Source organism: Rahnella sp. PAMC25617, assembly GCF_050606005.1.
In the GTDB taxonomy this organism is placed as follows: Bacteria; Pseudomonadota; Gammaproteobacteria; order Enterobacterales; family Enterobacteriaceae; genus Rahnella; species Rahnella variigena.
Genome location: NZ_JBOCUM010000011.1, coordinates 1 through 57671, shown reverse-complemented (window position 1 = coordinate 57671; position 57671 = coordinate 1). Strand labels below are relative to the sequence as shown.

Annotated in this window: 48 protein-coding genes (1 of these 48 running past the window's edge); 23 read left to right on the top strand and 25 right to left on the bottom strand. The window is 53.9% G+C overall.

Annotated features, from left to right (window positions below; translation table 11 throughout):
* A protein-coding gene (locus tag ACM615_RS14790; protein ID WP_132964474.1) for a TonB-dependent receptor domain-containing protein crosses the window boundary here: on the bottom strand, positions 1-2165 show its 5' portion. The gene continues 256 nt to the left of window position 1, outside the view; only the first 2165 of its 2421 coding nucleotides appear in the window; the start codon lies at positions 2163-2165; the stop codon falls past the left edge of the window.
* Positions 2166-2535: 370 nt separating this feature from the next.
* Here ACM615_RS14790 and ACM615_RS14785 point away from each other — a divergent pair, with 370 nt between their 5' ends.
* Positions 2536-3348 carry a siderophore-interacting protein gene (locus ACM615_RS14785; protein ID WP_113877699.1) on the top strand — a complete coding sequence of 271 codons (813 nt, stop codon included), beginning with the start codon at positions 2536-2538 and terminating at the stop codon, positions 3346-3348.
* A gap of 5 nt (positions 3349-3353) precedes the next feature.
* On the top strand, positions 3354-3833 hold the full coding sequence (locus ACM615_RS14780; protein WP_120162984.1) for a PadR family transcriptional regulator: 480 nt from the start codon (positions 3354-3356) through the stop codon (positions 3831-3833).
* Between the two features lie 67 nt (positions 3834-3900).
* Here the strand turns inward: ACM615_RS14780 and map are convergent, their stop codons facing one another.
* The 5 genes from map to ACM615_RS14755 form a co-directional block, all read right to left on the bottom strand.
* Positions 3901-4656, bottom strand: a complete 756-nt coding sequence (map, locus tag ACM615_RS14775) for a type I methionyl aminopeptidase (RefSeq protein WP_369920805.1) — start codon at positions 4654-4656, stop codon at positions 3901-3903.
* 37 nt (positions 4657-4693) lie between these two features.
* Positions 4694-4948 carry a ParD-like family protein gene (locus ACM615_RS14770; RefSeq protein ID WP_112289129.1) on the bottom strand — a complete coding sequence of 85 codons (255 nt, stop codon included), beginning with the start codon at positions 4946-4948 and terminating at the stop codon, positions 4694-4696.
* 130 nt (positions 4949-5078) lie between these two features.
* On the bottom strand, positions 5079-5375 hold the full coding sequence (locus ACM615_RS14765; RefSeq protein WP_431012098.1) for a pentapeptide MXKDX repeat protein: 297 nt from the start codon (positions 5373-5375) through the stop codon (positions 5079-5081).
* A gap of 70 nt (positions 5376-5445) precedes the next feature.
* The gene (locus ACM615_RS14760; RefSeq protein ID WP_192878654.1) at positions 5446-6249 is read right to left on the bottom strand and encodes a molybdopterin-dependent oxidoreductase; all 804 of its coding nucleotides are present in this window, start codon (positions 6247-6249) and stop codon (positions 5446-5448) included.
* Positions 6250-6259: 10 nt separating this feature from the next.
* A complete protein-coding gene (locus ACM615_RS14755; protein WP_129638880.1) occupies positions 6260-6886 on the bottom strand; it encodes a cytochrome b/b6 domain-containing protein in 627 nt (208 codons plus the stop codon).
* A 153-nt stretch (positions 6887-7039) separates the two neighbouring features.
* Between ACM615_RS14755 and ACM615_RS14750 the strand changes: the two genes are divergently transcribed.
* The 3 genes from ACM615_RS14750 (at position 7040) to ACM615_RS14740 (ending at position 9680) form a co-directional block, all read left to right on the top strand.
* Positions 7040-7762 carry a response regulator transcription factor gene (locus ACM615_RS14750; RefSeq protein ID WP_129638879.1) on the top strand — a complete coding sequence of 241 codons (723 nt, stop codon included), beginning with the start codon at positions 7040-7042 and terminating at the stop codon, positions 7760-7762.
* A gap of 3 nt (positions 7763-7765) precedes the next feature.
* The gene (locus tag ACM615_RS14745) at positions 7766-9232 is read left to right on the top strand and encodes a HAMP domain-containing sensor histidine kinase (RefSeq protein ID WP_431012097.1); all 1467 of its coding nucleotides are present in this window, start codon (positions 7766-7768) and stop codon (positions 9230-9232) included.
* A gap of 127 nt (positions 9233-9359) precedes the next feature.
* Positions 9360-9680 carry a DMT family transporter gene (locus ACM615_RS14740; RefSeq protein WP_112289135.1) on the top strand — a complete coding sequence of 107 codons (321 nt, stop codon included), beginning with the start codon at positions 9360-9362 and terminating at the stop codon, positions 9678-9680.
* A gap of 53 nt (positions 9681-9733) precedes the next feature.
* Here ACM615_RS14740 and ACM615_RS14735 read toward each other — a convergent pair whose 3' ends face one another.
* The 7 genes from ACM615_RS14735 to ACM615_RS14705 form a co-directional block, all read right to left on the bottom strand.
* Positions 9734-10207 (bottom strand): helix-turn-helix transcriptional regulator, encoded by a 474-nt coding sequence (locus ACM615_RS14735; protein ID WP_431012096.1) that lies wholly within the window; start codon positions 10205-10207, stop codon positions 9734-9736.
* A complete protein-coding gene (locus ACM615_RS14730; protein ID WP_431012118.1) occupies positions 10204-11553 on the bottom strand; it encodes a type II toxin-antitoxin system HipA family toxin in 1350 nt (449 codons plus the stop codon). The genes ACM615_RS14735 and ACM615_RS14730 overlap by 4 nt, the downstream gene beginning before the upstream one ends.
* Positions 11554-11746: 193 nt before the next feature.
* Complete coding sequence (locus ACM615_RS14725; protein WP_129638877.1) at positions 11747-11968, bottom strand: YdgH/BhsA/McbA-like domain containing protein; 222 nt, start codon at positions 11966-11968, stop codon at positions 11747-11749.
* A gap of 168 nt (positions 11969-12136) precedes the next feature.
* A complete protein-coding gene (locus ACM615_RS14720) occupies positions 12137-12760 on the bottom strand; it encodes an NAD(P)-binding oxidoreductase (protein WP_431012095.1) in 624 nt (207 codons plus the stop codon).
* Positions 12757-13269 carry a heme utilization cystosolic carrier protein HutX gene (gene hutX, locus ACM615_RS14715; RefSeq protein ID WP_431012094.1) on the bottom strand — a complete coding sequence of 171 codons (513 nt, stop codon included), beginning with the start codon at positions 13267-13269 and terminating at the stop codon, positions 12757-12759. The genes ACM615_RS14720 and hutX overlap by 4 nt, the downstream gene beginning before the upstream one ends.
* Positions 13256-14581, bottom strand: coding sequence for a heme anaerobic degradation radical SAM methyltransferase ChuW/HutW (gene hutW / locus ACM615_RS14710; RefSeq protein ID WP_431012093.1), 1326 nt, complete (start codon positions 14579-14581; stop codon positions 13256-13258). The genes hutX and hutW overlap by 14 nt, the downstream gene beginning before the upstream one ends.
* A gap of 140 nt (positions 14582-14721) precedes the next feature.
* Positions 14722-15426 (bottom strand): SDR family oxidoreductase, encoded by a 705-nt coding sequence (locus ACM615_RS14705; RefSeq protein WP_431012092.1) that lies wholly within the window; start codon positions 15424-15426, stop codon positions 14722-14724.
* 554 nt (positions 15427-15980) lie between these two features.
* On the opposite strand from ACM615_RS14705, the gene ACM615_RS14700 reads away from it, so the two are divergent.
* The 4 genes from ACM615_RS14700 (at position 15981) to ACM615_RS14685 (ending at position 20918) form a co-directional block, all read left to right on the top strand.
* Positions 15981-16562, top strand: coding sequence for a fimbrial protein (locus tag ACM615_RS14700; RefSeq protein WP_113877688.1), 582 nt, complete (start codon positions 15981-15983; stop codon positions 16560-16562).
* Positions 16563-16754: 192 nt separating this feature from the next.
* Positions 16755-19157 (top strand): fimbria/pilus outer membrane usher protein, encoded by a 2403-nt coding sequence (locus ACM615_RS14695; protein ID WP_243701026.1) that lies wholly within the window; start codon positions 16755-16757, stop codon positions 19155-19157.
* 79 nt (positions 19158-19236) lie between these two features.
* Complete coding sequence (locus ACM615_RS14690) at positions 19237-19947, top strand: fimbrial biogenesis chaperone (protein WP_238485447.1); 711 nt, start codon at positions 19237-19239, stop codon at positions 19945-19947.
* Positions 19947-20918: a fimbrial protein gene (locus ACM615_RS14685; protein WP_132964444.1), complete on the top strand. Its 972-nt coding sequence runs from the start codon at positions 19947-19949 to the stop codon at positions 20916-20918. Before ACM615_RS14690 ends, ACM615_RS14685 begins: the two co-directional genes overlap by 1 nt.
* On the opposite strand, the gene ACM615_RS14680 is transcribed toward ACM615_RS14685, so the two are convergent.
* Positions 20912-21820 (bottom strand): HlyD family efflux transporter periplasmic adaptor subunit, encoded by a 909-nt coding sequence (locus ACM615_RS14680; protein ID WP_159281632.1) that lies wholly within the window; start codon positions 21818-21820, stop codon positions 20912-20914. The two genes, ACM615_RS14685 and ACM615_RS14680, sit on opposite strands and share 7 nt — an antisense overlap.
* A 460-nt stretch (positions 21821-22280) precedes the next feature.
* Between ACM615_RS14680 and evgA the strand changes: the two genes are divergently transcribed.
* The 11 genes from evgA (at position 22281) to ACM615_RS14625 (ending at position 35790) form a co-directional block, all read left to right on the top strand.
* The gene (evgA, locus tag ACM615_RS14675) at positions 22281-22913 is read left to right on the top strand and encodes an acid-sensing system DNA-binding response regulator EvgA (RefSeq protein ID WP_113877684.1); all 633 of its coding nucleotides are present in this window, start codon (positions 22281-22283) and stop codon (positions 22911-22913) included.
* A 4-nt stretch (positions 22914-22917) separates the two neighbouring features.
* Positions 22918-26529, top strand: a complete 3612-nt coding sequence (locus ACM615_RS14670; RefSeq protein ID WP_431012091.1) for a response regulator — start codon at positions 22918-22920, stop codon at positions 26527-26529.
* Between the two features lie 283 nt (positions 26530-26812).
* On the top strand, positions 26813-27325 hold the full coding sequence (locus ACM615_RS14665; protein WP_113877683.1) for a fimbrial protein: 513 nt from the start codon (positions 26813-26815) through the stop codon (positions 27323-27325).
* Between the two features lie 165 nt (positions 27326-27490).
* Entirely contained in the window at positions 27491-28159 is a 669-nt protein-coding gene (locus ACM615_RS14660) for a fimbrial biogenesis chaperone (RefSeq protein ID WP_259274989.1), read from the top strand.
* Positions 28143-28685, top strand: a complete 543-nt coding sequence (locus ACM615_RS14655) for a fimbrial protein (RefSeq protein ID WP_238485442.1) — start codon at positions 28143-28145, stop codon at positions 28683-28685. Before ACM615_RS14660 ends, ACM615_RS14655 begins: the two co-directional genes overlap by 17 nt.
* A 21-nt stretch (positions 28686-28706) precedes the next feature.
* A complete protein-coding gene (locus tag ACM615_RS14650; RefSeq protein WP_431012090.1) occupies positions 28707-29273 on the top strand; it encodes a fimbrial protein in 567 nt (188 codons plus the stop codon).
* Between the two features lie 10 nt (positions 29274-29283).
* Entirely contained in the window at positions 29284-30030 is a 747-nt protein-coding gene (locus ACM615_RS14645; protein ID WP_113877679.1) for a fimbrial biogenesis chaperone, read from the top strand.
* Positions 30027-30782 carry a fimbrial biogenesis chaperone gene (locus tag ACM615_RS14640; protein WP_159281630.1) on the top strand — a complete coding sequence of 252 codons (756 nt, stop codon included), beginning with the start codon at positions 30027-30029 and terminating at the stop codon, positions 30780-30782. Before ACM615_RS14645 ends, ACM615_RS14640 begins: the two co-directional genes overlap by 4 nt.
* Positions 30783-30873: 91 nt before the next feature.
* Positions 30874-33432, top strand: coding sequence for a fimbria/pilus outer membrane usher protein (locus ACM615_RS14635; RefSeq protein ID WP_132964432.1), 2559 nt, complete (start codon positions 30874-30876; stop codon positions 33430-33432).
* A gap of 55 nt (positions 33433-33487) precedes the next feature.
* Positions 33488-34618, top strand: coding sequence for a hypothetical protein (locus tag ACM615_RS14630; RefSeq protein ID WP_431012089.1), 1131 nt, complete (start codon positions 33488-33490; stop codon positions 34616-34618).
* Positions 34619-34674: 56 nt separating this feature from the next.
* Entirely contained in the window at positions 34675-35790 is a 1116-nt protein-coding gene (locus ACM615_RS14625; RefSeq protein ID WP_431012088.1) for a hypothetical protein, read from the top strand.
* A gap of 101 nt (positions 35791-35891) precedes the next feature.
* On the opposite strand, the gene ACM615_RS14620 is transcribed toward ACM615_RS14625, so the two are convergent.
* On the bottom strand, positions 35892-36737 hold the full coding sequence (locus tag ACM615_RS14620) for an EAL domain-containing protein (protein ID WP_431012087.1): 846 nt from the start codon (positions 36735-36737) through the stop codon (positions 35892-35894).
* 547 nt (positions 36738-37284) lie between these two features.
* Between ACM615_RS14620 and ACM615_RS14615 the strand changes: the two genes are divergently transcribed.
* Together ACM615_RS14615 and ACM615_RS14610 are read left to right on the top strand one after the other, a co-directional pair.
* Positions 37285-37782 (top strand): helix-turn-helix domain-containing protein, encoded by a 498-nt coding sequence (locus tag ACM615_RS14615; protein WP_132964425.1) that lies wholly within the window; start codon positions 37285-37287, stop codon positions 37780-37782.
* A gap of 97 nt (positions 37783-37879) precedes the next feature.
* A complete protein-coding gene (locus ACM615_RS14610) occupies positions 37880-38977 on the top strand; it encodes a pectate lyase family protein (RefSeq protein ID WP_132964423.1) in 1098 nt (365 codons plus the stop codon).
* Positions 38978-39034: 57 nt separating this feature from the next.
* Here the strand turns inward: ACM615_RS14610 and ACM615_RS14605 are convergent, their stop codons facing one another.
* A complete protein-coding gene (locus ACM615_RS14605) occupies positions 39035-47569 on the bottom strand; it encodes a GH36-type glycosyl hydrolase domain-containing protein (RefSeq protein WP_431012086.1) in 8535 nt (2844 codons plus the stop codon).
* A gap of 335 nt (positions 47570-47904) precedes the next feature.
* On the opposite strand from ACM615_RS14605, the gene lldD reads away from it, so the two are divergent.
* Entirely contained in the window at positions 47905-49053 is a 1149-nt protein-coding gene (gene lldD / locus ACM615_RS14600; protein ID WP_132964422.1) for an FMN-dependent L-lactate dehydrogenase LldD, read from the top strand.
* 44 nt (positions 49054-49097) lie between these two features.
* Here the strand turns inward: lldD and ACM615_RS14595 are convergent, their stop codons facing one another.
* The 9 genes from ACM615_RS14595 to ACM615_RS14555 all read right to left on the bottom strand — a co-directional run.
* A complete protein-coding gene (locus ACM615_RS14595; protein WP_431012085.1) occupies positions 49098-50228 on the bottom strand; it encodes a GGDEF domain-containing protein in 1131 nt (376 codons plus the stop codon).
* A 511-nt stretch (positions 50229-50739) separates the two neighbouring features.
* Entirely contained in the window at positions 50740-52908 is a 2169-nt protein-coding gene (pqqF, locus tag ACM615_RS14590; protein ID WP_431012084.1) for a pyrroloquinoline quinone biosynthesis protein PqqF, read from the bottom strand.
* 7 nt (positions 52909-52915) lie between these two features.
* Positions 52916-54049 carry a pyrroloquinoline quinone biosynthesis protein PqqE gene (gene pqqE, locus ACM615_RS14585; protein ID WP_431012083.1) on the bottom strand — a complete coding sequence of 378 codons (1134 nt, stop codon included), beginning with the start codon at positions 54047-54049 and terminating at the stop codon, positions 52916-52918.
* Positions 54036-54293 (bottom strand): pyrroloquinoline quinone biosynthesis peptide chaperone PqqD, encoded by a 258-nt coding sequence (pqqD, locus tag ACM615_RS14580; protein WP_431012117.1) that lies wholly within the window; start codon positions 54291-54293, stop codon positions 54036-54038. Before pqqD ends, pqqE begins: the two co-directional genes overlap by 14 nt.
* A gap of 26 nt (positions 54294-54319) precedes the next feature.
* Positions 54320-55087, bottom strand: a complete 768-nt coding sequence (gene pqqC, locus ACM615_RS14575) for a pyrroloquinoline-quinone synthase PqqC (RefSeq protein ID WP_129638868.1) — start codon at positions 55085-55087, stop codon at positions 54320-54322.
* Positions 55088-55099: 12 nt separating this feature from the next.
* Positions 55100-56011, bottom strand: a complete 912-nt coding sequence (gene pqqB / locus ACM615_RS14570) for a pyrroloquinoline quinone biosynthesis protein PqqB (RefSeq protein ID WP_129638867.1) — start codon at positions 56009-56011, stop codon at positions 55100-55102.
* Between the two features lie 57 nt (positions 56012-56068).
* Positions 56069-56140, bottom strand: a complete 72-nt coding sequence (gene pqqA, locus ACM615_RS14565; RefSeq protein WP_013578120.1) for a pyrroloquinoline quinone precursor peptide PqqA — start codon at positions 56138-56140, stop codon at positions 56069-56071.
* 170 nt (positions 56141-56310) lie between these two features.
* A complete protein-coding gene (locus tag ACM615_RS14560) occupies positions 56311-57348 on the bottom strand; it encodes a dipeptidase (RefSeq protein ID WP_431012082.1) in 1038 nt (345 codons plus the stop codon).
* A 15-nt stretch (positions 57349-57363) separates the two neighbouring features.
* A partial coding sequence (locus ACM615_RS14555) for a hypothetical protein (protein ID WP_431012081.1) occupies positions 57364-57671 on the bottom strand: 308 nt, incomplete at its 5' end.

Below are 57671 nucleotides of genomic sequence, written 5' to 3'. Positions count from 1 at the left end.
GCGTTGGTGTAGCTCTGACGGTTTGTCGCTTCGGCTTTTTTACCTTTGACGAAAGTCGCGGTCAGCGCAGTACCGTACACGCCGGATGGATCATCCCACGCCACGCCAGCGACAAATTTCATTGGCGGCACGCTGTCGAGATCCACATATTTGTCGCCATCGTAGCTGGATTTCGATTCACCCTTGGCATAACCCAGTGCGAAGGTGGTGCTCAGACCGTCAACGCTGCTGAACCAGGTACCGTAGTTAATTTTGGTGCTCAGATCGCCACCATAGATAAACGCTTCATCGCGGTTTTCGGCCTGATAAATCGTATAGATATTGGAGGGCACATTGGTGAACATGCCCGGGTTGGCAGCACGGCTGTAGCGGGTGTTGGCAATAAAGTTTTTGTAGGTGTTGTAGAAAACGGAAGTCTTGAAGGTCACTCCTTCAGTCGCTTCACCTTTCATACCCCATTCGAAGTTATTGCTGGTCTCGGTTTTCAAATCCGTGTTGCCGATCAGCGCGTATTGCTGAGAACCGGCATAAGAAGAACCGAGGTTCCAGGAACCGTAAAGCTGGCTGGCATCCGGGAATTGCGCACCACGACGATATTGCAGGTAAGTCATCAGCTTAGGCGTGATGTCATAGGTGAACGCCAGGGACGGCAGAACCTGCGTATCGGAATTGGCTTTGCCATACAGGGTAGAAACCTGGCCTTCAGAGACGGTGCTGTTGGACAAGTCAGACAGATCTTTCGCTTTGGTGTTCTGATACGCCACACGCACTGCAGGCACGATGGAGAAGTCATGGCCATCGAGGTCAAACTTCATGGTGTCCTGCAGGAAGCCGCCCAGAATATAAGAACGGCTGTTCGCTTCCGGCTGCATGATAGTGGTGTAAACGCTTTGCTCCGGGCTTTCACGGAACGGACGTTCAGTGTTGGACATACGACCGTTGATACCGGCGCTCAGCTCATGACGACCCAGGGTTTTCAGCCAGCTGGTTTCCCCGCCGAAAGTGTTGACGTCATAGTTGGAATAGACGTTCATCATCTGCTTACTGGCGTTTGGCATGTAGGTATTGTCGTGCGCCTGCGTGTACTGGTAATACACTTTCGAAACAATGGCATCGACGTAATCGTTGAACGGCGTCCATTCGTCTTTCAGCGTCGCGCCCCAGCGGCGGGTGTTACTTTGCTGCTGTGCAGTGCCGAGAATGGCGCTGCCTGAGCTGTTCCACGCATCGTAATGGGTATGGTTTACTTTTTCGTAATAATCGAGCGTACCGGTGACTTTATGTTCGTCATTTGGCTGCCAGATAACGGAAGTCATTACTGCGTCGGAGTGCCAGTTAGCCGGATACGCATCGTGCGTTCCGCTGTTATTGCTGGTTTCCTGGCCGTCGCGGCGGCTGATGGCGATCAGACCACGCAGGGTTTCGTCACCTGCGGCGGCGGTGATGCCGTTGTGCCAGGAGCGGTCGGAAGAATCATAATCAGACTGGTAACCGAAATAGGTTTCCTTGCCCGGACGCAGATAATCATCGGCAGATTTTGGCAGGAAGGAAACGGCACCGCCTATTGAGTTGTTGGCGCGATCAGCGGAGGTGGCGCCGGATTCGATATCTACCTGGCCGTAAATGTAAGGATCGATGTAATCACGGCCAATACCGGACGTGCCCAGACCCGCGCGGCTTGCGTAGCTGCGGCCAGTGGCGCTTGGCTGTGGAATGCCGTCGACATCGATGCCGACGCGGTTGCTTTCCAGACCACGGATGTTATAGCCAGTATAACCGTTACGGTCGAAGCCGCTTTTGCCGTTGCCGGAACCGCCGCTGGAGCCGGTAGCGGTGATCAGGGGCTCATAACGCATGATGGTGCCGAAATCATTGCCGCCTTTTTGCTGCATTTCTGCTGCGGTGATGGTGGTTTTCGAGCCCGGTTTTTTATCCGGCATCGTTTCGGTAACCGTCATCACTTCTTCATTGGTCTGCGCCAGATCCTGCGCAGTACGTACCACCGGTTTTTTCCTGATGGCTTCAGAAGCTGGCGTTTTATTGGCTGCCAGATCGGTGGTGTCTTTAATCGCTTGTGCTGCATTTACGTTAAAGGTGGTGGTGAGAATCGTCCCCATGAAAATGACGTTTTTCACCAAACCCTGCTGTGTAAAGGATTTGAACATTTGTTTTTAGCCCTGCACTATTTTTAAAAGTTCTGCTCGCATTTACTGCCTTTCGACAAATCAGACGCGCTGGTCATCTGCTTTCAATTCTTCCGTAAAAAGCCCTTGTCCTTATAAAATATGGGTTTATTTGACGTCCTTACCCACTTCGGCTTGGTGCGAATGATAATGATACTGAGAATTGTTATCAACAAATTGATAAATAAAAATGGGCTTCTTAACGAAATCTTTGCAATGTGTGGCTCAGAATGAACTACCGCGAGATCAAAAGCGCGGGGGATGATGCCTGTGTCCTTACGTTTTTCAGGGTTGCGAAAAATATTCCTAAGATATATCTTTCGTTCAACCTTACTTCAAAAGAGAAAACGTGATGACTCAACATCGCAACGAAACCCCTGCCGTAAACTTGCCTGTCCGCGTCAAAAACGACCTGGTTTTCCGTCATATCACCGTCAAAAGCAGCGAAAACGTGGCTGGCTGTTTTCAGCGTATCGTGTTGAACGGCGACGATCTGAAGGGTTTTACCTCGCGTGGTTTTGATGACCACATCAAACTGTTTTTCCCGGCAAATCCCGGTGATGTGATCACGCCGCCGACCGCGACCGACGAAGGCATTGTCTGGGGCGAAGGGCCGCGTCCGCTTAACCGCGAATACACGCCGCTGCATTTCGATGCACAAGCCAATGAACTGACGCTGGATTTCTATCTTCACGATGGCGGTGTCGCCAGTGAATGGGCGGCTGGCGCGAAGCCGGGCGATAAGCTGATCATCGGCGGACCGCGCGGTTCACTGATTATCCCGACCACTTACGCATGGCAGTTGTATGTCTGCGATGAAACCGGTCTTCCGGCGGTGAAGCGCCGTTTGCGCGAGCTGAAACAGGCCGCGTCTGCCGCGAAAGTGACCGTGCTGGTCAAAGTGAAAGATGTCAGTTGCGTTAGCTACTTAAACGATGAAAAAGAGTTCGACATCGAATGGATTGTCAGTGAAGAACAAAACGGTTATCAGGAAGATGACGCGGCAGTAAAAAAACTGAAAAGCATTTCTTTGCCGGAAAGTGATTACTACATCTGGGCGACCGGCGAGGGGAAATTCGTCAAAGGGCTGAATGATTACTTCGTCGAAAATCGCGGACTGGACGCCAATCTGGTGCGTTGTGTCGCTTACTGGCACAACAAGTAACGATGATGAATCATAAACACCGTCGCGAAAGGATGTTTGAAACGGGTGATATCCGCCTGCTGATGCTGCATTTTTTACAGCAACGTTCCGCTCACGGTTATGAACTGATCAAAGCCATCGAAGAACTCTCCAAAGGCGAATACACGCCGAGCGCCAGTATCATTTATCCGAACCTGACCTTCCTGGAAGAACAGGGTCTGGTAACGGCGAAGCAGGAAGAGGGCGGTAAGAAACAATATTCAATTACGCCGGAAGGCACGCAGTCGCTGGCAGAGCAGGGTGATTTGCTCGGTTCAGTAACAGAGAAACTGCATTCACTGGCGATTTTATCGAATAACCGCAGTATTCCGGAAATGCAGCGCGCGATTAACAATATGCGCATGGCGCTCAACCTGCGGTTGGCGAAAGGGCCAATCGGGCAGGAAACGCTGTATAAAATCACCGATGCGTTAGACCGCGCGACCAAAGAAATCGAGCGCAGCTAAACGGATTACCAAAAACTATAAAGCCTCCGACCGGAGGCTTTATACGTTCAGGAAATATCACGGGAAATTAGTTTTCTTCAGGCCACGGTGTCAATATTTCATAACCCGTTTTCGTCACCGCAATCATATGTTCCCATTGCGCGGACAACGAATGATCTTTAGTCACCACCGTCCAGCCGTCGGGCAGCACTTTGTTTTGCTTTTTACCGGCGTTCAGCATCGGTTCGATGGTGAATAACATGCCTTCCTGCAACACCAGTCCGCGGCCTTTTTCACCGTAATGCAGCACCTGCGGATCTTCGTGATAACCCATGCCGATGCCGTGACCGCAGTATTCTTCTACGATGGAAAACCCTTCGCGTTTCGCTACCGAGGCAATGGCATGACCCACATCACCGAGGGTTGCGCCGGGACGCACCACTTCGATACCGGCCATCATCGCTTCAAAGGTGGTATCCACCAGACGGCGAGCCATAATGCTCGGCTCACCGGCGTAATACATGCGGCTGGTGTCGCCGTACCAGCCATCTTTAATCAGCGCCACGTCGATGTTCACGATGTCGCCTTTCTTCAGTGCTTTATCGGAGGGGATACCGTGGCAAATCACATGGTTGACGGAGGTACACGTGGTTTTCTGATAGCCGTGATAACCGATATTTGCCGGGATCGCCTGTAATTCGTTGACGATAAAATCGTGGCAGATGCGGTCCAGTTCATTGGTCGTGACACCCGGCACCACATAAGGCGTGATCATATGCAGCACCCGCGCCGCCAGTTTACCGGCGATACGCGCTTTATCGATGCCTTCCGGCGTTTTGACCATACGGTTATTGTTGACGAAATATCGGCTGTCTAAACCATTATTCATTGCTTGCCTTCCTGTGTGTGCCGCCGACATTTAACAGCGTGCGGATACTTCCGGTGTTTTCTTCAGATTCCATGCTGCAACGCACCAGCAATTGCGAAATCTCGCTGTGCGTCATGTCCGGATGAGTTTCCATCAGCATACCAATTTTCATCCAGTGCTCGGCCTGCGCGTTGATGGAACGCGTATACGCCAGACTGGCGATGCGCAGATTCTCATGCATCAGTTCGGAGATTTTAATGATACCCATCGGGCGCCCTCGGTAGTATACGAATCATATATGTTTTATATACTACGCAGGTCGCTGCGAATTTTCCAATAAAAAAGCCTCCGCTGAACAGACGGAGGCGTTTTCGCTACATGGCCGGGTTTAGCGGCGTTTACTGGGCAGAGGTGTCTTTTTTCATGGCATCTTTCGACATCGTGTCTTTGGACATAGAGTTTTTGGACATTGAGTCTTTAGACATGCTGTCTTTCTTCATATGATCTTTCGACATGCAGTCTTTGCCCATGTTGTCTTTAGCCATGGAATCTTTACTCATGCTGTCTTTTTTCATGCAGTCTTTCGACATATGGCCCATGGTATCTTTCTTCGCCATCGCGTCAGCAGCATAAGTGGTGCTCACAGCGCCCATCATCAGACAAGCAGACATCATCATTACGGTTAACTTTTTCATGATAAATCCTTCTTTTAGGTTTTGAGATACAAAGGTTGTTGTGGACAGTGTTGATCCTTGAGGATCGTGTTCAGCTTCCGCCGAACCAGTTGTAGCCCTGATCTTCCCAGTAGCCACCAGTGAACTTGTTTGTTATTTCAATGACTTCGATATGCTTTGGATTCTTATAGCCGAGTTTGGTCGGCATTCTGAGCTTCATCGGGAAGCCGTATTTTCGCGGTAAAATCTGGCCGTCATAAGTCAGCGCCAGCAGGGTTTGCGGATGCAGTGCCGTCGCCATATCAATGCTGGTGTAATACTGGTCCGCACATTTAAAACTGACGTATTCCGCGGTCAGATCTGCGCCAATCAGGCGCAAAAAATCACCAAACGGCACGCCGCCCCATTTGCCAATCGCGCTCCAGCCTTCGACACAAATGTGACGAGTCACCTGGCTGACCTGCGCCATTTTGTACAGCGTTGGCAATGACCATTCGCGTTTATCCAGCGCCAGACCGGCGATTTTCAGGCGATAAGCGTTACCGTCTACTTCCGGTGCGTCGTCTTCGGCGTAAAAAGCGTTAAACGGAAACGGACGGGTGATCATCGATTCGGCGTACACCGGCGCCAGGCGTGTCGAGCCAAACAGCCAGCCTTGTACGCGGTCGTTGAATCCAGAAATCTTACCGAGCGCGTTTTCGACGCTGGCGTTATCGCTGATGTCGCAACCTGTGAGCAGCGCGACGCCGCCGAGTGTCAGCCCGCGTTGTAAAAACAGGCGGCGGGAGGGCGCATCCAGTTCGCGGATAATTTGTTTTTTTGCTTCCTGTAAAATGGCTTCGCTGTCGGAAGGGCTGAAAATCTGGCTGATCGTTTTTTTAACGAGGTTTTTCATCATGTCTTCCTTAACGTCCGCGGATCATGGCAATCAGGGTTTTCGGCACCAGCGCCACCATCACGATATGCAGCACCACAAATCCCACCAGTGAAGCCATCGCCAGAAAATGCACATAACGCGCTGTATCAAAGCCGCCCATCAGTTCGCGCAGCAGCGGAAATTGCACGGATTTCCACACCACCAGCCCGGAAAGCACCAGCACGATGCCGTCAAACATCACGAACACATACGCGGCACGTTGCACCATGTTGTAGTGGCGTAAATCGTCGTGTTTCAGCTTGCCGCGCAGGGCGGACAGTAAATCGTTAATGATGCCGCGCGGCGTCAGCGGCCAAAATTTTCGTTTCATGCGGCCGGTAAAAATATTCATCAGCAGATAAAACAGGCCGTTGAAACCAAACAGCCACATCCCGGCAAAGTGCCACTGAATACCGCCACCGAGCCAGCCACCGAGTGTGACGGTTGGCGGAAAATCAAAATTAAACAGCGGTGAGGCGTTATAAATCTGCCAGCCGCTGGTGACCATAATCAGCACCGCCAGCGCGTTCAGCCAGTGCGTCAGACGCAGCCATAACGGATGCACGATGGCGGGTTTTTGTTTTGCCTGTCCGGGTAAATCCGTGTGTATTGTCATGATGAAGTCCGGCTGTCCGTCCTGTGATGAAGCGAGTATTGAGCGGATTTGTTCCCCGATACCTCACGCAAAGTTAAATAAAATGTGATAACTCGCGGGCGGTTGCTTGTGTAGACTCAAACCATTGGGGAACACCACGTTTTGGGATGACATATGGATAAGACGAAGAAGATCCTGATCGTTGAAGATGACGGGGATATCGCAGAACTGCTCAGCCTGCATCTGCGTGATGAGGGTTATGAAATTACGCACGCCGCAGACGGTAATCTGGGCGTGGCGCATCTGGAGAAAGGCGGCTGGGACGCGCTGATCCTCGACCTGATGCTGCCGGGTGTAGACGGCCTGGAAATCTGCCGCCGTGCGCGCAACATGACGCGTTATACGCCGATCATTATTATCAGCGCACGCTCCAGCGAAGTGCATCGGGTGCTCGGGCTGGAACTGGGCGCGGATGATTATCTGGCGAAACCTTTCTCCATGCTGGAACTGGTGGCGAGGGTTAAGGCGCTGTTCCGGCGGCAGGAAGCGATGAGCCGCAATATGAAAATGGACGCCGGTACCCTGAGTTTTTCCGGGCTGGTCATCGACCCGATTGCGCGCGAAGTGATGCTGAATCAGATGCCCGTTGAACTGACGCCGCGTGAGTTTGATTTGCTGTATTTCTTTGCCAAAAATCCCGGCAAAGTGTTCTCGCGCCTCAGCCTGCTCAATCAGGTCTGGGGCTACGAACACGAAGGGTATGAACATACGGTGAACACCCATATCAACCGTCTGCGCATCAAGATAGAAGCTAATCCGGCCGAGCCGGAACGTATTCTGACCGTGTGGGGAAAAGGCTACAAATTCGTGTCTTCCGCTGAAGACGCGCAAGGGTAAATCATGAAAAATCTCACGCTGGCGCAAAGACTGACTCTGGTATTTACGGTGTTACTGATCGCCTGCTGTGCGCTTTCCGGCTATATGCAGGTGCGCTCCAGTAACCAGTACAGCCAGTCGGTGATCCAGCGGCTGTCAGCCAATCTGGCGACGCAGATAGCGGCGAATAATCCGCTGCTCAGCGAGGACGACTGGGATCCGAAAGCAGTGCATACCCTGTTCGATCAGCTGATGGCGGTGAATCCCAGCGTGGAGGTTTATCTGCTGGATAAAGACGGCAATATTGTCGGCAATGCCGCTCCTGCTGGCAGATTGCAACAAAAGCGCATTGATCTCGCGCCGGTTAACGCGCTGCTTCATGGTGCGAAAATGCCGGTATATGGCGACAATCCGCGGGATCCGCAAACTCCGCAGGTCTTCAGTGCTGCGCCGTTGCTGGTCAACGGAGAAACTCAGGGTTACGTGTACATCGTTCTGCTCGGCGATGCTTACACCGCGCTGACCAGTGATGCGCAATATCAGTCGGCGATATCTCTGGCGCTGCGCTCGATGGGGCTGGTGGCGCTGTTTGGTTTGCTGGCCGGTGCGCTGGCGTTCCGCTGGGTGACGCGTCCGGTGCGAAAACTCACGGCACAAATTGCCGAACTTGATACCGGCGGCATGGACGCCATTCAGGCGCTGGCGAAAACGGAGACACCGGCCGGAGCCGCACGTGATGAAGTCACGCAACTGCAACAGGCATTTGTCGCGCTGGCAAAACGTATCGATCAGCAATGGCAAAGCCTGATGGTGCAGGATCAGCAACGGCGTGAATTTATCGCCAATATTTCCCACGATCTGCGTACGCCGCTGACATCGCTGCACGGTTATCTGGAAACGCTGTCGGTGAAATCAGACCATCTGAGCAACGAAGACCGCCAGCGTTATCTGAATATCGCCCTGATGCAGAGTAAAAAAGTTGGCCGTCTGGCGCAGGAATTATTTGAACTGGCGCGGCTGGAATACGGCGTGGTGAAACCGCAGAAAGAGCCATTCTCGCTGAGTGAGCTGGTGCAGGATGTTTTCCAGAAATTCGAGCTGGCAACGGAAACACGCGGGCAAAAATTGCTGGCGGATATCACACCGGGTATTCCGCTGGTGAATGCCGATCTCGGTATGATTGAACGGGTGCTGACCAACCTGCTGGATAACGCCATCCGCTTTACGCCGGAAGGGGGCACGATAGAAATTAAATTGTGGCCGCACGAAGGTCAGGTGATGGTGCAGTTGAAAGACAGCGGACCGGGCATAGCGCCGGAGCTGAAAGACAGCCTGTTTGTACGTCCGTCGATACTCAGTACCAACAAACACCGTGCAGGCGGGCTGGGTCTGATGATTGTCCGCCGCATTCTGCAACTGCACGGCAGCGATATCCAGTTGATTGAACAGCCGAAGCGCGGTGCCTGTTTTCAGTTTTCCGTGCCCGTTTGAATTCCTGGTTTGTTTTTGTAAAGGCATGAAAGAGTGAACTATAATCTTTCACTCTTCATGCTGACTGGACGACCAGAGATTCAGCCATTCTAAGCAGGGACGACCTTGCGTGTTTTCAGGAACTATCATGGCCTGGTTTTATCTGTTTCTCGCCGGTATTTTCGAAGTGGTCTGGTCGACCGCAATGAAAGAATCCCACGGTTTCACCCGCCTTATTCCCAGTATTCTTACGGTTTTCTTCATGATCCTCAGCGTCATTTTGCTGGCGATTTCGATGAAAACGCTGCCGCTCGGCACGTCTTACACCGTCTGGGTCGGTATCGGCGCTATCGGTGCCTTCATTCTCGGCGTGGTGATGTTCGGCGAAAGCCTCAACCCGCTGCGGGTGATCGCCGTGCTGCTGATTTTCTCCGGCGTGGTTCTGCTAAAAGTGGCGACGAAAGGGTAAAGGCGGAAACGCTGATATGACAAAGCCGCTCTGTACAAGGAGCGGCTTTTTGTTTATTGCTTATTGAAAAAGAGCGTCGAGAGCACCTGCTGAGAAACCGGCACCAGCCCGACTTTCAGACCAAAGGGTTTGAAAAGTTTGTTGATAATATCGGAGGTATAATTTCCTTTATCATTTTCCACTTCTGACAGTGTTTTCCGCGATACGGAAACCAGTTTAGCGAAAGCATCTTGTTTTAGCCCCAGCACATTGATCCGCAGTGCTTTTAACGCTTCCCCCTGGCTTACTTCCCCGGATATCAGCGCGCGCAGGATCTGAAGTCTGGCTTCATTCCTTTCATTGGCGCTGACGGGTTTCGTCAGATGAGAGACTCTGCGGCGGGTGCGTGTTTTGACAGCACGGTCCCTCTCTGCCTGGTTCGTGATTTCTGCCGTGGCGCTTTGGGTTCTCTGCGCGGCATTTTTTTTCGCACGTATTTTCGCGATGGTGCTTTTCGCTGAATGGGCCGCAATCAGAGGTTCTTTCATAACAGCCCCCAGCGGCGCAATTTTTCGGGAATATAACTGAAACTTATTGCGGGCATGTTCAGGATCTGTTGCGGGATACCCCGGGCAGCAAGCCGGTCTTTCAGACCTGTCAGTTGCTCAGCAGTCTCATTGAGCGCCCGGAGTAAGTTTTGTGCCGGAATGAGATCATCCAGAGTTTGCGCAATAGCGGGAAAATCATATTCACCGCCAACTTCCAGCGGCGTTTTCCATTTCGTCGTTCTGGCAATCCCTTCAGGATCGGCCTTCATGGGCGCGAAATCGTAGATCGGCGCGAGCCGGATGCTGCCTTCATCCTTGAGAAAAGAGGTATTTCGACCATGGTTATCGCTGTTGCCAAAAATAATATTGAGCAGATCCCGTCGGACCCATTCGGTAACAAACGCCGGGATATCAAAAGAAAAACCCTGCCCTGTCACCATATGGCTGCGGGAAATTTGATTAATCAATGTCCTGAGGGTTTCTTCATGATAGAGCGTGACACCGGGTGCCTTGCGCAGCAGAGAATAGACCGATTCCATCCCCAACCGCCTGACGACACCTTCTTCTTCAAAGGCAATATCAAAACGTGGCAACCACAGTGACGGATAAGTCAGTCCTTCTTCAAGCCGCATATTGTGCGTCGGGATTGTCTCAAATCCCATCGCTTCCAGTTCATGATAGAAATGGAATTCAGCCCGCAAGATATTGCAGTCCACTTCAGTCCTTGCCCCGCGTGGATATTTGACCAGATAAGGAATATCCCGGTTGGCGGGATCACTCTGGTAGGTATCGATCCAGATTTGCTGTTCCCGGTTGCAACGGAGCAGCAGTTTTGGTGCTTCCCCGCCCGCACCTGTCGCCCCCCCGGCAGCGGCACCGCGTTGCTGGGCATAATCCAGAAAGTCTCCTGCCCGGTTTATAACGTCGTCGACGGTGAAAAAGAGTTGTTCAGCAAGGGGGTTATGTTCCGGCAAGGATTCTTTAATGCGCAGGTTACCGACAGGGGACAGGGTGCCATGCTTGAGCAATACAAAATTTTGCTCATCCGGGGTCAGCCCTTCGAGGTCAAGATAGTTGGCCCAATAGCGGCGGCTGGAGCCGCTGGGAATGATGTCATCGAGAAATTTCAGCCATCCGCGTTGCCCGTTATCATCGAAAAAGAGGGCAACCGGATGGTTAAGTGATACGGCGCGGTTATCGTCCCGGTCGAGGTTATCAATTGCATAATCGAAAAGATAATTAAGTTCAGTCAGGCGATAGTTGTTTTGTTCGCTGTCGGGAAAAGTGATGTTAGCAATATCCACCCACTCATTATTGAGAAAAGCCTGTAACGTTAACTGTTCCATAAGATCCCCTTTACTTATGAGTGGCATATTACTCGTTAATAAAGAATAGTCCATTTAACGTTACCTAAAACACCCATTATTCGGCTTTTTCGAATTTATTGCGTTTTATATCACTCGTTAATTTTCGCTACTCAACGACAAAGCCGCTCTGTAAAAGGAGCGGCTTTTGTTTTGAATAACAAACTTCAGCAAATCATTTGTACAACACAGCGGTACCATGAATGCGGTTCTGACCACCGGCTTCGATGATTTTATAAGAACTGGCACCGGCAGCAGCGGCTTTGGCGGCGAAAGTGGATTCCAGACCATCTAAGGTATTGTCAGAGGCCGTTATGGTGCCGATTTCAGCCGCGAAGCTACCGAAAGAAACTGTGGTGAGTGCAGCAGCGATAACGAAAGTTTTGATAGATTTCATGATGTCATTCCTTCTCAATGTTTGTTTGGGGAAGGCCGTGTGCCTTCGATGAGAAGAAGAATAGCGCCGTGCGACCGGAAGGGATAGCGGAGTGATTTGCTTATGTTGTTCGAAAAAATTGAATTAAATGCCGGGGGGATTAAAAAGCCCCGTTTCCGGGGCATGAGATCAGAACCTTTCCCCTTCCAGCGTCGAATCACACAGCGCAAAAATCTCGCTCCAGCCTTCGCCAGAAGCCAGCAGTTGCTGAATGTGCAGCGCGACATCGCTGCGGCGCACGCGGCCGTGGGCTTCGGTTTGGATCAGATGCGCTTTGCCTGTCGCATCGCCATTCATCAGGCCGCCGGGACGCAGGATGCACCAGTCCAGCGTGCTGGTTTGCAGCCAGCTTTCGGCCAGCGATTTCTCACGCACCGCCTGCCCGAACGCCTGTTTTGCGCGTGTGGATAGCGTCGGCCAGCTGTCGCCGCAGCCAATGGAAGTTACCAGCAACATCTGACGGATCCCGGCCTGCTCTGCAGTATCAATGATCAACCGGTTAGCGGTGTAATCGGCGAGTTTGCCGCCCAGTGTTGACACGATTTGTGCCCCGCTGCCTGCCATTTGGCAGGCCTGTAAAACGTCGGCGGGATTAAGCGCATCGCCCTCAATGACGGTCACACCACGTGCGCGCAAGGTTTGCGCCTGTTCGGCGTTGCGGATAAGCGCGACCACCGGACGTTCCTGCGCCGTCAGCGCCACCAGTTCAGCGCCGACGCCGCTGCCTGCGCCAAAAATCAGCAAAGTGTTCAAGGTTGGTTCTCTCTCTCAGCCAGAAGGGCGGGAAGGGCACGAAATGCATTCAGCTGATCGGTCAGTAATTCACGATGGCTGTCGCGCCCGACGAAAACCTTGAGCATGGCATAACCGGAAGCGTTTAAAAACCAGACACTTGCTGTGCTCATTCCCATAAACGGACGTTCAACCAGTGCAATGTGCTGACAGTGTGTCGCGCGGATATGCCCGCTCATGCCCTGTTTGCCGCGCAGGTTAAAGTAACCGTGACGATGTGTGCCGGACGGCAATTCGCCATGGAATTCGAGGATCAGATCGTCATTATTAACCAGCGTCGTGACGTCGCCCCAGCCGGTGATGTTGTCCCAGACGGTGTCGAAATGGGTTCCGGCAAACAGATAACTTCCCGGCAGGTTCTGAATCACTTCCAGCGGCGTGATTCGGTATTCACGGGCGATATCTTCGACGGTGCCGTCGGGCTGAGTGGCGAGAAAGTCGATCAGGGACTGAAGTTTATCCGTTGGCATGAGTGGTATTCCGTAAAGTCAGTTGTGGGATCAATGTCTGTAAGGCCTGCAACATATTGCTGGCCCAGAAACGCCCGGCAGGCGTGAGATTAAAACGCGGGCCTTCGTTGAGCATCAGGCCGCATTGTTGCCATTGCTGTAACAAGGGTTCGAGCGGGAAAGGATTTTCGATGATACGGCTAAGATCATAACGGCCCGCCTCGATGCCGCCCTGTAAATCCAGCCGCCAGCGGTGCTCAGCGGTCGTCGCTGCGGTCATCATCATGATCGGTTTCTGTCCGGCATCCATCTGCTGGTAATACATCTCCAGGCTGCGTGCGGTCATGTACGATTGCCCGCCGAGATTGCCGCCTGCACCGCTGCCAAAAGCCAGACAGTCGGCACCTTTTTTGATCAGCAAATTGTACAGATTGCGTTCCCGCGTGGTGCGCGCCCAGTGACTGTTACTTATCTGATGCCAGCCGTCGCGTGCCAGAAAAGCTTCACCTTCGAGGTAAAAATCACGACGCTGAGTGACATCCGGCAGCGACACGCGTTTATTTTCCACCGCTTTGCCCAGCGGCGTGGAAGGCAGCAGATTCAGGGCGTAAAGATCGACGCCATCCAGCGGTAAATCACGGACGATCTGCAAATCTTCCCGCCAGCTTTCCGGCGTCTGTTCCGGTAATCCGAACATCAGGTCGCAGACCACCGCAGCGCGATCACGCTCCCCGAGTTTACGCAAAAACTGTATCGCTTCTTCACGGCTGGCGCGGCGTCCCATACGCTGGCGGACACGGGTATCAAACGTCTGAATACCAATCGAAAAACGGTTTGCGCCCGCCTCCAGACAGGCGTCGATGCGCTCGTCATCGAAATTAAGGATCCGTCCCTCGACGGTGATTTCGCAATCCGGTGCCAGCGGCAAACAGCGACGCAGCGTGCTGATGATCCGGTGCAGCTGTTTTGCGCTGAGTGCCGTCGGTGTGCCGCCACCAAAATACATAGCGTGGACAGGCGCCGACTGATGCAGCGGCGAACCGGCTTCCTGTTCGATCTCCCGGATCAGGTAATCGCAATACTGTTCTGTGGCTTCCGCTTCCAGTTTGTTCTGGTAGAACCCGCAAAATTTACAGTGCGTCGCACAAAAGGGGATATGCAGATAGACCAGACGCTTATTGGCCGGAAGCTGGCGCTGACAAAGCGCCTGCCACTGAGCGGGGATCTCCTGCGGCGGAACCGGCTGCTGTGGCCGCCAGGGCATCACCGCCCAGCGGTCCGGGAACGGCAGTCCGTCTGCGGCAGCGTAAAAACGCGTGAAGTCTAAGCTCATTGAGTTTGTCTTCTCCTGAAGAAATCATCATTCATTCGCGGACATTAAACGATAATGATTATCATTCGATCAAACCCAAAACGCATTTGCGATGATCTGTATCAAGTTTGGAAAAGGGAAGTCTGTTGAGGAAAATCAGTTCAGCGCTTCGCCTTATCCCGCCTCGGTCTGACCGCAATATCTGTGATTTGGGTGTCGTCACTGGCGTCGATCACCAGACGTACTGCCGCAGCCACTGATTTCGGCGTGCTGTATTCGCGCGGGTCGATGGCTTCAAAGTTGCCCTGACTTTCGCGAGTTTTGCGATTCATCGGCGTGTCTGTCGGGCCGGGTGCGACGGTGGAAACACGCACGCCGTGTTCGCTTTCTTCCTGCCGCAGCGCGTGGGCGAGGGCGCTGAGGGCAAATTTTGACGCGCAATACACCATGTTTCCGCCATCGGCTTTGGTACCGGATCCTGAACCGATAAACACCACCTGACCTTCCTGTTTTCTCAGCGCCGGTAATGCCAGTTTCGTGAATTCAGCGGGGGCAAACACGTTAATGGAAAACTGCTGCTGCCAGTCCTCTGGCGTTGCATTTTCAAGACGTAACGGTTTGGAAATGGCCGCCGAATGCACCAGCACATCAATCGCCGGTATTTCACCGACAAACCGCGCAATGGCGTCAAAATCATGCAGGTCAATTTCAACAGCATCGACATTTTCAATCAGCCGCAGCGCAATCAGGCTGTCTTTATTACGCCCGAGGGCATAAACGCGATGGTCGCGCGCCAGATTGTGGACAACCGCCAGTCCGATACCGCTGGTACCGCCGGTGACCACTGCAACAGGGAATGAACTCATGATGTTTTCCTTAGGTTTTTTCATCAAGTTATCAGCTTTGCGCAGGGCGAACGACTGCGTTTATTGGATTAGCTTTTGCACGGAGTGGAATAGTGATGCTGTTTTTTGGAATAATAAAAAAAAGGGATTAATTCTTTATTTATCCCGCCGCTTACATCCTGACTAAATCGGTAAATAAACTGTGGAAAGAGGCCCTAATGCGAGATGAGAATACTGGCGGAGAATATATGCGCGAAGAAAATTCCTAAAAAATCGGAATAGGCACCCAATTGTTATTAATTTCCCCAATATTTTGTCTTACCAAAAGCTGCATTCTTATCATGCTCAGATTATCTTGTGCTGATTGCTTTCATTTTTATGTGAATTTTCATGATTTTTTTCATGTTTAACGGCTTGCTATAGAGCAAAAATCTTAACAAATGGGTTATTCAACTTAATATAGCGCAGCCTGAGTGGTTGTTAGTATATTGATCTGGCGGGAGCAAGGGTTGCTCTCAGAGTCAGGGCGAAAATATCGCTTAATAACGACGCCATCAATATCTCAAGGACTTACAATGTTTAACACTAAAAATAAAACGCTGGTTATTGCTTTATCTGCCCTTATTTCAGCTTCTGCTTTCGCAGCTGATGATCCGACGCCACCGGCGGGTGCCGATAATGGTTCCGGACGTATTCATTTCACCGGAACCGTGATTAATGCACCTTGCTCTGTCGCGGCAGGGGATGAAGACATTAATGTGAATATGGGACAGGTAGCGAATAAAGTGCTCGAAAGTGGCAGCAAATATTCGCAAAACGTGAACTACACGATTCACCTGCAAGACTGCGACCTGGCGGCCCAAACCGTGGGTACTGTGGCTTATCCTGCGGTTTCTAAAGTCGCGGTGTCATTTACCGGCACACCTGACAGCAGTGCAACTGAACTGCTGGCGAATACCGGCAGTGCCAAGGGTGCGGGCATCCGCCTGATTGACGCTAACGGCGATTTGCTGAAAGTCGGTGATACCTCTAAAGATATTGATCTGGTGACGGGTAATAATAATCTGGTCTTTGCTGCGCGTGTGGAAGCCAATACTCAGCCTGTTGCCACCGGTACTCTTGTTTCTCAGGCAACTTACGCCCTGAATTATAAATAAACGTCCGCTATCACTTGGGGGGAGTATTTCCCCCTTTTTATCTTTGCCAGTACCGGGGTTTTCGATTTATTACCATAAACAAGTGATTTTATTATGGCAGTTGCGATGGAAAGGATTTTCACAGGGAAACGGGCAGTTACCGGCGTTGTTTTATTTTTATCAGGATGTTGTATTTCAGTCAGAATTTTCGCAGTGGAATTTAACGTTAACTTTATTGATTCCGCCGACCGTAATAATGTCGATTTATCGCGTTTTCAGGTGGCTGATTATATCGCACCCGGCGAATACCTGCTGGATGTGGTACTCAATGGCCGCACGCTCGGCGATCAAAGCCTGATAAAGTATTATGCCTCACAAGATAATAAAAACAGCCGCCTTTGTCTGCCGCCCGCGCTGGTGGATAAATTCGATCTGACGAAGGATGCCCGCCAAAAGCTGACGCTCTGGCATCACGGCGAATGTACCTCTTTAGACCGGCAATCAGAAGTCACCGCCCGCTATGACCAGGAAAAACAAACGCTGAACATTAGCATTCCGCAGGCGTGGCTGGTTTTTCACGACCAGAACTGGGTGCCGCCTTCACAGTGGGATAACGGCGTGAACGGCGCGTTGCTCGATTACAACCTGCTCGGCAGCAAATACATGCCGCATTCTGGCGACAGTACCACCAGTTTCAGCAGCTACGGCACCACCGGTTTTAACCTCGGGCCGTGGCGTGCCCGTGCGGATTATCAGTATTCATCGTCGCGTACCTCCGGCACACCGGCCAGCGATCAATTCACCTGGACGCAGAGCTATTTGTATCGCGCTTTACCGTCGATGGGGGCACGACTGACGGGCGGACAAACTTATCTGAGTTCTGACATTTTCGATTCTTTCCGCTTTCTTGGCGCTTCACTGAACAGTGACCAGCGCATGTTACCGCCTTCATTACGCGGTTATGCGCCACAGGTCACCGGCATCGCCAAAACCAACGCGAAAGTGAGCATCAGCCAGAACGGTCGAGTGATTTATCAGACCAATGTGTCGCCGGGGCCGTTCGTGGTTCAGGATTTAACCGAAGCGGTTCAGGGCGCGCTGGACGTGAAAATAGAGGAAGAAAACGGCAGCGTCACGACCTATCAGGTGACCACCGCGACTATTCCGTTTCTGACCCGCAAAGGCCAGGTGCGCTTCAAAACGGCGATGGGTAAACCGACCACCGGCAGCAGTCATCACGTTTTGCAGCCCGGTTTTTACAGTGGCGAAATGTCGTGGGGCGCGCTGAATGATTTCTCGGTATATGGCGGCCTGATTGCCACAACCGGCAACTATCAGGCGCAGGCGGTCGGTGTCGGACAAAACCTGCAAAAGCTCGGCGCGGTGTCTTTTGATGTCACACGATCTTCGGCGACCGTGCCGGTGGCGGGTGAGCAAACCGGCCTGAGTTACCGCGCCAACTATTCCAAACGTTTCGACTCCACCGGTAGCCAGATAACCTTTGCCGGATACCGTTTCTCGGAAAAAACCTTCATGTCGTTCAGCCAGTATCTCGACAAGATGAACGGCGACGGTTATTCGCGCGACGATAAACAAACCTACACCGTTACCGCTAACCAGTATCTGCCGTGGCCGGCCATCACCTTGTATCTGTCAGCGACGCACAAAATCTACTGGAACGAGAGTGCCAGTAACAACTACAGCGCGTCGGTGAGCAAGATTTTCGACATCGGGCGCTTTACCGGCATTTCCGCGACGTTCTTCGCCAGCAAACTGAATTACCGCAGAACCGATGAAAACCAGATGTTTTTGTCGCTGAGTCTGCCGCTGTCTTCCGGGCAGCAAATCAGTTACGACGCGCAGCAGGACTCGCAAAACGGTTTCTCGCAAACGGCGTCCTATTACAATAGTCAGGATCCAAATAACAGCTGGCGCGTGGGCGTGGGGGGAAGCAGTCCGGATCTGCAAAAAGGCCAGGGTGTGTTCCGCACGAACTACCAGCACATGTCACCTTACGGGCAGTTCGGGGCTAACGGCAGCGTGAAAAATAACGATTACCGCTCGGTGAATGCTAACTGGTACGGCTCGATGACCGCCACCGCGGCGGGTGCGGCGCTGCATCAGAGCAGCGCGGGCAACGAGCCGCGCATGATGTTATCAACGGGCGTAAAGGGGATCCCGGTCAGCGACGGCGCATCAGTCACCAACGATTACGGGATCGCGGTGGTCAACGGTGTGTCGAGCTACCAGACCTCTGATATTCGCGTGGATGTGAATAATTTGCCGGACGACATAGAAGTTTACGGCTCGGTGGTCAGTAAAACGCTGACCGAAGGGGCGATTGGTTTTCGCAAAATGCGCGCGATCAAAGGCGAACGTCTGATGGCGGTGATCCGTCTGAAAGACGGCAGTCATCCGCCGCTCGGTGCGGCCGTCACCGACAACAGCTCAGGTTTTGAAGCGGGACTTGTCGGCGACGGCGGACTGGCGTATCTGGCCGGAGTGTCCGGCGAAAAATCTCTGACCGTGCACTGGGGCGAAGGGCAGCAATGTCAGATTCAGGTGCCGTCAGACCCCGGCGCCCGCGCCGGACAAATTTTGCTACCGTGCAGCTAATGAAAACTGAAAACCAATCATACAAATTTTACGAGGAAAGGAAGTCCTGATGCACAAACTCATTTCATACTGCGCACTCATGCTGATGGCTGGCGCGGCGTATCCGGTTTATGCCGCCATCAATCTTGACCGGACGCGCGTCATTTTTAACGGCAGCGATAAATCCGTCAGCGTGTTGCTGGAAAACCAGAGCAAACAACTGCCCTATCTGGCGCAGGTCTGGCTGGAAGACACGCAGGGCGAAAAGATCACTTCGCCGCTGGTGGCCTTGCCGCCGATGCAGCGCATCGAAGCCGGACAGAAAAGTCAGATCCGCATCCTGCAATTGCCGCAAGCCGCCACTCTGCCGAAAGACCGTGAATCGCTGTTTTACTTTAACGTGCGCGAAGTGCCTCCAAAGAGTGACATGTCAAACGTCATCCAGGTGGCGATCCAGAGCCGTGTGAAGCTGTTTTACCGCCCTGTGGCATTACAAGATCAGCTAAAGGAAAACTGGCAGGAGCAGCTTGAAGTTTTCGGTCTCAGTGACGGACTAAAACTGACCAATCCCACGCCGTTTTACATCACCGTCGGCTATCTGGGTAAAGATAATAAAGGCAATTTTGCGGGTTTTGATAGCGTAATGCTGGCACCGTTTACCTCTGAAAATCTCACCGGCAGCCGGTATGTGAGTCATCAGTACAGCCTCGGTTATATGGATGATTACGGAGGTTTACAGGTGAACGAATATTCCTGCCAGACCGCGCATTGTCAGCTTGTGCCAAAAAATCCTCAGGCGAAGAGGTTGTGATGGTTGAACTGATTCGGTTTTTAAGCGGACGAATGACAGTCCTTTTTATCATGCTGTTATTTTCCCGCAGCGCGCTGGCGCTGGACTGCGTGGAGAAGGGCACCGGAATTGTCGACAAACTGCCGATCCCGGTCGGGCAACTCGCTATTCCGGCGAATGTGCCACCGGGCACCAAAGTCTGGGAATCCAACGACATCACCGTGACCGCGTATTGTGACAACGTGCTGGGCAGTAGCATTGACGTGGTGCATTTCTATTTTAATCCCAAATCACAGTCGATTGGTGAAGGGTTAAGGCTGGGCGTCAGTTATAACGGGCAGGAGCTGGAGCAGGATCAGCAGCGCGCAAGTACCAACAGCCCACCGATTCAGCGGGGTGGAAGTGTGACGCTGGACGTCACATTCCGTCTGTATATCAAGGTTACCGGCACTCCCCCTTCCGCCGGGTATTATCTGGGCGCGGATCAGTTCACGGTATTTCAGCTCGACGGCAGCAGCAGTGTCAACAACACGCCGGGGGCAAAAAACCTCAAATACAATCTGTCGGGTTTACAAGGGGTGCGTTTTCTGGCCTGCGGTTCAGATCTGAAAGTGTATCCGGAATCGCAGATTTTAAATTTTGGCGAAATTCAGAGCACAACGCTTTCCCGCTCGGCGGGCGTCTCGCTGCCGTTTGCTATCCGGGCTGTGAAGCAAGGCTGTCTGGATAACTTCTCGCTACAGGCGGAATTTTCAACCGCCAGTCCGCTGCTGGATAACACGGCGATTGATCTCGCTAACGGTGCGAAACTGATGTTATTTAACGAGCAGCAACAGGCTATTGCGTTCAACCGCTACGATGACTTTGCTCAGCTGAATAATGTGAATGAAGTGACCAAAAACTTTACGGCAAGAGTGAGCGCCATTCCCGGAAGAGAGCTGTCGCTCGGGCAGTTTGATGCGTCGGTGATCGTAAAAATTAACTATTACTGACGGCTTTCCAGCAACGTCACCTGTGAGGATAAGCCTGGATGCAATGGATACTGGCTCAGTTGCAGGGGATTAATTGAGATACGCACCGGAATTCGCTGCACATCATAAATCCAGTTCGTCGCGCCGTTTTTGGCTGACAGTGCGGCCAGCGCGGTATCTGTGTCCAGATTGATCCCTTCAATCTGGCCGTCTAATACGACTTTTCTGCCATTAAACTCAGTCAAGATGGACGCCTTCTTGCCGATAAGCAGGTCAGAAAGTTGCGTCGCTTTAAAACTGGCGGTCACCCACATCTGATCGTCGGGCACGATGGTCATCAGCATTTGTCCGGCGCTGACGCCCACGCCCGCATGCACATTGTGCCGGGCGACATAACCGGTCACCGGACTGCGCACTTCGGTACGCATCAGTGCCAGACTGGCTTGCTGAAATTCTTCGGTGGCCTGCGAAACCATCTGTTGCTGAGCCGCATCAGAAGCGTCAAGTAATTGCTGATCCTTACGGTAGGCAGCAATCGCTTCATCCAGCGCTCTCTGGCTGCTGCTGACGGCTCTGAGGGTCTGTTGCAAATCCTGTTTTGAAATTGTCACCGCGCCTTTTGACTGGATCCGGCGATGATACCTGCTCAGCGCCTGCTGGTACGTCATCTGGGCTTTCAGGATGCGGGTATTATTCTTTTCATCGGTGGCATAACGGACCTGCGTTTTTTTGACTGATTCTGACAGTTTATTCTCAGCCTGCATATAAAGGTGCCGGGCTTCAGTGTCGTCCAAACGTACCAGTAAATCCCCTTTTTGCACCCGGCCGGTGACGGGCGCGAAAACCTGCGCCACCCGGCCACTGATTTGTGCGGCAAGCGTTATTTCATTGCCGGTGATATATGCATCGCGGGTGCTGGGCATAGCAGAAAAATTAAAATGCCCCCCGGTGGTGAAAATAAAGCACGAGATAAAAATAAATATCCTGATAAGTAATCGTGTTTTATTTCTTGTCTGAAGGGGCAGCGAAATGCGATGTGTTTTTGCATCGTGCCGTAGTTTCATGAAAAATCTTAATTCGCCTTTCCGTAGGAAATAGAAATCCTCACGCGTTCCGAGCACTTAACAAGCCGTGAGGTCATGTCAGTCAGCAGGGGCGTGTAAATATGATCCGTGTTTAAAATATCGAATAAGACTAATCTCCGCTGTCTGATAAATACAGCGGACACGTCGGAAAATTTTGCAGGTGATATCCTACACGTGAAGTCCTTGGGGAATTTTTAGAATTGATTAGTACTATTTTTCTTAACGCCAATGGCAATGGTATTAGGGAGGCTGTAGACTTAATATGAACTCCGTTTCCGGCAAAGAAGAATGCTATAGCATGAGTAAAACGAATAAATTAAACGCTGTCATTGTGGACGATCATCCGCTGGCGCGTATGGCGATTAAAAATTTGCTGGAAAGCGAAGGCATTACCGTGGTCGCAGAAGCCGGAGATGGCGCGCAGGCGCTGCTGCTGGTGGAAGAACACTATCCGGATCTGGTGATCGTGGATGTGGATATTCCGGTAATGAGTGGTATCGAAGTAGTGGAGAAACTCAGGAAACAAGCCTTTAGCCGTATTATTATTGTGGTTTCTGCCAAGAACGATCTGTTTTATGGCAAGCGTAGTGCCGATGCCGGGGCGAATGCTTTTATCAGTAAGAAAGAGGGCATGACCAATATTATTGCCGCCGTTAATGCTTCACTGAATGGTTACAGTTACTTCCCGTTATCATTACATGCTTTTATGGGCAGCTTGTCCTCCGAGCAGGAAATGTTGCAATCGCTTTCCAGTCAGGAAATCAAAGTGATGCGCTATATTCTCGGTGGTGCGGATAATATGAAAATCGCCTCAGAAATGTTTATCAGTAATAAAACAGTCAGTACCTATAAAAGCCGCTTGATGGAAAAGCTGAATTGTAAATCGCTGATGGATTTGTTCTCTTTTGCGCAGCGCAATAAAATTGGGTAAAAGCATGATAATCAGGGTAATAGCATTGTGGTTTGCCATTTTGTCGGTGATATATCCGGCTCAGGCCGCAACGCACGAACCTGCAACGCTGACGCTGTCCAGCGATTATGACGTTTTTACCCCGGCACTTCCGTTAAACCATTACGATTTATTATGGCTTGCTGCCAAGCGTACGCTGAACATTGGCGTTTATGGCACAGAAATCCCGCCGCTGAGCCTGAATTCCTCCACCGGCCGTTACCGGGGAATGAACGCGGATTACCTGCGGTTGCTGGAAAATTCTTTGCAGGTCAGTGTCGTCATTAAACATTATAACGACGAAGCGCAGGCGCTGGCCGCGCTGAAAGACGGCAATATCGACACCATTCTGACTTCACCCTCCGGCAACGTTGACCTGACCGCGCCGTTCGTTGTCTCGCTCCCGCTGGTTCGTGCGTTTCCGACGTTAGTCACCCGGCAGGCCGATGTGATGAACCCGCTGTCCGATGATAAGGACGAAGTGCGGGTAGCTATCCGGCGAGGATATCCTTCCGAACAATTTATCAGAATTGCGTTCCCGAAGGCTCAAATCACCGCGTATGACGATAACTATCTGGCGCTGGCGTCGGTTGCCAATAAAGAAAACGACTACTTTTTCGGTAACAATCTCACCTCCAGTTTTATTCTGGTGCGCGATTTTTATCAGGCGCTGGACATGGTGAAATTCTGGCGTGAACCTCAGACCGGCAACGCGTTTATTGTGCTCGCCAGCCAGCCGCAGTTACGAGGCATACTCGATGCCTTCATCAGTTCCCTGAGCGAGCAGACGCACAAACAGGTGGCGCAGTCCTGGGTGGATAACGGCAATATTTCTTTTTTAAATAAGGCGATGAAACTCACGCCGCAGGAAGAACGTTGGGTCTCCCGCCATCCGGTGCTGCATGTGCTGATTAACCCGTATTATGCCCCGTTCAGCATGATTGACGACAATCAGGAAATCCGCGGCCTCCTTGGCGATATTCTCAACCTGATCCAGTTGCAGACCGGCTTGTCCTTCGAACCGGTGATCGCCAATTCCAACAGCGACATGGTGAATATCATGCGTAAAGGCGGCTGGGATATTCTGCCCACGGCCACTCACAGTACCGAACGCGAAGAGCAGATGTTATTTACCCATCCGTTTATTGCCACGCCGTTTGTACTGGTGACCCGCGCCACAAGCGGGCAGGAGGATAGTCTGTCGCCTGGGTCGAAAGTGGCAATACCGGCGTATCATCCGCTGAGTGAAAAGCTGAAGAAGAAATATCCAGGCGTGACCTGGGTGATTGCCGAAAATACCAGTACGGCGCTGAGCAAACTGATGCTCGGCGATGTGGACGCTGTGGTGTCTACCCAGCTCGCGTCGCGGTTTATCATCGATCACTATTATCCTGAGATGATGACCTATACCCGCATTCCGGATGAGCCGTCGGCACAAATTGCCTTTGCTATCCCGCGAGACGCGCTGGAATTACAAAGTATTCTGAACAAGGCGCTGGATGATATTCCGCCGAAAGAGATCCTCAATCTGGCCGGGAAATGGGTGAAAGCGCCGGATGTGAAAATCGGCACCTGGAATCTGTATAACCGGCCATTTTATCTGGTGGCAGGACTGGCGGCGTTACTGGTGATCAGCAGCCTGTTGTGGGGAGTCTATTTGCTGCGCGCCATCAGCCGTGGCAAAGCGTCGCAGGCCGCGCTGAGCTATCAACTGATTTTGCGCCAGACTTTATCCAACGCCATTCCGGTGCCGGTGTATGTCATTACGCCGGAAGGTGAGTTAGAAAGTTATAACAGCGCATTCGGCGAGTTTTTCACGCCACAATTGCGTGAAAATATGCGCCATTCGCTGTACGACCGGCGTAGCCCTCTGGCGGATATTTTCCCTGATGTGCAGCAGGACATTCAGCAAGGGCTGGTGCCGGACACCGTCATCACTCATCAGCTGGTGCTCAATAACGGTCAGGAAGACCGGCTGATCCTGCACTGGCTGACCTCGTGCCAGATGCCGGAAAACATGCCAGCGACGCTGATTTGCGGCTGGCAGGACATCACGGAATCCCGGCAACTGATGAAAGCGTTGCAGGTCGAAAAAGACAAAGCCATTGACGCCAGTCAGGCGAAAAGCCGGTTCCTGGCGGATATGAGTCATGAGATCCGCACGCCTGTCAGTTCGATCATGGGATTTCTTGAGCTGCTGACCACCCGCAAGCAAAGCCCGGAAGAAGCCCGCGAGGCGATTGAACTGGCCTACAGTACGGCGCAGACGCTGATAGGGCTTATCGGTGATGTGCTGGACATGGAAAAAATCGAATCCGGCAACTTTACGCTGGTACCTGAATGGGTAGATCTGGGGGGGCTCGTCCACGCGACGGTGGCGAATTTCGAAGGGCTGGCGCGTCAGAAACATCTCCGGTTGACGGTCGATTGTCGCCTGGAAGAAGGGAAAACGCTATGGCTGGATCCGCAGGCTTTCAAACAGGTACTGTCTAATCTGGTCAGTAATGCCGTCAAATTCACCACGCAGGGCGGGATTGAAGTGATGGCACATACGCAGGCGCTGGGCGAGGAGCGGGTTTACCTGTCAATGAGCGTGCGCGATACCGGCGCCGGGATAAGCGAGCAGGAACAGCAGCAATTATTTAAGCCGTTCAGCCAGACCGCCGTCGGTAAACGCAGCGTTGGATCCGGGCTCGGGCTGGTGATTTGCCGCGAAATGGTCGAGAGAATGTCCGGGCAAATCAGCCTTGTCAGCCAGCCGGATGCGGGCACGACCATGACGGTCACGCTGGTGACGCGTACTTCTGACCATGCGCCAGGCGTTTTGTTGCTGGCTGAACAGGAAGCAGTGCTTCCTGCTGCATTAAGGATTGTGATTTCCGAGGATAACCCGACGAATCGTCTGTTGTTGCGCCGTCAGCTGGATATGCTCGGTTATCATGTGGATGAAGCCGAAGACGGTTTGCAGGCGCTGAATCTGATCCAAAGGCAGGATTACGATTTGCTGATCACTGATCTGAATATGCCGAACATGGACGGCATTACGCTCACGCAAAAGGTGCGGGAAACCAATCAGCAGATCATTATCTGGGGTTTAACCGCTAATGCGCAGACCGATGAGAAAGAAGGTTGTCTGGCGGCGGGCATGAATCTTTGCCTGTTTAAACCTATTGATCTGCAACAGTTAAAAGCGGCGTTAAGCGGTGTGCATATGTTCGCAGATACCCGCCCGCTGGAAGAGTTTGTTGATATGCCGACACTTGAAGCGCACAGCCTGGGCGACAAAAAGCTGATGTGTCAGATGCTGGAACAGTCGCGCATCGAAAATGACAAAGATCTCGCGGGGGCCTTGCAGGCGCTGGAACGCCAGGACCGGGATGTACTGCGACACCATCTGCACCGGATCAACGGGACGATGCAGCTGCTGGGCGCGACAAAGTTGCATTTGCTGGCGGAAAAGTTAGAAGACGTGCTGGCTACCGGGCAACAGGGTTTACAAATAGAAGCCGCAATAGAAGAAGGTACCGCGCAGCTTAAACAGCAAATCATGGCATTCAGCGCTGCCATCGAAACGTATTCAAAATCCACCCGGCATTAATATTGTGTTTTACCCCGCTAAGCCATTCTCCGGAATGGCTTTATTTTTATCCGCCGGTGTGATAAATATTTATTTAAGCGGACTTTCATATTCCCTGCAAACCTCTATTTTACTTCAGACGTTATTCGTTGCCTACGCGTGTAGGCCGAGACCTTCATTAAAATAATCTCCCTCTGATATTTAATGCTCTTTAGGAAAAGTATTATCTTCTCCTCAGCCAAGGCAGGCTGAAATGAATTATTCCCATTGTCATAATGACGCATATTTAATGAAGGATCTTGTAATGAAAAAAATTATCGCCCTTGCGCCTGTCGCTCTGATGTTAGGTTTGGCAGGTCAGGTTCAGGCTGCAACTCAGGCTGATGTCCAGTTGCAAGGGTCTATTGTAGACACCACTTGTGAAGTGACTGCAAATAACGGTGCTTCTACTCTGAACGTCGGTTCTTTCTCTAAAATCGCTTTCGACGCAGCGAAAAAACAGATTGGTGAAGAACCACTGCTGGTGTCTTTGAAAAACTGTAGCAAAGACGAAGCGGGTGCTTTACAGGTCAGCGGTATCGTTGCGACCGGTAACGAAACTGTGTTCCTGAGCGACGTTGCTCAGTCCGCAGGTTTCATGATGACCCGTGAAGACGGCACCACTCAAGTGACCAACAACACCAGCATCCCGGTTGTTGCTGATACGACTGGCGCACTGACTTATACCTTCAACACCGGTATGGCCGTGCTGGATAAGACTAACGTTGAGCCGGGTGCTTACCACGCGCCGATCAAAATCTCTTACGTGAGCAACTAAGCGTAAAGAACCTGAAGTACGGGACCCGTCGTAAGGCGCGAGCAGTACGGCAATAAGCGTCCGGAAAAGAGAGGTTCTATGAAACCTCTCTTTTTCATTTAACTGGCAGAGAACATTATGAAGTTTATTCACAAGTTAGGCGTTATTTTAAGCCTGGGGATATTATTGACCCCGCCAGCAATCGCAAGTATTGCGGTGGGTGCCTCCCGCATTATTTTTACGGCATCTGACAGCAGTCAGAGTATTGACATTAATAACCGATCTCATAATCAACCTTATCTTATTAATGTCGGTATTTCAGAAAGTCTCTCAGCGAAATCATCGAACAGCGTGTTCATGCCAACCCCGGCGTTATTTCGCATCGAGCCTGATTCCGCTAATAAAATCCGGATCCTGAAAAAATCCAATTCTCTGCCTGGTGACCGGGAGTCGGTCTTTTATTTAAATATTCTGGCGATCCCGACCGGTAAAACAGGTCAGGAAAATAATGACAATAAAGTCGGTGGCACCTTGCAGGTGGCGACCGGTAATACCCTGAAGCTGTTCCATCGTCCGGATAACCTGCCGATGACGCAAAAAGAAGCGATGGGCAAATTGCAGTTTTCCAGAGCAGGCCAGAGCGTGAAGGTGTCGAATCCGACGCCGTATTTTATCTCGCTCAACAAACTGACGATTGACGGCAAAAAGATCCCGCTCGATGTGATTAAAGGCACCAGCATGATTGCGCCCTTCGCATCAAATAATTATCCGGTGACAGCCGGGCAGGGCAAAGCCGAGTGGGCAGCGATTAACGATTTTGGCGGTGTGGAGACGTTCCGTGGCACGGTTAATTAAACAGGTTTCATCAGCACTTTTGCTGATTTTATCCGGCGTTTCTGCCGGTCAGGTACTGGCTGCCACCACTGACATTAAAGCCACGGTAATGGATGGCAATTGTCAGGTGGCGATCGACACGCCGACGCTCAAATTCGACACAAAAGATGTTACGCAATTTGCGACCGGTACCGCCGCCATTCTGCCACTGGCGGTCACTGTGAACTGCGAAGGAATGCAGGGCAAAACGCCGTCGCTGACTGTGTCCGGGGAATCCGCTCAGCTCAGCGACACGCAGCTGTTTCGCTCGGCCAGTTCAACGGCGAAGTACGTCGGTTTTATGCTGAAAAAAGGCACGCTGAATAACCTCAGTGATTTTTATAACGCGGCCGGTACGGTTGCGCCCGGTGATTCGGTGGCGATCACTCAGGATGACGGCACATCTGTGCAACCTTTCTCGGTGGGACTGGTGCGCAGCGCCGGTGATCCGCTGCTGACGGCGGGTGCGGTCAGCGCAAAAATCACCTTCGCCTTTATTTTCCCTTAACGCTTTCAACAGACAGACACCATGAAAAATCACATTTCTTTATCAGGACACCACGTTGCCCTGAGGGCTTCGCTTTGCCTGTGCCTGCTGGCGATGGCGGGTCACGCGGCGGCGGCAACAGAGGTGCAGTTTACGGCCACATTCCAGGCGCCGACCTGCCAGGTTTCCGCGCCGCCGGTGCTGGATTTCGGCGCGGTGCAGTCTTCCGGTATCCGCAGCGGCGACAGCCTGGCCAATCCGTTACCGCTGACGGTGACCCTGTCGCAATGCGCCGGTTTTGTCGGTGCGGTGCAAAAACCTGTGGTGAAAGTGTCGGGAACCGGCAACACAAGTTCCGGCGATTTTCTGTTCCTGCAACCGGCGTCCTCACAGGTGGTGAATTACGGCGTACGCATCGTGAACGCGACGGGTGATGTGGTGAACAACACCACGTTGCTGCCGGTGCCGCTGAACGCCATCAATTTTGACGGCGGCAACGTCAGCATTCCGCTGAAAGCAGCGCTGTCCTGTGGCACCAAATGCAGCGATGCCGCCACCAAAGGCGGCACGCTGAACGCCAGTGTCACCTTTGATTTCGCCTATCAGTAAGGGGTTTTCTGTGCAGTTTATTTCTCTTTTAGTACGCCGTGCCGCACTCATTTTAATGGGCATTGTGACGCTGATTCAGGGCGCTTTTGCCGCTGATGGGGGGATCAGCCTCAGCCGTACGCGGGTGATTTTTCAGTCAACCGACAGCGCCCAGACGCTGACCGTGCAAAACCACGGTTCCCGGCCTTATCTGGTGCAGTCGGCGGTCGTCGGGTCACCGCAAGGCCGTGAAGTTGCGCCTTTTCTGACCACGCCGCCGCTGTTCCGACTGGAAGAAAATAGCAAAAACACCCTGCGCATTTTGCGTAAGGACGATGCGGCGCTGCCTGCTGACCGTGAGTCGGTGTTTTATTTCACCGCGATCGCCGTACCGGCGATGACGGAACCGAAAGAAGCGGAAGACGCCTCGCTGGCGGCGCGGATTTCGGTGGGTATTCAGAACACCATCAAGCTGTTTTACCGCCCTGCAGGGCTGCCGATGACGGCGGAGGAAGCGCAGGGGCGTCTGACGTTTCATCTTCAGGACGGCAGCATCGAGGTAAGAAATCCGACGCCTTACTTCCTGACGTTTTCACGTCTGGCGTTTGATGGCCACGACGTGGCGGTGCGAGACGTTGTGCCGATGATCCCGCCATTCTCGCAGGCCAGTTATCCGGTGAGTGGTCAGGTTAAGCAGGCGCAGTGGACGGTGATTAATGATTACGGCGGCAACAGCCCGCTATTTTCAGCCGCTGTGCAGAACGGAGGGAAATCATGACGTTTTCGCTGAAAGTGCCGCTGCTGATTGCCGCGCTGGCATTGGCATTGCCGTGTGTTGCCGCGTCGGAACAGCCTTCCGGCCTGTCGATCAATCAGTTCCGCCTTGTGTATCCGGCATCGGAAACCAAAGGCATCACCTGGTCAATGACCAATAACACCCACCGTGCGTATCTGATGCAGTCATGGGTGCGGCCGCTGGATTTGGCCACCGGTTTACCGGCGACAGAACAAGACGATAAAGCGCCCGCCACGGCCATTCCGCTGCTGGTGACGCCGCCGTTAAAACGTGTTGATCCGGGTGAACAGCTCCAGCTGCGCATCCGTCTTACCGACATGACGCTGCCGCAGGACAGGGAATCAGTGTTTTACCTGTCGGTAAAAGGCATCCCGTCGGTGCCGGATAAAGACAACCAGACCGGCGGTCAGCTGGTGGTCGCGGTGGTCAACAACATGAAGTTGTTCTACCGACCGGAAGGTTTACCGCCAGGCGGCGTCACTAAGGCGTCTGAGCAGCTGCGTTTCAGCCTGCAAGGGGATGCGCTGGTGGTGGATAACCCGACGCCGTTTTACCTCAACTTCAGCCAGCTGAAAGTGGGTGGAAAAACCTTACCGGCAGCCGATCTGCGCAAGCTGGTACCGCCGAAAGGGCAGCAGCGCTATCCCGTCCCTGAAGGGACGCGGGGCGAGGTGGAGTGGCAGGTGATCGGCGAAGACAGCCGGGTGACGTCCGTCCAGCGTAAGCCATTGTAAGACCGGGGAAATCCGGAACCGCTAATCATATATTACATAGCAGGGAACGACCTTGAGTAAGAAATTGACATCCTGTTTAAGGACTAACGGAATGGCAGCCAGCACCCGCGCCTTCCCGCGCAAAACGCTTGCGCTGTTTGTATTAATGAGCTGCCAGAACGCGTGGGCAGCGGATTACTTCGATCCTGAATTGCTCTCGCTGGGAAGCGGCGCATCGGATGTCGATCTCTCCGCGTTTTCCCTGGCGGGCGGCGTGGCGGAAGGGAAGTATCCGGTCACTATCTTCGTCAACCAGCGTGAAGCGGTCTCCCGCGAACTGGTGTTCGGCAAAAACGCCCACGGCAATATTGCGCCTGAACTGTCGCCGGAGTTGCTTGGCGCGCTGGGCGTGAATGTGGATCAGCTGCCTGCATTTAAAGGCTTAGCGAAAGACAAACCGGTGGATGATCTGACAGCGCTGGTTCCGCAATCTACGGTGAAATTCGATTTATCCCGCCTGCGGCTGGACGTCAGTATCCCGCAGGTGGCGATGCAGCCGGGCAGTGACAGCCAGACGGATCCGTCACAGTGGGACGACGGCATTCCGGCGATGTTGTTTAACTACAACGTCAGTGCCGGTCGCAATGAGCAGACGCTCAACAGCGATACCCGCGTGAATAACAACCTGTTTGCCAACGTGCAGACCGGCGCTAACGCCGGTGCCTGGCGGCTGCGCAGTACGCTGACGCACAGCCACACTGATGCCAGTGGTAGCAGCAGTAATAACGACAGCACGCATTTTTCCAATACCTATTTATCGCGCGATATCCGTGACTGGCGTTCTCGCGTGACCATGGGCGAATCCAATACCGGCAGTGACGTGCTGGACGGCGTGCCGTTCCGCGGCGTGCAGCTGAATTCGTCCGAACAGATGATGCCTTCGCGTCTGCGCGGTTTTGCGCCGCTGATCACCGGCGTAGCCAGCAGTAACGCCCGCGTGACCGTGCGTCAGAACGGCTACGTGGTATATGAAACCTACGTCGCACCGGGCCCGTTTGAAATTAAGGATCTGTATCAGGCGGGATCCTCCGGTGACCTGGACGTGGCAGTGACCGAAGCCGATGGCAGCGTGCACAGCTTCGTGGTGCCGTATTCCTCCCTGCCGGTGATGCTGCGACCGGGCGCCATGAAATATGAAGTGACCGCCGGACGTTATGACGGCGGTACGACGCAGGGTTCACGCGAATCAGAATTCGTGCTGGCGACGCTGATTTATGGCTTACCGAAAAACCTGACGCTGTACGGCGGTCTGCTGGGCTCGCAAAACTACAGTGCGCTGAGCATGGGTTCAGGTATTTCGCTGGGCGATCTGGGCGCAATGTCTGTGGACGGCACTTTCTCCAGCACGAAGCTGGAAGAAGAAGATCGTCAGGCGGGCGGTTCATGGCGGGTGCGTTACTCCAAAAGCATGCTCACCACCGGCACGTCGTTTGACCTGACGGCGCTGCGTTATTCCACCCGAAATTATTACAGTTTCGCAGAATACAACAGCATGGGTTATGCGCAGAAGGATGATGTGTCGCCGTGGACGATGAGCCGCCGGCGCAGCAGTTTCCAGACGCAGGTAACACAGCAACTTGGGGATTATGGCTCTGTGAGCCTGCGCGCCAACCGTGATGATTACTGGGGGTCGACCAAAACGCTGACCAGCCTGTCATCCGGTTACAACGGCAGTTATCACGGCGTCAGCTACGGCGTGTATTACACCGTGGATCGTATGAAAGGCAACGGCGACTGGCCGGAAAACCGTCAGGTTTCCTTCAACATGAGCGTGCCGTTCAGCATCTTCAGCTATTCGTCTGCGTTGCAAAACACCTACGCCACCAGCCAGATATCTCATGACAACCACGGACGCACGCAGAATCAGGCGGGGATTTCCGGCAGCAACCAGAACGGCGCGTTGTCGTACAGCGTGATGCAGGGCTGGGGCAATCAGGATCAGGCCAGTAACAGCAACCTGAATCTAGGATATCAGGGCAGCAAGGGCAACGTTTCTGCGGGTTACGGTTACTCAAACGACATGCGCTCGATGAACGTCAACATGAGTGGCGGCGCGGTGGCCCATGCGCAAGGTGTGACGCTGTCACGTCCGCTGGGCAGTTCGGTGGCGCTGGTCAGCGCGCCGGGTGCGGAAGGCGTCAGCCTGTCTAATGGCGGTGGCAAAACCGATTCGCGCGGGTTCGCCGTGGTGCCGTATCTGTCGGATTACAGCCGCAACAACGTCGGTCTCGATCCGAGCACGTTACCGGACAACGTCGATTTGCCGCAAAACCAGAAAGTGGTGTACCCGACCAACGGCGCGGTGGTGAAAACTGACTTTGCCACGCGTATCGGTTATCAGGTGCTGATGTCCCTGACGCGGGCTGGCGGAGCAGGCGTGGTGCCGTTTGGTGCCACCGCATCACTGCTGGAAAACGCAGGTCGTGAGGAAATCACCGGCATCGTCGGCGATAACGGCCAGGTGTATCTGACCGGCCTGCCGGAAAAAGGCCAGCTGGCGGTGTCGTGGGGCAAAGGCAACGATAAACAGTGCCGCGTCAGTTATGACCTGAAGGGGCTGAAACCGACGGCACAAATGCCGGTTATTCAGCTGAACGGCGAATGCCGCTGATAAACGGCCGCGCACCGTTGCGCGGCCTTAATGTACACCAATTTAAGGAGCAGTCATGACTGCAAGGATGTTATTGGGGTCTGTGGCTCTGATGTGGGGAATGAACTGCGCTGCACTCGAGCTGAAATCGGGTTATCAGGTGGTCAGTGACGTGGTCAACACCCGGCTGACGTGGACCGAGGGCGATACCATTCCGGGCAATAAACCCGGCTGGTATTACTCACAAAACGTGGTGCCTTTTATGGCATCAGGTGTCGCGGGCACCGTGGTGGTTTCCCCCGTGCCGGTGCCCAGCGCGGGATGTGCGTCGATGTATCCGATGAAATCCTATGACGGTTATCGCGGTTATGAGATTTCCCCCGGCATTCTGGTGATCCCGTTCGGTTCCATATCCGGCCAGATTGTCATCAATTCCGGGACGATGAACCCGGTCGCCACCGGTGGCACGTTTATCCCTAACGGCGCGCCGGATCTGAACACCGTGTCTTCCGCGTCATGGGACAAATCCGGCAATGGCAGCGGCGACATCAGTGTGCGCTCCGACTGTCTGGGGGTGAAGACCACCTTTAACCAGTCGTTCGGCGCGGTGGAAATGAACAGCGGCGGCGGTTCGCAGTCGGCAATGGGTTACGGCGTCTATGTGCAGCCGGGAGCCGCCAAAATGGCGGTGAAAACTGTCTATGCGCAGGCCGGGCGTGGCTACAGCTGGAACGTCACGCCGGCGACCTTTGACCGGCGTATCCTGTCGCTGGCGTGGAGCGCCATGGACTGTACGGTGAATTCAACGCCTGCGATTGCTTTCGGTGATGTCACGCCGGATGACCGCAAGGTCGCGGTGAACTCCTCGGTGGATGTGACGTGCAGTAATCCTTCCGGCACCGCGCTGCCGGTGTCCTATTCGGTAACGCCGAAAACACAGGCCGGTGACCATTTCAGCATTCCGATGAAGTCGGCCAGCGGCACCGTTGATGGCGATGTGCGCGGTTTTCTAGGCGCATCCGCGACCACAGAAGCCGGTTGTGCAGACCGCACTTCCTCATTGCCGATGGACGGCACCAAAGTCAGCCTGCACACGGTCACTACCAGCACAAACTGGTCTGATCCACTGGTCTGGGTGTTATGCCCACGGACGACCGCAGAACCCGGTCCGGCCACGGCGGCGGTGACTCTTGACATGAGCTGGTAATCAATCTTATCGGGCCAGATTTTAGTCTCTACAAAATTACTGATATAGGAAATAAGATGTCTGTTTTTATACGTTTTTTGGCGAAAGCCTTCCGCCGACGCGGGATCCAATGCATGGCCGCTATTGCACTGTTATCTTGTCAGGCGGCATTCGCGGTGAATCTCCCGCAGGGTTATACTCGTCTCGGTACCTGGACACCGACCATCAACGGTACGGCTCATGGACCTTACGCTAGCTCTATGGCTCTGACATACGGATGGGGCTGGAAACTATCGGCCTGGCAAAACACGCCAAATGACAGTAATGGTGCAACCTGCTCAATAGCGGGCCTGCCCTACACCACGGTAGACGGTTGGTCGGGATACGAGATCCAAAAGGGCGTATTAATTGTCCTGACCGGCAGTCTGAACGCGACGACCATTACGGCGACGCCGACCGGCAACGCCAACGTGGTCACCGACACCTATTCCGCCACCTGGGACAGTAAAGGGGCCATCATCACTGACTGGCAGACGCCCGGCACCGCGTCGCATTGTGCGGCGATAAAGCGTCCGATCAGCGGCAACTTCTACATTCTTGACGGGTCTAGCACTTCGATGAATGTTTCGTACGGGGTGTATGTTGCACCAGGCGCCGCGGCAGGCCCGTTGCCCACAACCTATCTGCAACTGCATAAAACCAGTGGAAATAACAGACAGTCTCTGCTGAGCTTCAGTGATCTGGTCGTGGCCAGCACGCAATGTTCGATGAACACAGCGGCGGTCGTGCCATTCGGTGACGTGACGCCGGGTCAGGGAACGGACGGCAAGGGGATTGCGGTGCAGTCTTCGCTTAATGTGAACTGTACTAACGACGCCGGTACCAGTGCGGATATCACCTATTCTGTGACGCCGAAAACCCAGGCAGGCGACGATTACACGCTGCCGATGATCTCGACCGCAGGCGGCGGTATTGCGGGGGATATCCGCGGTTTTATTGGCGCAAACGCCAGCGCAGAGGCCGGATGTACCACCAGAGGCTCGTCGATGCGTATGGATAGCAGCAAAGCGGCGCTGCGCACTGTGTCTTCCACACAGTCGTGGTCTGACAATCTGGTATGGGTATTGTGCCCGAAAACCACCGCAGAGCCCGGCACTGCCACGGCAGCCGCCACCCTTGATGTGAACTGGTAAGCACAAAGGCACAATGGATCGAAAAAAGGCGGACTGCATCACAGCAGGCCGCCTTTTTCGTTATCGGGTAAAGCCACAGAGGAAGGAAAAGGGCGCGCAGATCAGCGCAGGGGAAGGGCGTGCATAAGCTGGTGAAAGAAAACCGACGCCTCGACCGGCTTTGAGAAGAAATATCCCTGAAAGTGACTGACGCCCAGGGTGGCGAGCTTTTGTCGCTGTGCGTCTGTTTCCACGCCTTCGGCGATGGTCAGGCAGTGCAGTTCCGTTGCGACGGCTATAATGTTGCGCACAATCGCTTCTTTCACCGGGTCGGCTTCAACACCGGCCGTGAACATTTTATCGATCTTGATATAGCGCGGGCGAAACTGCATCAGATAATGGTAGTTAGCATTACCCGTTCCAAAATCATCGACAGAAAGATCAACGCCCAACAGCGCGAGGCTTTTGCACAGATCTTTCACCAACGTCGTATCTTCAACCGCTTCTCTTTCGGTGATTTCCAGCCCGATACGTAAATCCCGCTGCGCGGTATCCCTTTTGAACGCTTTGCAGAGATTCACAATGGCGTGATTTTTAAAATCTGCCGCAGAGACGTTAAAGAATAACGTGGTCTCAGGGCGACAGATAAATGCCATCGACATCACAGTGCGGGCGACGGACTGAATGCCTGACTCTGTGATGCGGGCAATAAGCCCGTTTTTCTCGGCAAGCGGAATAAAATAGTCAGGAGAAATATTTCCAAGCGAGGGATGGTGCCAGCGCATCAATACTTCGCCCGCCACCGTTTCACCGGTTCGGGCATCCACAATGGGCTGAATAAAAGGCATCAGCTGGTGTTTATTGATGGCCCTGCGCAACATAAAAAGCAATGCGTGCGGCTGCGCCAGAGTTTTATCCGATAATGCAGATAACAGGGCGGATTTAAATGTCCGTTTAAAAATACGCATGGCGCACCGTAAGGTAATAACAGGACATGAGGTTTTAAATCATACCGTTTAAACATTCTATAAACGATCGCCCGTGAACGTGATATTTCAGACGGGAACTACAGGCGTAGTCATTGACGCACATAAAAATAATCTGAGGCCGATGTTGATCTTTTGTTAAGTGTGTAAAATATGCCGGACGTGAACGAAATATTGTGGTGAATGCTGCAAGGTATTTTCACTAAGAAAAATCCATTTTTGAAATTATTGTAAGTTTTGGCTATCAAACCACTGCGGATTTTAACGTAAGGCTGATTTTACAGTGTGGTTGTAGGTGCTGCGAAAAGATTATTTTATGGTGATTTACACTATTTTTATCGGGAGTGTGCAGGCTAATGTCCTTTCGTCATGAAAAATTAAGATGAATTGAACGTTTTTAAATTGAAAGAAAATTCCTATTACTTTAGTAGTGTCAAAAATTTGTGGTTTCTGTAACTTTTATAAAAGGAAATGAAGCGAATTACTGACAGTTAAATAGGGTAAAAGGAACTACGGAAAGGGAATTTATATGGACTTATCAGACTCCGTGATTTCTGATGATTATTTTTTTATCTTCGGCTTCAGCGCGTTATTATCGCGGGAACTGATTGATGAGAATTTTTATATCGTCGATGTGGAGACCACCAGTTATGCGCAGGTGACCGATTCTGTCTGCCAGGGACGAAAGATTTTCGCTTTTATCTCCAATGATGTGGATTATTACGCATTGCAACATCTGGAGAATGTCACACTGATTGACCGGCGCAGTCCGGTAAAAGAAGTGCTGTCATGTTTACTGGTGAATAATTCACGTTTTAATTATCACGTGAAATATAAACTTTCTGCGCGGGAAAATGAAGTATTGACCTGTATGCAGCAGGGGCTGGATACGCAACAAATTGGTGAGCGATTGGGGATGAACATGAAAACGTTTTATGCCCATCGCACCCGCATGATTAACAAATTACAAATCAGCAATCGTATTACGTTGTACAAAAATATTGCCAGACACCGAGCAATAAGCTGACGGCGTAAGGCGCGGTACTACGCCGGGATCCCCATTCTAAGGACGGAAAAGCAGGTGGCATCACTCATTTTTATTTCAATAAAATGGAGCTGTCTCAATGAAATCAATTCATCATATTCCCCCGCATGAATTCTGGTACCAAACCCCGGCAGGCTGGGCCTCTGATGCAGGAGGCACGACCGGCGGCGGCGAAAAACCTGAGCTTTCCTATTACGTCACGAATATCGGCGAACTCCGGCAGGCCATTGAGGAGTCCGGCGACCGTCCGAAACGCATCTGGATTGGCGGGCTGATTGACGCCAGCGGCGGCGTGCCTTATCTCAACCGTCAGGATCAGTCCCGGCGCGGCAGGATATTTATCGGCAGTAATACGACGCTGATGGGTATCGATGAAAATGCCCGGTTCGTTGAAAGCGCGCTGATTATTCAGGATGTAAGCAACGTCATTATTCATAATATTTACATCGAAAATCCTGTCGACGTCGATCCTCAGTTTGAAGAGGGCGATGGCTGGAACGCGGAATGGGACGGGCTGAGTATCATTCGCGCCCAGCATGTCTGGGTCAGCAATGTGACATTCAGCGACGGGCGTTTTACGATGGACATGTATAAAACCGTCGATGGCTGGAAATACGTCCAGCACGACGGTTCTCTGGATATCAAACGTGCCTCGGATTACGTCACCGTTTCGCACTGCGTTTTCACCCTGCACGATAAAACGATTCTCATCGGCCACAGCGACAACAATGACGAAGAAGACGCCGGCAAACTGCGCGTGACCTTTCACGACAATCTGTTTACCCGTGTGGTACAGCGCACACCACGCGTGCGTTTCGGCAATGTTCATCTGTTTAACAACGTGTTTGATAATGATGTCGCCGATCCGATATACAAATATCAGTACAGTTTTGGCATCGGAAAAGATTCCAGAACGTTGTCCGAACTGAACGTATTCAACGTGAAAGGGCAGACGGTTGCTTGCAGATTGTTCAAGGGGTTTGGCGGCGAATATTTGTCTGATTCGGGCTCGGTATTTAACGACACAACAGCGGATTTAAACGCCTGCGGTTTTAACACTACATCCGTCGTCAGGCCGCCCTATGACTATTTCCCGCAATGGGATCTGACGCCGGAGTTTGTCGATGCGGTAAGACGTTCAGCGGGAAACATGCTGGATTACCGCGTTCTGGTGTAAAAAAAATGCCCTGCGATCCATATGCAGGGCATTTCTTCCTGGCGACGTGCTAACTCGTCACTCTCCCAATTCAACCTCCACCCTGTGTTCAACGCCATCATCGTTGAGTGGGATCTTGTCACCGGCAAGCGGTGTGCCATCCAGCGTGACGCAATATTCTCCGGTACTGCGGCGGACGGTGATCAGATAACGGCTGCTGCCCTGCTGGTAGGTGACGGTGATTTCCGGCCAGTCCTGCGGGAGTTTACTGTGGATCGAAATGGCGTCGCCGTGGCGGGTGATGCCGAGCAAAGATTCGGTGATCAGGCGATACGTCCAGCCTGCAGAGCCGGTGTACCAGCTCCAGCCGCCGCGCCCGCTGTGCGGATCCACCGAGTAAATATCGGCAGAAATCACGTAAGGTTCGGCTTTGTAACGGCTGACGGCCTCCGGCGTCAGACTGTGATTGACCGGGTTAATCATCGACATCAATTGCCACGCCCGTTCGGTGTTGCCCTGTCTGGCAAAAGCCATCACCGCCCAGATTGCCCCGTGCGTGTATTGCCCGCCGTTCTCGCGTACGCCCGGCAGATAACCGCGAATATAACCCGGATTCGGCCCGTTGCCGTCGAAAGGTGGCGTCAGCAGTTTGATCAGCCCCGCGTCACTGTCCACCAGATATTTGTCCACCGACTGCATGGCGCTGGCGGTACGTTCCGGTGTGCCTGCCCCGGAAAGCACTGACCAACTCTGAGCGATGGCGTCAATCTGACATTCCGCATTCACATGCGAACCGAGCGTTTCACCGCTGTCGAAATAGCCGCGCAGATACCATTCGCCGTCCCAGGCATGATCGTTGAGATTTTGTTTCAGCCGCGCCGACTGTTCGCGGCACAAGGTGGCGGTGGCGGTGTCCTGACGGATTTCCGCCAGTTCGCCGTAGCGTTGCAGCACGTCATACAGGAAGAAGCCCAGCCAGACGCTTTCCCCGCGTCCGCCCAGACCGACCAGATTCATGCCGTCGTTCCAGTCGCCCGCGCCCATCAGCGGGAGGCCATGCCCGCCCATTTGCAGGCCATGTTTCAGCGCACGGATACCGTGCTGCCACAGGCTTTCGCGTGTTCCGCTGACCACCGGTTGTTCGTAGAAAGACTCTTCGCCCGGAGCCAGTAAGCGCGCCTCAAGGTATGGCACCTGTTCTTCTGCAATCGCGTCATCGCCAGTCACCGCGATGTAATGACTGATCGCCAGCGGCAACCACAAATAGTCATCGGAACAGCGGGTGCGCACGCCGTTGCCGGTTGGCGGGTGCCACCAGTGCTGGACGTCGCCTTCGATAAATTGCCGTGACGCGCACAGCAGGATCTGCTCACGCATACGTTCCGGTGCAGCGTGAGTCAGCGCCAGCGTATCCTGCAACTGGTCGCGGAAACCAAATGCGCCGCCGGACTGGTAATAACCGCTGCGCGCAAGGATCCGGCTGGCGAGGGTCTGATAAATCAGCCAGCCGTTAGCCAGCAAATCGACTGATTTATCCGGCGTGGTGATCTGAATTTTATCCAGCACCTGATGCCAGTGGTGATGAATTCTGTCCAGCTCAGCCTGCGCGGCACCTTCCTGGAAGAACTGATGAATTAAGGCTTCGGCCTCACCGGCGTTTTGCCCCAGACCGAGGGCGAAAATAAAGGTGCGCTGATCGCCGTCAATGAGCGTGGTGGCGGACTGAACCGCACCGCACGGATCGAGCATTGCGCCGGTTTTATCCGACAGCCGCTGATTTTTCATTGCAGCGGGCGCTGCCGTTGACCCTGTGCGCCCGAGGAACTCACGACGATCGCCGCTCACCGAACAGTGCGCGCCGGTTACGGCGAAGAAGGCGGTGCGCGGGGAGCCGTTACTGGTGTAATGGTTGGTCGCCAGCACGCCGCAACCCTGAGCCACATGGGCCGCGGAGGTAACGATATGCATGGCTGATTTGGCGCGTAAATCCGCCATCACCCATTCGGCATAACCGGTCACAGACAGTCTGCGTGGCCGCCCCGAGACGTTGGTCAGCGTCAGCATAATCAGTTTCACCGGCGCATGTTCCGCCACTAACACCGTCATTTCGCTGCTGATCCCGTGTCCGGTATGCTCGAAAACGCTGTAGCCAAAACCGTGGCGTGTCACATAGCCGCCGTTTCCGCGCACCGGTAACGGTGCCGGTGACCAGACGCTGCCGGTTTCCTCATCGCGCAGATAGAACGCCTCACCGGAGCTGTCGCTGACCGGGTCGTTTTCCCATGGCGTCAGGCGGTATTCGTGGGCATTTTCAAACCACGTATAGGCCTGTCCGCTTTCTGAAATCACCGTCCCGAAACCGGCATTCGCCAGCACGTTTGACCACGGCGCAGGCGTATTCTGACCTTCGTTGAGCACAATCTGATATTCACGTCCGTCCGGCGAGAATCCGCCCAGCCCGTTGAAACAGGCCAGGTCACGTGGTGCTGCGGCAACCGGCGTATTGTCGGTGACGGTGCGTACCGGCAACAGGGCAGGCAGTGAGACGTGTGGCAATTGCATACGCAGGTTGAGCTGATCGGTGAGTGAGCCGCGGCGGTCGTCGATCACCACCCGCGCCACGCTCATCAGCAGTGTGCGGTCTTCCTGCGTCAGCTGTTCGCCATTGCGGACAAAAATTCCCCCCGGAATATCGGTCTGACTGGAACCCGCGCCGGAAGCGACCAGGCTGAGGATCTGATTTTGCAACGCCTGCTGATAGCCGCCGGAGTCATTGCATAACAACACCAGATCGACCTTCAGCCCTTTGAGACGCCAGTAGTTGTGCGCGCGGATAAGTTGCGTCACCAGCCCGATATTCTCATCGCTGGTCAGGGTGAGCAGCACGATCGGCAGATCGCCGGAAAGCGATTGTCCCCAGAGACCGGATTGTCCGCGGCGGTTGGCGGCCACGGTCTGCGCATCGCCGCGCAGTTCCTGACTGGCGAAAACCAGCGCACCGGCCAGACGGTTATACAATCCCGCGTCGTCTTCGGTGGCATTCAGCTGGCGCAGCACCACCTGACTGTGCGACCAGGCGATTTCGAATACCCGATCAGCAATATGATGGTCACGATATTTTTCCAGCAGCATCAGGCTTTGCAGCCGTGTGTCGGAAATGCCGTACACCATATCGATAATCACTGGCACGCCGGGTTTCAGGGTAATGCGCTGGCGGATGGACATCACCGGATCCAGCACCGCACCGGCGCTGTTAGTGAGCGGTCCTGCCTGACGCAAGGCCTGCGGGCTGGCCGCGGTATTGCCGCGTCCGATAAAGGCCGACCGGTCAGTTTCGAACGACGTTTCCCGTTCGAAAGAGCCGTGGATCGCCATCATATGGAACATCCACGGACACTGTTCTTCCGGTTCACGCGGACGGCGGTGGCACAAAATCCCTTCCTGTGCGGGCACCAGTTCGGTCTGCACAAACAGATTGCTGAACGCCGGATGTGCGGTGTCATTGGCGGCTGGCGCCAGTACCACTTCGGCATAGGTGGTGATTTCCAGCTCACGTGGTCGGCGGCCATGATGCGTAACCGTCATGCGGCGGATTTCGACGTCATCCTCCGGCGAAACCACGATGTGGGTTTGCATGGTCAGCGAACCCTGTGTGCGTTTGAATTCCGCACCGAAATCGTTCAGCACCGCGTGATAGGTGCCTTTCTGTTTGCCGAGCGGTTGCCAGGTATTGCTGTAGACCGCGCCGGACTCCGGATCGCTGAGATAGCAGAAAATCCCGCGATTATCGCGTGTTGCATCTTCCCGCCAGCGGGTCAGCGTCAGGTCTTTCCAGCGGCTGACGCTGCCACCGGCCTGCGTGACCATCAGATGGTAATTGGTGTTAGACAGCAGCTGAATTTCCGGCGAGGCACTGCTGATGTCTGTGAATTCACGCAACTCAATGTTCACTTTTTGCAGCGTGTTGTCATGAGATTCAAAGTGACGACGCGGACTGTATAGCTCGACGGCATCCGGCACCCGTTCCTGCAACAGCAGGCGTGCCGACTGGAACGCGGCATTGGCGGCGAAGCGTGCGGTCATCGGCGCGCCGAGCAGCACATTGCCCAGCGCCAGGAAACCCATTCCCTGATGGTGAGCCATGTAAGAGCGCACCACGATGTAAATCTGGCCGCGGATCAGACGCGACGGGCTGTAATCCAGCGCGTCGTAAAAACCGTATTCGCCACGCGCACCGCAATGTTCCAGTACGTTGAGATTGAGGCAGGCTTCCTGCGGGCGGATCATCAGCGCCATCATGGTGGCATAAGGCGCGACCACCATGTCTTCACCAAGACCGCGCTTCAGGCCCAGACCGGGCACGCCGAACGCGTGATACTGATAATTCTGATTGAGGTCAAATGCCGCATAAGCGGATTCAGAAATCCCCCACGGCACGCTGTTTTCCTTACCCCAGGCGATTTGCCGGTCAACGGCGGTCTGACACATCTGCACCAGCAGGGTATCCGGATAGGCCGGCATCACCAGTTGGGGCATCAGGTATTCAAACATCGATCCGCTCCACGACATCAGCGACGGCTGTTTCTCGATCACGGTGAACAGGCGTCCGAGCGCAAACCAGCTTTTTTGCGGCAACTGGTTGGTGGCGATGGTGACGTAGTTGGTCAGACGAATTTCAGAAGGCAGCAGATCGTATTTCCCGCTGTCCAGTTTATGCGAGTCGCAGTTATATCCGACGGTCAGCAGATGGGTATTCTTGTCGTACAGGAAGCGGAAATCCATGCGCGCATGGTCATTAAGGCGTTGTTCAAGCTCGCCGATAATGTCCAGACGCTGCCGTGCCAGACCGATCGCGCGGGAAATCGCCGGTGCCGTACGGGCATCCTGTTGCGCCAGCCATTGCAGTGAAGGGAGCTGTGCGTTTTGCGCCTCCGGCGACAATTCTGCGTAAAAATCTGTCCACGCCTGCAAACCGGCATCAAGTTGCTGCGCCAGTCGTTGCAGCCAGCCTTCTGCGGTGGTGGCAATCAGCGCACGCATCTCGCGCAGGCTCAAAATACTCTGCTCAGTTTTTTCGCCCGCAGCCTGTTTGAGACTTTCACGAAGCTTAGCCACCAGCGGTGCATCTGCCGGGATTTCCGCCATATTCAGCGTGTCTTCCAGCCCTTTCAGCCATGCCGGAAGATTGACGGCTGGCTGTGTTCGCCACAGACGTAAGCCGGTGCTCAGCGTCAGTAAATGCCCGGCCAGATTGCCGCTGTCTACACTGGAAATGTAGCGCGGATTGAGCGGCTGGAGCGTGCGTGTGTCGTACCAGTTATATAAATGTCCGCGAAAATGCTCGAGTTTATCCAGCGTATCAAGCGTCAGCATCGTGCGTTCCAGCACTTCACCCTGCGTGAGATAACCAAAATCCCACGCGGTGATATTGGCCAGCAGCGACAGCCCGATGTTGGTCGGCGAGGTGCGGTGCGCGATCACCGGCTGTGGGATTTCCTGGAAGTTATCCGGCGGCAGCCAGTTTTCTGTTTCATTCACGAAAACTTCAAAGAAGGACCAGGTCTGACGGGCAGCCTGACGCAGGTAAATCTGTTGTTGTGCGTCCAGATCCGGCACCTGGCGGCGGGCGGGCTGACTGAGCCAGCATAAAATACGCGGCGCGATAAACCACAGCAGGCCGAGCGGGACGGCAAAGCCCAGCAGCGGCGGACTTGCCTGCGCGGACAGCAAAATGACCGCCACGCCTGCCAGCGGATTAGCCCACATGCGGCGGTAGAAATATCCGGGCGAATGCGCACGGGATTTCGCGCTGATATTGACGCTCGCCCACTCATGTAACTTGCGATGGCTGACACTGAGTCGCCACAGTGTCAGCAAAATCGCCTGCACCGAATAGACGGCTTCGTGCGGCAACGTCATCAGATTAAGCAACACGCGGGAAATCCGGCTGACAGTCGCCGATGCCACACTTTTCAGATGCGGAACCAGCGCCCGTCGTGGCCCTTTATTCAGCAGGTCTAACACCAGTGCTACCAGCGCCGGGAACAGCAGCATCACGGTAATAAAACCGAGCCAGTAAAGTTTGTCCGGCACCACCAGCAGCGTGGTGAAGATCAGAATCAGCAGGGCAGGCGCGACCAGGCTGCGGCGCAGGTTATCGAACAGTTTCCAGCGGGAAAGCATGGTCAGCGGATTACGGCAGCGCGTCCCATCTTCCTGCGTGACATAAAACCCCAGCCAGTTAAGCAACTGCCAGTCGCCACGGATCCAGCGGGTTTTACGCGCCACGTCTGCCAGATAATGATCGGGATATTGTTCGTAAAGCACCACATCGCTGAGCATACCCGAGCGAGCGTAACAGCCTTCCAGCAGGTCGTGGCTGAGCACCAGATTTTCCGGGCAGGTGTTGTCCGTCGCACGGATGAACATATCGACGTCGTAAATACCTTTACCGACAAAAGAGCCTTCACCGAATAAATCCTGATAGATATCGGAAGACATCGACGAATAAGGATCGTTGCCCGGCACGCTGCTGCATAAAGCGGCATAGCGTCCCTGACCATTTTCCGGGATTTCCTCCGCCAGCCGTGGCTGGAGAATGGCGTAACCGGACACCACCCGATGACGTTTCTCGTCATACACCGGATGATTGAGCGGATGCGCCATTGCCGCGATCAGCTGATGAGCGGTGGCCCGCGGCAGCACGGTATCGCTGTCGAGAGTGATAACGTATTTCACCTGACGCAGATGCGCCTGCGTGCTGCCTTCGGTCAGCGAGAACGGCTCGCCTTCATCGCGCAGCCAGCGGTTAAGCGCATTCAGTTTGCCGCGCTTACGCTCATACCCCATCCACACGCCTTGTTTCTCATTGAGTTCGCTGTCGCGGTGCAACAGCGTAAACAGTGCGCCCTGCGCAGAGGGATAACGGCGGTTCAGCACCTGAATTTGCTGCACGGTAAAGGCCAGCAGGGCATCGTTATCCGCATTCTGCGGATTTACGCTGTCATGAAAATCACTGAGCAGCGCGAAATTCAGGTTAGGTAACACGTTGCCGAGATAACAAACTTCAAGGCTGCTGATCAGCGCCTCGATATTTTTGCGGCTGCCGAGCAGACACGGGATCACCACCAGTGTGCTGGCGGACGCGGGAATGCCACCGGCATATTCGAGGCGCGGCAGCGGTTGCGGCGTCCGGCTCCGGGTGGTGATTTCGCTGAGCAGATTGAGCGCGAACTGGCTGGCGACCAGCACTACCGGTACTAACAAACTCCACCATAACCAGTGCATGGGCGTATGGGCGGAACGGTAGAGTGCATCAGCGGTGACGGCGGTGGTCAGCAGCAACAGGCTGCCGAGCCACGAGAGCAGCGGTGTCTGGTTGAGGCGGCCACGCATGCGCGTCACCCATGAGAATCTGACATTCAGGTCTTTTTCGAGTGCCTTGCGCCCGGCGTCGATCAGGTAATAACCCACATGTCGTTGCTGGACGGCACCGCTGGCCTGTTGCGCTATGGCAATCGCGCGGCTGGCGACAAAGGCCTCATCGTGGCGGGAGTTGCGCGAAAGGCGTTCTATCTGATGGCGGTAATTATCGCGGGTATCGAAGTGCATGGAGGCGTAAATGCCAGCGGGATCTTCATGCAGGATTTTCTCCACCACGCTGAGATTTTCAGCGAAATCCGCCCAGTCCATTTCTGTCAGCTGGCGTAATCCCATAATGCTGTTGCTGACTGAAAGCTGGTTGGCCGCCAGTTGCTGATTAAATTTGTCGATCACTTCCCGCTGCGTCAGGCCGACTTCGCTCAGACGCTGTTCCACCCAGGTCAACGGCAGCGCCAGTATTGAACCGTGGCCCTGCAGGCGGCGAACCAGTTCGGCGACAAACGCGCTGGTACGCGGTGGATTGCTGCGCGCCATGTCGGCAATCACGATGATCTGACTGGCCGGATCATTCTCGGCGCTGTCTTGCAATTTATTGACCCAAAAATCGGCCAGATTGCGCTCCTGCTGTGCATTTGCCACTTCAATGCTGACGCGGCGCAGGTTCTCGATCAGCGCCAGGCGCAGCATTCCCGGAAATGCCCACAATTCGCCGAGCGTCAGCTGTCGCACGCTCTGATAGGTGGAGAGAAAACGGGTGAGCGTGGTGATGTCCCAGAGTCCGTCGCTGTGGCTGACGACTTCGGTGGCGATGTCATAAATACGCGGGCAAAAATGCGGTGCGCCCAGTGAGGGCAGGCCTTTGCCGAAGTTTTTCGGCAGCAACTGGCGAACGACGCGGATCTGTTCTTCGATCAGATAAAAGTTGTCGAGCAGCCATTCTCCGGCGGGCGTGATACTGGCTTTCTCACCACTGCTAAGGATAAGACAGCTGCGGGTCAGGACTTTTTCGTTATCGTCGAGACGTTTGAGCAGGTAGTAGGGCAGTTTCTTACCGGAAAGCTTATGAGAGAGTGCCAGCTTGCCGCCAAAACGTTCCATCTGATCCGCCGAGAAGAGTTCGGCGCGGATAGGCGCGGGATTTTCCAGCGCGCTGGCCCGATGACGTCGGGTAATGACCGGAACAGGTGGTGCTCTTTTACTTTTAAACCAGTTAATCACAGCATTTTTCACGTCGACATACCTTACGCGAACCCGAAAAGGCAGTTGCCTGGGCTGCGATAAGAGTTCACACGAAGAGAATAGTGGGCAGAGGGCAGGGAGGCAGATCGAATTTGTCGCCGGGCGGGCGTCTCCCCTGAGCTTAGTCTCTTTTGAGGCGGAGCGTGGGTTTAGTTTCCAAAGTTGCTGACGTTTCAGCGCAGATCACTGCAAAATTAATGGGGATCGTGAAACAGCGCTGAAATTCGTTGCCATTGTTTTCTCTCGTGTTGTCTATTTTCAACTACACTTTCTGCACCCCTACAGCGCCAAATAAAAGAGCGCGTTATGAATAACGAGAAAACATCATGATCATTTCTGCATCAACGGACTATCGCGCTGCGGCAAAAAGTAAACTGCCGCCATTCCTGTTTCATTACATCGACGGTGGCGCTTATAACGAGCACACGCTGCGTCGTAACACCGCCGATCTGGCTGATATCGCCCTGCGCCAGCGCATCCTGAAAAACATGTCGGATCTGAGTCTGGAAACCGAATTGTTTGGTGAAAAGCTGTCGATGCCTGTGGTGCTGGCACCGGTCGGGCTGACCGGCATGTACGCGCGACGTGGCGAAGTTCAGGCCGCCCGCGCCGCAGCAAAAAAAGGCATTCCGTTCACGCTTTCCACCGTCTCCGTCTGCCCGATTGAAGAAGTCGCACCGGCCATCGATCGCCCGATGTGGTTCCAGCTTTACGTGCTCAAAGACCGTGGATTTATGCGTAATGCGCTGGAACGCGCACAGGCCGCAGGCGTCAAAACGCTGGTGTTTACCGTTGATATGCCGGTGCCCGGCGCTCGTTATCGTGATGCCCATTCCGGTATGAGCGGCCCGAATGCCGCCGCCCGCCGCATGTTACAGGCGGTGATGCATCCGCAATGGGCCTGGGATGTGGGTCTGAACGGTAAACCGCACGATCTGGGGAATGTCTCGGCCTATCGCGGTAAACCGACCACGCTGGAAGATTATATCGGCTGGCTGGGGGCGAACTTCGACCCGTCGATTTCATGGAAAGATTTAGAGTGGATCCGCGAATTCTGGAAAGGTCCGATGATTATCAAAGGCATTCTGGATCCGGAAGACGCGAAAGATGCGGTGAAATTTGGTGCAGACGGCATCGTGGTGTCGAACCACGGCGGCCGCCAGCTCGACGGCGTGCTTTCTACCGCGCACGCACTGCCTGCCATCGCCGATGCGGTAAAAGGCGACATCACCATTCTTGCCGACTCCGGTATCCGCACCGGTCTGGATGTGGTGCGCATGATTGCCCTTGGCGCAGACAGCGTATTACTGGGCAGGGCGTTTGTGTACGCGCTGGCGGCGGCGGGCGAGGCGGGCGTGATTAATCTGCTGAACCTGATCGAGAAAGAAATGCGCGTGGCGATGACCTTAACCGGCGCGAAATCGATATCTGAGATTAGCGCGGAATCGCTGGTGTACGGAAGAAGTTTGCGCTGATGCGGTCATTCCCGGGGACGTCTGCTATGACTGCCCCGGTCTTATCACTCTGCCACGCAATACCCGTTTCTTCCCGCATGTTTTGCCTGATACAAGGCGCTGTCAGCGCGCTTTAGCAACTCCAGCGCCGTCATTCCCGTTGCCCATTGCATGATGCCCTGACTGACCGTTATGGTTTCTGAAACCTGTGATAACGCATGGGGAATAGCGGCTTTTTCGACACTTTCCTTGATGCGTTGCGCGATCACTGTTGCGTCGTTGGCACCCGCGTTGTGGAGCAGAATGACGAATTCCTCGCCACCGTAGCGGGCGACCAGATCAGCCGGTTGCCGGACGACATTCTTGAAGCATTCTGCGATGCCCACCAGACAGCTATCTCCCGCCTGATGACCGTAATGGTCGTTGTATTTTTTGAAGAAATCGACGTCAATCATGATCAGTGAAAAGGTGCCACCCGAACGTTCTGTCTGAGCAATAAGTTGTTCGAGCTGGTTATCAAGCTGGCGACGATTTGCCACGCCCGTCAGCGGGTCGTAATGCGCCAGATTATCCAGCTTACTGACCAGCAGCTGGTTATCACATTCCCGGCGAATCGAGAGCACAAACCAGCGGCTCAGCATGATGCGACCGGTTTCGAACAGGGCACTGGCGATCAGAATCGCGGCAACTTCTAATACCGGAATAGTGTTGTCACGAAAAATCAAATGTATAAACAGTGATAACCACAGCGGCGCGATGAAGCTGTAAAGGACAGGCATGGTCGGATAGAGCGCAATCAGCGCGGTAAAAATCAGCATGCAGAACAGAGGAAAGACCATTTGCTGCTGCGCATCGCTGGCCAGCATGTAGTGGAACACCACCGCCCAGTACAATCCCACCAGAAAAGCCAAGGCCATCGCCGGTGTGCGCGAACGGATGAAACGTAACACTGGCAGTGCAATGACAAAAAACACTAAAAAAATTAGCGATAACTTGTCCAGCACCGGTCCGGCAATCGCCACGTCGGCGTGCGGATCGAGCAAAAGTCTGAACTGGTGGCGACCAAACAGAAAAAGTACAAAACATAAATTAGCGATCAACAGCCAGATACTGCTGGTGCGCAGTGACGCTTTTTTATAATGATCCAGCAGAGCGTTAAACGCAGTGTCTTGCAGCGTGTGAGTGGTCTTTTGCATGGCTTTCCTTAACATTGGCTATGGAGATAGTGTAGCCGAAACAGTTCCGGTGTCTCGCTTCAAAAATCGTGGGCTTGGCGCCCACACTGGCCTTAAAAAGCAGTCTGCCTTTGAATTTAAGATCGTGCGGGCGATTCAGAAATCTTGCTGAACGGAGCGGCCTGGAGACCTATGGCTCCAGGACCGAGAGAAGGGACCGCTACGCGGCAAGATTTCCAGCCTGTCGCTGTGGTGGCTGAAACATGTCTGACTGCGATAGCGCGCAGTTAAAGAGCCCGGGATTCTTAAGGGTGGCGGCGATAAGCCACCCTTAAGGCCAGTGTGGGTGGCAACCCACGGTTTTGAACTTGAACCAAGTCGGTGTGGGTGGCAACCCACGGTTTTGAACTTGAACCAAGTCGGTGTGGGTGGCAACCCACGGTTTTGAACTTGAATCAAGTCGGTGTGGGTGGCAACCCACGGTTTTGAACTTGAACCAAGTCGGTGCGGGTGGCAACCCACGGTTTTGACGTTAAATTATGGTCTTGATCCGCCACGCTTCCCGCCCGCGCGCCCGTACACAAGCCTTGAGTAACTCCGCGGTGACTTCAGCAATGGCTGTCTCATCTACCGGCGGCGCAGCCGCAAACTCCCTCAGCCATTGCTGCCTTGCTGCTTCCAGCCTGTCGGCAGGCCTGACTCGCAGCGACTCCCGCAGCGCGCCGCGTTTCTCCTCCAGTGCCTGCGGGCTGATGCCGTCAATCAAAGCGGGGATCTGCGCGATAAACGCATCGATAAACCCCAGCAACGCTTGTGCATCATAGGCGGGCGACTGTAAGGCAAACAAAATCCCGGACTGACGCGCGGTCTGATGGAAACGGCAACTGACCACATAGCCAATATTCTTTTCAACGCGGTATTGCTGGAAGAATGCTGGCTCAAGAAAAGAAGCCAGAATCTGCGTGGCGGCCAGACATACGGCGGTGTTTTCCGTCAGCGGCCTGAACACCAGTACCGCGGCGTCATCACCCGCGGTCGTGAATTCATGCGACTTTTCGGACGAGCCGCAGATCACTTCCGGCAGTTTTGCGAGCAGCGTGCGGATCGCAATCTCCGACTCTGCCTTGCGTTGCTCCTGTTCAAAAAGCCGTTCGCCCTGCGTCAGCACTATAGCCGAGGGCGTGCGCAGCAGCGCACGTGCTGTGGAGAGCGTACGTGTTACCCATTCCAGTGGCCCGCTGAGCTGCAATAATCCATTTCCCTGAACATGCGTAAAGACCAGCGAATTGCCCTCATGAGCAGATTGCGCACTAAGGGCGCGCAGACAGGCACGGGCGATACAAGCCTGATGTAAGGTCAGGGGCGCGCCGGTGGTATGAACCCTTTCGTCTGTTTTGTGCACAATCCCATTAGGTGGGAGATGGAAAGCAAAAGATAATTTTGTGACATTGTCACTTATTGCGCCCCACTCATCGAAACACACCGGCAGGCAGAACCCCTGAGCGGGTGTATTTTGCCCCTGAACATCCGGCGCAATCCACAGTCGCGTCATGTTCCGCGGATGCAACTCAGCGAGTAATGTTTGCCAGCCATTTTGGGTGGCGGGCGGAAAGTCCAGCGTTCGCGTGCGCAGTTGATCCAGCGGCGTTAAACGGCTGAAATCGCGATGTGCGAGGGCGGCATAATGTTGCAGATGTGCCGCGCTTAAATCGCGGATCTGTTGCAGCCACTGGCAGAACAGCGTTTCGATTCGGGCACGGATTGCTGAGGTAGTGTCGCAGACGAGAAATTCAATACTGAGAATATCGCCACTGCCGGATGCGTACGGCAGCGAAACCCGCACATCATCGGCCAGCGCCTGCGTCCGCAGGATGTCCAGCAAACTATTCGTTGCCTCGTCTGTCAGTAGCTGACGCAATAAGGTCAGGGCAGGGCAATGCGTGACCGGGAACGAAAAACGCAGCCGCGGTGAACCGTCAAGACGCAGCTGAAGATGGCGTTTGTCGCGTAATACAACAGGCTGAGTGGGTGCCGGCTGATAACCGTTGCGGGCTGAAAAGGCATTGCCGTAACGTTCTGCCAGCGCGGTCAGTTCTTTGAAAGATTGCGGGCCCTGCAGCCACAGCGTCAGATGGTCTGCGGTGAAAAATTGCTGATGATAGTGCGTCAGCGCCCGTTGCAGTGCGGGAATATCTTCGCCGAAAGAGGCACGACTACCGACGTGAAAATCGTGCAGCCGCGCCGGAGCGTTAAACGCCAGACTCAGTGCCGCATCACACAGCGAGTCTGCATGGCCGGTCAGCATGTTGTATTCGGCGTCAATGACAGACACTTCCTGCCTGACCGAATCCTCTGCCAGCAGCGGTTGCGCCAGCATATCCACCAGCCGTGCCAGACCCGCTTCAAATTTTGCCGGTGTCATGTCGAAAAACCATGCGGTGGCATTCGCGTGCGTGGTGGCGTTGAGTTTTGCGCCTTCCGCCTGCGCCCACATCATCAGCCGTTCATCGCCCTGAAACTCACGGCTTCCGGCAAACACGACGTGCTCGAACAGGTGCGCCAGACCGGGAAAGGCGGGCGGTTCGTGATGACTTCCGGCATTCAAATGAATGAGTGCGGCAGCACGCGAGGCCTGTGGGTCGTGAAGCATGTTAACCCGCAGGCCGTTTGCCAGCCTCAGTGACTGCACGTCAGGCAGCATCAGCGCATCAGCCCTTGAAGATCAGTTGCGAGTTCGCGCGGTTGCGGAACTGTAGCTGATTGATCTGAATATTGGTGCAATTGGCCTGTTCGCGTGCGGCGAGGATCATGCCGTGATGTTCAGATTTGGAACACACCGGATCGGCATTGTCGGCATTGCCGGTCAGCATAAATGCCTGACAGCGACAGCCGCCGAAATCCTTCTCTTTTTCAGAGCAGGAACGGCAAGGTTCCGGCATCCAGTCGAAGCCGCGGTATTTGTTGAAACCGAAGGAGTCGTACCAGATTTCCTGCAGGGTATTTTCCAGTACCGACGGAAATTCCACCGGCAGCTGGCGCGCGCTGTGGCACGGCAGCGCCATGCCTTCCGGCGTGACGCTTAAGAAAATCGCGCCCCAGCCGCCCATGCAGCCTTTCGGGCGTTCTTCGTAATAATCCGGCGTCACAAACAGCAAATTCGCCAGATTACCGGTTCCGGCCATTTTCTCGCGGTACTGATGTACCACGTCTTCGGCGCGGGCGATCTGCTCGCGGGTCGGCAGCAACCCTTCGCGGTTCAGCTGCGCCCAGCCATAAAACTGACAGGTCGCCAGTTCGACATCGTCGGCGTCCAGCTCAATGCTCAGGTCGATAATTTTGTCGATCTGATCGATGTTATGGCGGTGCAGCACGAAGTTCAGCACCATCGGATAACCGTGGGCTTTTACCGCTTTTGCCATCGCCAGTTTTTGCTGGAAAGCTTTGGCATTGCCCGCCAGCGCGGCGTTCAGCTCTTCGTCGCTGGCCTGAAAGCTGATCTGAATATGGTCCAGACCGGCTTTGGCAAACGCATCGATTTTCTTTTCCGTCAGCCCGATCCCGGAGGTGATCAGGTTGGTGTAAAAACCCAGATCACGCGCAGCGCGGATGAGCTCCGGCAAGTCTTTACGCACCAGCGGTTCGCCGCCGGAGAAACCGATTTGCACCGCGCCCATTTCCCGCGCTTCTTCAAACACCTTGATCCACTGGGCGGTGGTCAGTTCTTTTTCCTGTCTGGCGAAATCGAGCGGGTTCGAGCAATACGGACATTGCAGCGGGCAGCGGTAAGTCAGTTCGGCCAGCAGCCACAGTGGCGGTTTGACCGCAGGTTTAAGCAGGTTCACGGAAGGTAATCCACTTTTGTGCATGGGCCTGAGCGAAGAAATCTTTGACGTCATCATTCACGCCATCGGCTTCAGGGAAGCGCTCATTCAGCTCATCAATGATATTGGCAATCGTCCGCTCGCCGTCGACCAGTTGCAAAATAAACGTCGCACTGTCGTTGAGTTTCGCCATCCCTTCCGGATACAAAATCACGTGGCAGTCCTGTGTTTTTTCAAATTGCATGCGGTAGCCGCGACGAAACATCGGCGTGTAATGTTCGGTAATGGTGATCACAGGAGTCGTCCTTTGTGCCAGACCGCCTGTTGCGTCACGCTGTGGTACGGCGGGCGGTTAAGTTCGTAAGCCAGGGTCATGGAATCGAGCATGCTCCACAAAATGTCGAGTTTGAACTGCAAGATTTCCAGCATACGCTGTTGTTTTTCAACGGTATCGCAGTATTCCAGCGCCAGTTGCAGACCGTGTTCGACGTCGCGGTTCGCCTGACTCAGACGGCTGCGGAAATAGCCGTAACCCTCTTCCTCGATCCATTGGTAATGCTGCGGCCAGGTGTCGAGACGCGCCTGATGGATTTGCGGGGCAAACAGTTCGGTCAGCGAGCTGCATGCCGCTTCCTGCCAGACCGCGCGACGGGCAAAGTTAACGTAAGCATCGACGGCAAAACGCACGCCCGGCAACACCATTTCTTCTGACAGCAGCACGTCACGATCCAGACCGACCGCTTCACCCAGCCGCAGCCAGGCTTCGATACCGCCTTCACTGCCGTCATAGCCATCGTGATCAAGAATACGCTGCACCCATTTGCGGCGGGTCAGGGGATCCGGACAGTTGGCCATAATAGCCGCGTCTTTCAGCGGAATGCTGGTCTGATAATAGAAGCGGTTCGCTACCCAGCCCTGAATTTGCTCGCGTGTCGCCTGACCATTGTGCATCGCAATATGGTAGGGATGATGGATGTGGTAGAACGCGCCCTTGGCACGCAGCGCCTGTTCAAATTCTTGCGGCGTCATCGGTGACGTCGGGTGTGAAGAAGTCGTCATAATCGTATTTACCTAAAGTTCGATGCGCATCCCGTCCCGGCTGACTTCAATATTTTGCTGCGTCAGCGCCTGCCGCTCGGCAGAGGATTCATTGAGGATCGGGTTGGTATTATTAATATGGATGAGAATTTTGCGTTCCGCCGGAAGGGAAGAAAGCAGGGCAATCAGCCCCTGTTCTTCGGCAAGCGCCAGATGGCCCATGTCTTTGCCGGTATTGCGGCCAACGCCGGTGGTCGCCAGCTCGTTGTCCTGCCACAGCGTGCCGTCAATCAGCAGGCAGTCAGCTTTATTGAGCCACTTCATCAGTTCATCATCTGGTTCGCCCAGACCCGGTGCGTACAGCAGCGAGGTGCCGGTTTTCGTGTCTTCAATAAACAGCGCGATATTGTGGCCGGGCAGCGGTTTGCCGCGGTATTTCGAATAAGGCGGCGCGTTACTCAGCAGCGGAATGGCAGTGAATTTCAGATCCGGGCATACGGCCACGGAGAAGCTGTTCTCCGGCTCGATAGCGTGATGCTGCAGGCCGCCATTCCAGTGCGAAAGCATGGTGAAAATCGGGAAGCCGGTAGTGAGATCGTCGTGGACTTCAGGCGTACACCACACCTGATGCGGGCAGCCTTCGCGCAAATTCAGCAGACCGGTGCAGTGATCAATCTGGCTGTCGGTCAGGATGATGGAACCGATGGCGGTGCCGCGCAAAACGTCGTGTTTAATCAGTTCGGGCGTGGCGGCAATCTGGTGGCAAATGTCCGGCGAAGCGTTACACAGCACCCAGTCGGTGCCGTTGTCGCTGACGGCGATAGAAGATTGCGTGCGTGCGGAGGTTTTCATGGTGCCATTGCGCACACCCTGACAGTTGCTGCAATTGCAGTTCCACTGCGGGAAGCCGCCGCCCGCCGCTGAACCAAGTACGATAATTTGCATGTGTGAACCAGGGGAAAGGGAAGGAAGATGCCCACAGCGAACCGTGGGCATAAGGGCTTAGCGGTTAGAAATGTACAGCGTCACTTCTAAGCCTAAACGCAGGTCTTCGAAAGAAGGTTTAGTCCACATGATAACGTCCTCTTGGTGATTACAGTTTTAAGTTCACTGCCACTTTCATTGCGGCAGGTGATCGGCTTATTGTCAAATATCGCCGGTTTGGCTACAAAAATGTTGCGATGGTGCCAGACCGATATTGCCCTGTAAGCCACAGGGATTAGCGCAAAACGCCGGATGAAAAACTATTCACCCCACGTTTGCTTTAATACTTTCAGCCAGTTGCGGTACGCGATTTTTTCGATGAGCAGCTTGCCGTAGCCCGCATCAGACATGGCCTGCAACAGAACGGGCAGTCCGGCGACATCACCCAGCGCATCCGGCACATTGATGCCATCAAAATCCGAACCAAAACCGACATTTTCTTCGCCCAGTTTACCAATAAGGTTATCAAGATGTTTAACAATTTCGGTGATCGGGGTGTCGCCGTTGCGTTTTCCATCGGCACGCAGAAACGCGGTGCCGAAATTCACGCCAACAAAGCCGTCACTTTCGGCAATGGCGGCCAGTTGTTTATCGGTCAGATTACGCGGTTGCGGGCATAACGCATGGACATTGGAATGGGTGGCGACCAGCGGAGAATCGCTGAATTTTGCTGTCTGCCAGAAGGCTTTTTCGTTCATGTGCGAGACATCGAACAGAATTTTTTTGCGGTTGCATTCACGCATTAAATCAAGCCCGGCGGGCGTCAGGCCATCACCGGTATCCGGCGAACCCGGAAAATCACCTTTCACGCCGGTACCAAACTGATTGGGTAAATTCCACAGCGGCCCGATGCTGCGCAGCCCTTTTTCATACCAGAGTTCCAGCCGTGAATAGTCATCGCCCAGCGCTTCAGCGCCCTCGATATGCATCACCATTGCCAGCACGCCGTGAGCCATACAATGCTCAATTTCGGCGACGGTCCGGCAGATTTTTGCCCGTCCGGATGACTGCGTTTCAAGGCGTTCAAGCAATGAAATCTGCGCCTGCGTGATGGCTAACGCGTCATGCGGTTCTGGCGGAGAATTTGGCTTCAGTTGCGGCATATACGAAGCAGGTGGTACGAAAATGGCAAATAAACCGCCTGCGAAACCGCCGAGGCGACAACGCCTGAGATCGAGATGCCCTTCAAGTGCGCCATCAAGAAACAGAGCAGCAGGATCTGCTGCGTCATGCAGCCACAGGCGAAGTAACAGGTCGTTATGACCGTCAAAGACAGGGGGATTGGGGATGGTGTTCATGATGTTAATGGTACTTTATAAAAGCATGTTGAAACATGGGGAATTATGTAAGTTTTGGTTTTTTGCACGGATCGGTGCAAAGGGGGCGATTTTAAAATCAATTTCCAGGTCAAGGTCAAGACCGTGGGCGTCGGCCCACACCGACCAGAGACCCGGTAACGCGCGGGCCTCTGGACTCCGCGCTTTTTTACTGCGCGCTGTCGCAGGCACGACGGACATGTTCTGGTGCAATAGTGAGTGGCGCAAATCCAGGTGCTTCGCACTGCCTTCTCTCGGTCTTCGAGCCACAGGTCTCGAAGCCGCTCCGTTCAGCTGAATTTTGA

Coding starts and splice junctions, on each gene's coding strand:
- ACM615_RS14625 (WP_431012088.1), top strand. CDS start 34,675: ATGTCTGTTTTTATACGTTTTTTGGCGAAAGCCTTCCGCCGACGCGGG.
- ACM615_RS14635 (WP_132964432.1), top strand. CDS start 30,874: ATGGCAGCCAGCACCCGCGCCTTCCCGCGCAAAACGCTTGCGCTGTTT.
- ACM615_RS14630 (WP_431012089.1), top strand. CDS start 33,488: ATGACTGCAAGGATGTTATTGGGGTCTGTGGCTCTGATGTGGGGAATG.
- map (WP_369920805.1), bottom strand. CDS start 4,656: ATGGTCAAAACGCCGGAAGGCATCGATAAAGCGCGTATCGCCGGTAAA.
- pqqC (WP_129638868.1), bottom strand. CDS start 55,087: ATGACGACTTCTTCACACCCGACGTCACCGATGACGCCGCAAGAATTT.
- ACM615_RS14760 (WP_192878654.1), bottom strand. CDS start 6,249: ATGAAAAACCTCGTTAAAAAAACGATCAGCCAGATTTTCAGCCCTTCC.
- ACM615_RS14770 (WP_112289129.1), bottom strand. CDS start 4,948: ATGGGTATCATTAAAATCTCCGAACTGATGCATGAGAATCTGCGCATC.
- ACM615_RS14780 (WP_120162984.1), top strand. CDS start 3,354: ATGAATCATAAACACCGTCGCGAAAGGATGTTTGAAACGGGTGATATC.
- ACM615_RS14560 (WP_431012082.1), bottom strand. CDS start 57,348: ATGAACACCATCCCCAATCCCCCTGTCTTTGACGGTCATAACGACCTG.
- ACM615_RS14700 (WP_113877688.1), top strand. CDS start 15,981: ATGTTTAACACTAAAAATAAAACGCTGGTTATTGCTTTATCTGCCCTT.
- ACM615_RS14785 (WP_113877699.1), top strand. CDS start 2,536: ATGACTCAACATCGCAACGAAACCCCTGCCGTAAACTTGCCTGTCCGC.
- hutW (WP_431012093.1), bottom strand. CDS start 14,581: ATGAGCTTAGACTTCACGCGTTTTTACGCTGCCGCAGACGGACTGCCG.
- ACM615_RS14740 (WP_112289135.1), top strand. CDS start 9,360: ATGGCCTGGTTTTATCTGTTTCTCGCCGGTATTTTCGAAGTGGTCTGG.
- ACM615_RS14620 (WP_431012087.1), bottom strand. CDS start 36,737: ATGCGTATTTTTAAACGGACATTTAAATCCGCCCTGTTATCTGCATTA.
- ACM615_RS14685 (WP_132964444.1), top strand. CDS start 19,947: ATGGTTGAACTGATTCGGTTTTTAAGCGGACGAATGACAGTCCTTTTT.
- ACM615_RS14735 (WP_431012096.1), bottom strand. CDS start 10,207: ATGAAAGAACCTCTGATTGCGGCCCATTCAGCGAAAAGCACCATCGCG.
- ACM615_RS14665 (WP_113877683.1), top strand. CDS start 26,813: ATGAAAAAAATTATCGCCCTTGCGCCTGTCGCTCTGATGTTAGGTTTG.
- ACM615_RS14750 (WP_129638879.1), top strand. CDS start 7,040: ATGGATAAGACGAAGAAGATCCTGATCGTTGAAGATGACGGGGATATC.
- ACM615_RS14730 (WP_431012118.1), bottom strand. CDS start 11,553: ATGGAACAGTTAACGTTACAGGCTTTTCTCAATAATGAGTGGGTGGAT.
- evgA (WP_113877684.1), top strand. CDS start 22,281: ATGAGTAAAACGAATAAATTAAACGCTGTCATTGTGGACGATCATCCG.
- ACM615_RS14610 (WP_132964423.1), top strand. CDS start 37,880: ATGAAATCAATTCATCATATTCCCCCGCATGAATTCTGGTACCAAACC.
- ACM615_RS14650 (WP_431012090.1), top strand. CDS start 28,707: ATGAAAAATCACATTTCTTTATCAGGACACCACGTTGCCCTGAGGGCT.
- ACM615_RS14725 (WP_129638877.1), bottom strand. CDS start 11,968: ATGAAATCTATCAAAACTTTCGTTATCGCTGCTGCACTCACCACAGTT.
- ACM615_RS14615 (WP_132964425.1), top strand. CDS start 37,285: ATGGACTTATCAGACTCCGTGATTTCTGATGATTATTTTTTTATCTTC.
- lldD (WP_132964422.1), top strand. CDS start 47,905: ATGATCATTTCTGCATCAACGGACTATCGCGCTGCGGCAAAAAGTAAA.
- ACM615_RS14680 (WP_159281632.1), bottom strand. CDS start 21,820: ATGCCCAGCACCCGCGATGCATATATCACCGGCAATGAAATAACGCTT.
- pqqD (WP_431012117.1), bottom strand. CDS start 54,293: ATGTTTCGTCGCGGCTACCGCATGCAATTTGAAAAAACACAGGACTGC.
- ACM615_RS14640 (WP_159281630.1), top strand. CDS start 30,027: ATGACGTTTTCGCTGAAAGTGCCGCTGCTGATTGCCGCGCTGGCATTG.
- ACM615_RS14765 (WP_431012098.1), bottom strand. CDS start 5,375: ATGAAAAAGTTAACCGTAATGATGATGTCTGCTTGTCTGATGATGGGC.
- ACM615_RS14595 (WP_431012085.1), bottom strand. CDS start 50,228: ATGCAAAAGACCACTCACACGCTGCAAGACACTGCGTTTAACGCTCTG.
- ACM615_RS14745 (WP_431012097.1), top strand. CDS start 7,766: ATGAAAAATCTCACGCTGGCGCAAAGACTGACTCTGGTATTTACGGTG.
- ACM615_RS14755 (WP_129638880.1), bottom strand. CDS start 6,886: ATGACAATACACACGGATTTACCCGGACAGGCAAAACAAAAACCCGCC.
- pqqB (WP_129638867.1), bottom strand. CDS start 56,011: ATGCAAATTATCGTACTTGGTTCAGCGGCGGGCGGCGGCTTCCCGCAG.
- ACM615_RS14690 (WP_238485447.1), top strand. CDS start 19,237: ATGCTGATGGCTGGCGCGGCGTATCCGGTTTATGCCGCCATCAATCTT.
- hutX (WP_431012094.1), bottom strand. CDS start 13,269: ATGCCAACGGATAAACTTCAGTCCCTGATCGACTTTCTCGCCACTCAG.
- ACM615_RS14705 (WP_431012092.1), bottom strand. CDS start 15,426: ATGAGTTCATTCCCTGTTGCAGTGGTCACCGGCGGTACCAGCGGTATC.
- ACM615_RS14670 (WP_431012091.1), top strand. CDS start 22,918: ATGATAATCAGGGTAATAGCATTGTGGTTTGCCATTTTGTCGGTGATA.
- pqqF (WP_431012084.1), bottom strand. CDS start 52,908: ATGCTGCCTGACGTGCAGTCACTGAGGCTGGCAAACGGCCTGCGGGTT.